Origin of the sequence: Streptomyces sp. AM8-1-1, from assembly GCF_032229325.1 — a bacterium.
GTDB classification, from domain to species: domain Bacteria; phylum Actinomycetota; class Actinomycetes; order Streptomycetales; family Streptomycetaceae; genus Streptomyces; species Streptomyces achmelvichensis.
This window is the reverse complement of the sequence record NZ_CP135086.1, coordinates 3,251,382-3,309,052: the sequence shown is the minus strand read 5'-3', so window position 1 is coordinate 3,309,052 and position 57,671 is coordinate 3,251,382. Positions and strand designations below refer to the sequence as shown.

The window sequence follows — 57,671 nt, the reverse complement described above, 5'->3', positions numbered from 1 at the left end:
CTGGCGTTGGCGACCCCACTTCGAGTCACGGCTCGACGCGGAGATCTCCGTCCCCCGGTCGTACCGGCGTGAGGCCGTCACCTCCGAGGCGTCACTCGCGGCCGACCGGGAGATCACCTTCGCCGAGCGCGGCAACCCGGTCTGGTTACGGCTCACGCGCGCCGACAAGGACCCGTCCGCGTCCGGCCCGGTCGAGTGGGCGCAGCGCGATCTGCGGCGGCTGATGGACGGGGGTGAGCAGGGCGGCGGGTTCACGGCGTCCCAGGCGCGCGGCACCGTCGTCCCCGCCAATCACCACGGCACCGACGCGGCCGTGCTGGACGTGACGTACTACGCGCAGGAGGGCGACACCGCACGGCCCGTCCACCGGCTGGCGTTCTACGTGGTCACCGCCGCCCAGGAGCGCTACTCGGTGCTCGTCGAGATGCCGAAGGGCGGCAAGGAGGAGGCGGAGGGTCAGGATCTCTTCCGTGGTGTCCGGGACCGCCTGAAGCTCGGCAAAGCCGAGACCAGTCCCTGATCAGGCCTTATGTGCCAGCGATCGCTGGCACGATGATGTGGGGGTGTGGAAAAGCTGTTACCGACGGGTACCCAAAGCTCTGATTGCCGCATACTCTCGCCCCCATGACGGACTCGAAGGCCCCCGCCGCCGCCCTCGGCACCAACCCGACCGCGGCCGCGCCGGCGAACGCGCGCACCGCCGCCGACGTGGTCACTCCCGAGGTGGTCGCGCAGCTCACCCGTGGCGTCGTCGGCTCCGGCCGCACCGCCAACCACACGCCCTTCACCGGACAGAAGCTGGCGGACCTGCCCGAGTCCACTCCCGAGGACGTGGCCGAGGCCTTCGCGCGGGCCCGTGTCGCCCAGCCCGTCTGGGCCGCGACCCCGGTCCGCACCCGCGCCGCCGTGCTGCTGCGCTTCCACGACCTGGTCCTGGAGCGGCAGGCCGAAGTCCTCGACCTCATCCAGCTGGAGACCGGCAAGGCCCGGCTGCACGCGCACGAAGAGGTCCAGGCCGTCGCCGTGGCCGCCCGCCACTACGGCCGCAGGGCCGCCGCCTATCTGAAGCCGAAGCGCCACACCGGTGTGGTCCCCGTCCTCACCAAGGCCACCGAACTGCGCCAGCCGCGCGGTGTCGTGGGCCAGATCGCGCCCTGGAACTACCCGCTCGAACTGTCCGTCGGCGATGCGCTGCCCGCGTTCGTGTCCGGCAACGCCGTCGTGATGAAGCCCGACACCGAGACCGCGCTGACCGCCCTGTGGGCCCGTGATCTGCTGATCGAGGCCGGACTGCCGGCCGAGGTCTTCCAGGTCGTCATCGGCGAGGGCCCGGTCGTCGGCCCGGAGGTCGTCAAGCACGCCGACTACGTCTCCTTCACCGGCTCCACCCGCACCGGCCGCGAGGTCGCCCAGGGCGCGGCCGCCCGTCTCATCGGGGTCTCCCTCGAACTCGGCGGCAAGAACGCCATGCTGGTGCTCCACGACGCCGACATCGAGAAGGCCGCCGCCGGAGCGATCCGCGCCTGCTTCTCGTCGGCCGGCCAGTTGTGCATCTCCATCGAGCGGCTCTACGTCCACGAGTCGGTGGCCGATGCCTTCCTGGAGCGGTTCGCCGCCCGGACCAAGGCGATGCGCCTGGGCAGTTCGCTGGCGTACGGCGCCGACATGGGCTCGCTCGTCGGCGAACGCCAGCTGGAGACCGTCACCCGCCATGTCGACGAGGCGGTGGCCAAGGGCGCCACGCTCGTCGCCGGCGGCGTCGCCCGCCCCGACATAGGCCCGCTGTTCTACGAGCCGACCATTCTCGACGGTGTCGAGTCGCCCATGGCGGTGTGCACCGAGGAGACCTTCGGCCCGGTCGTCTCCGTCTACCGCTTCACGGACGAGGACGAGGCCGTCGCGCTCGCCAACGCCACGCCGTACGGACTGAACTCGAGCGTCTGGACGCGTGACGGCAGGCGCGGCCACGCCGTCGCGGCGAAGCTGCGCACCGGCACGGTCAACATCAACGAGGGCTACGCACCGGCGTACGGCAGTGTGCAGTCCCCGATGGGCGGCATGAAGGACTCCGGTCTGAGCAGGCGGCACGGCTCCGAGGGAATCCTCAAGTACACCGAGGCGCAGACCGTCGCGCAGCAGCGGCTCATCCCGCTCGCCCCGTCGTTCGGGATGGACGACGAGAAGTACGCGGCGTTCATGAGCCGCTCCCTCAGGGCGATGAAGGCCCTGCGTCTCCGCTAGCCCGCCACGCCGGCCCCGGCGCCGGCCCGAACCGAGCAGTCAGCACCGTTTCGTACCGAGGAGTGCCATGTCCCAGGTCCCCCCTGCCCGGAATCAGGAAGCCCCCGACGACGACGCCTACGACTACGACGTCCTGATCGTCGGTTCGGGCTTCGGCGGTTCGGTCTCGGCGCTGCGCCTGACGGAGAAGGGCTACCGGGTCGGCGTCCTCGAGGCGGGCCGCCGCTTCACCCGGGAGACCCTGCCGAAGAACTCCTGGGACCTGCGCAACTTCCTGTGGGCCCCGGCGCTCGGCCTGTTCGGCATCCAGCGGATCCATCTGCTCGGCAATGTGATGGTGCTGGCGGGCGCGGGCGTGGGCGGTGGTTCGCTGAACTACGCCAACACCCTCTATGTCCCGCCGAAGCCCTTCTTCGAGGACGCGCAGTGGGGGAACATCACCGACTGGCACGCGGAACTCCAGCCGTACTACGACCAGGCACGGCGGATGCTCGGCGTCCGGCTCAACCCGACGATGACCCCCTCCGACGTCCATCTCAAGGCGACCGCCCAGGCGATGGGCATCGGCGACACCTTCCACATGGCACCGGTCGGCGTCTTCTTCGGCGACGGCGAAGACGCCGACGGTACGGCGAAGGCCGCGCCCGGTTCCGAGGTCCCCGACCCGTACTTCGGCGGGGTGGGGCCGGCCCGCAAGGCGTGCACCGAGTGCGGTGAATGCATGACGGGCTGCCGCCACGGCGCGAAGAACACCCTCAACGAGAACTACCTCTACCTCGCCGAGCAGGCCGGTGCCGTCATCCACCCGATGACCTCGGTCGTCACCGTCACCGAGGACTCGCGGGGCGGCTTCGCGGTGGGCACGCTGCCGAGCGACAGCAAGCGCAAGGGCAAGGGGCGCACCTTCACGGCGCGCCGGGTCGTGATCGCGGCCGGCACCTACGGCACCCAGACCCTGCTGCACCGGATGAAGGACACCGGCCTGCTGCCGCGGATCTCCGGGCGGCTGGGGGAGCTGACCCGTACGAACTCCGAGGCGCTCGTGGGCGCGCAGACCGACAACCGCCGCTACCGCAAGCGGCACGGCGGGGAGCGGGTCGACTTCACCCGCGGCGTCGCGATCACCTCGTCGATCCATCCCGATGCCAACACCCATATCGAGCCGGTGCGTTACGGCAAGGGCTCCAACGCGATGGGCGGGCTGACGGTCCTCCAGGTCCCGTACAACACCAAGCGCCGCGTGGCGGGCTGGTTCGGGAGCATCACCAAGCACCCGTTGCTCGCGATGCGGATGCTGTCCAACCGGCGCTGGTCGGAGCGGACGATCATCGGGCTCGTCATGCAGTCGCTGGACAACTCACTGACCACGTACCGCAAGCCCAAGGGCATCGGCAAGGGCCTGCTCACCGCCCGGCAGGGCCACGGCGCGCCCAACCCGACCCAGATCCCGGAGGCGACCCGCGCGGCCTCGCTTCTCGCGGAGGAGATCAACGGTTTCGCCGGCTCCAACATCGGTGAGCTGATGGGCACTCCGCTGACCGCCCACTTCCTGGGCGGCTGCCCGATCGGCGCGGCGGCGGAGGCGGGCGTGATCGACCCGTACCACCGGCTGTTCGGCCACCCGGGCATCTCGGTCGTGGACGGCTCCGCGGTCTCGGCGAACCTCGGGGTGAACCCGTCCCTGACGATCACCGCGCAGGCGGAGCGGGCGATGTCGTTCTGGCCCAACAAGGGCGAGGAGGACCCGCGTCCGGCGCAGGGCGGTGTGTACGAACGTCTGCTCCCGATCGCCCCGAAGTCCCCTGCGGTCCCGGACGCGGCGTTCGGAGCCCTGCGGCTGCCGCTGCTGGAGATCCCGAAGGTCCCGCCGAAGAAGGCCTGACGGCCCGCGCCGGGGCCCACCCGCCCCGGCCGCACCACCCCGGGCACAGAGAAGGGCCGCTGCACCCCCCTCCGAGTGCAGCGGCCCTTCCGGTCTTGCAGGTGGCTCGTGTTACGCCGTCGCGTCCTCACGGCGGCGCTTCATCGCGAAGACCACACCTGCACCGGCGAGAACGGCGACACCGCCGACGATCCCGACGACGGGCAGGACGGAATCGGAGCCGGTCTCGGCGAGGCTGCCGGTGACCTGGGCGCCCGTGTTGGTGCCCGTGCTCGGCTTCTCGGTGGCGACCGGAACCTTGCCACCCTCCTGCGGCTTCGTGCCGCCGGTGTCCGTACCGGCCTTCACGATCTGGAACTTGTACGCGATGTCACCGCTGCCGATGCACTCGGCGTCCTCGTCGCTGTAGATGCTCGCGCCGAGCGAGAAGCCCGCACCCACCGGGGCACCGGCCTTGACGTTGATCCGCAGCGGGATGTCGACCTCGAACTCGGGCTCCAGCGTCTCCGACCAGCCGACGAAGCCGACGGCCTCGCCGTCCGGGCCGCGCAGGTCGTACCAGGTCTTGGTGTCCGCGTCGAAGGCCTGGAGACGGACCTGCTTGCGGGTGAACAGCTCCTCGCCCAGCTCGTCGGCGGAGGCGCCGGCGAAGTAGACGAGGTCGGTCAGCGTGCTGTCCGACGAGTTGTAGATGTTCAGGCTGAACTTGTGCCAGCCGCTGCCCGCGGCGATCTTGCCGGGAAGCCCCGTGATCGACACGTCGATCTTGGCGTCCTCGCACTCGACCGGCAGCTCCTCCTCCGGCTCCGACTCCGTCGCGCTGGGCGTCGCGGCGGGGGAGCTGGGGGTGTTGAGCGGTGCGCTCGGCGAGGGGGCGGAGTCGCTGGGCGAGGCGCTGGTGCTCGTGCCCGGCTCGGGGGCCGTCCCCGGGGCCGTCTCGGTCGCCGAGGGCGAACCGGACGGGGTGGTGCTCTCGCCGGCCTCCGGAGTCGTGGACTCGGTGGTGGTCGGCGAGCCCGTCGCGAACGCGGCCGGAGCCGACAGGAACGCGGCGGGGGCTATGACTGCGGTCGCGGCGGCGACGGCCATAGCGCGGCGAAGCTTCATGAAGACCTCAGTGAAGTCCGGGTGCCGCATCACAGCGGCACTGAGTCTGGAGGGCCTTCCGGGGTGGGGGTGCACGGGTGAGGCCGTTGATACGCATAGATGACCGGCGAGTGGCCGAAAAGGTTGCACACGAACTCACAGAATATTTATGTGGCGCCCGTCACATACGTCGTCACGGGGTCGCGGGGGGCCGGCGGGGGCCGGCTCGTGCCGTCGGCCCGGCTGTCCTGAAACCGCCGTCCCGGCCCGGCCGTTGACTGTGATGCGCGTCACGCTCTGGCGCCTGTGGTGATCGCACAACCTTTCCCCCGGGTGCGCGGTCGAACCTGCGCTGTCACCGCCCCATGCACCCCCGGGGCCCCACGGATCCCAACTGATCTCGAAGGTTCGTTGATGAGACGCCTGTCCCTTCCGGCTGCCGGCCGTCGTTCGGCCACCGCCCTCGCTGTCGCCGGGCTGTTCGCCGGCGCAGTGCTCACCGCCGCTCCCGCCCACGCGGACGGCCCCGTGTTCACCCTCGGCGGCCCGGCCGAGGTCGGGCTGCGCCCGTATCCCGCCACGGGCAAGCCCCAGACGACAACCGTCGATGTGACGGTGAACAACCCCAGCGAGGACGTGGAGAACGGCGACTTCGACGGCGAGTACACCGTCAGGTTCGACCTCAGCGCCCTCGCCGGTGTCGCCGATGTGAAGTTCGGCGACACCGGGAGCTCGGACTGCAAGATCACCGGCACCACCGGCGTCTGCACCGACTACGGCGTGTGGGCCGGTCTCAGCAGCGTCGCCGAGCTGAAGGTCTCCGCCGCCAAGGGCAGCAAGCCCGGCGCCACCGGTGACATCAAGGTCTCCGGCTCGGCAGAGGGCGCCACCTTCACGTCCTTCGCGACCAAGGTGACCGTGGGCGGTCCCGACCTGGTGATGAAGCCGCTGAACCTGACGGCGGACGTCAAACCGGGCCAGGCGCAGCGCGCTCCGATCACGTTCGCCAACGCGGGCACGTCCGCGGCCGGCGATGTGCTGCTCACGCTGATGTACTCGCACGGCATCGAGATCCCCGAGCGGTTCTCCAACTGCGAGTACAGCCAGGGCACGGGTGAGGACTTCGAACACGTCTACTCCACCGCGATCTGCGCCCTCGAAGGACCCTTCGAGCCGGGTGCCGTCTACGAGCTGGAGAAGCCCTTCACGGTGAAGGCGGCCGGTCACGCCTTCATCGAGGACTTCATCTACCGCGTCAACGAGGACAGCCCGAAGGAGCGTGCCGCCCAGCGTGCCGGCGCCGCCTTCACCCCGGGTACCGGAGGCGTTCTCGGAGTGAGGAAGCAGGCCGCCCCGGCCCGTTCTGCGGACCTCGACCCGTGGAACAACCAGCAGGAGCAGGGCATCCGCGCCAAGAACACGGCGGACTTCGCCGCGTACGGCGTGAGCGTGGAGAAGGCCGCCGTCGGCGAGACGGTCAAGGCCGGCATCGGCTTCCGCAACCAGGGCCCGGCGTGGATCGGTTACATCCGCTCCGGTGAATCCATCGGCGTCGTGGACGTCAGGATCCCCGAGGGCGCCAAGGTCACCGCCAAGCCGAAGTCCTGCAACGGCGTGACGGCGTCGGGTGGTGAGCGCGACAAGCAGCTCGGCGCGCCCCGCTACATCTGCGAGGTCGGCTCCGTGGTCCTGGAGAACGCGGACTTCGCGCTGCCCTTCGAGCTCACGGTCGAGAAGGTCGTCGCCGACGCGACGGGAACCGTGACCGTGCGCAACTGGCACGAGCCCGAGCCCGCGCTGCAGTTCGACCCGAACATGGCCAACAACACCGCGAAGCTCGTCCTGAACGGCAAGGACTCCGGCACCACCACGGGCGGCACCTCCGGCGGTTCCACCACCGGCGGTTCGACCGGTGGCTCCACGGGTGGCGACTCGGCGCAGTCCACGGGCGGTACGGCCGCGGGCACCGCCGCGTCCGGTGGCGGTACGGCCGAAGGCGGGCTGGCCTCCACCGGCTCGACCGCGCTGCTCACCGCGTCGGCCGCCGCCGTCGCGCTGGCCGCGGGCGGGGTCCTCTTCGTCGCCGTCCGTCGCCGCCGCGCGACGACCGGTGCGTGAGACGCCGATCGCACCGATCATGTCGCACCGATCGCGTCGTACTGACCGAGCAGGGGTCACCGGGCGGATCTGATCGACGAGACCGGACCTGCCCGAGCGGAAGCGGTGAACACCGTGACCGGGCCCTCGGCCCGGACGCAGAGCAAGGGCCCCGCCGGACGCGCTGTCCGCGGGGCCCTTGGCGATCGGCACCGGCGTCAGGGCAGCGCCGGTGCCGAGTCGCGGCGCCGGGGGGTTGCGCCGCGGGGAACGGCCGCCCGTCGTGCGCACCCGGGGCCTGTTCCGAACGACAGGCCCCTGCGGCGCACGGGTGGTGTCGGCCTCTGGCTGTGGAGTCGCGCAGTGGGGATGCGCGGGTTCTGGCATCGTGCTGGGCGTGCTGGGAGAGCAGCTGTTCGGATCGGATGCGGTCGGCCCCGGGCGTCCCCGGAAGCCGACCGCCCTTGGAGTGACCGGGCTGCTGTCCCCTGCCGACCGGTCACGCGCGCTGGGGCGAGGTCCCACGACGTACCTGAGATACGTCACACGCCCCAGCGGAGCCACGCGTGGTTTCCTGCACTGGCCCGCCCCTGGCTGACACGGACACCGGGACCAACGACCCCCTGTCGCCCGCGGTCACGCGCCGTACGGGTGAGGATGCAACCGAACTCAGATGCGGCCCCGGCACAGCTCCAGCAGCGTCATCGCCAGCGAGGTGCCGGGCCGGCCGAGCGCGTCGCGGAAGTGGCTGAGCACCTCCATCTCGCGGGACAGGTTCACCCGGCGACCGCCGGAGGACAGACGCGCGTCCTGGATGACGGCCGACACGGCCATCCGTTCCTGCACGAGACCGATGATCCGGTCGTCGAGGGCGTCGATCCGCTCGCGGGCGGAGGTGATCACGTCCGCGGCCTCGGGGGTGCGGGCGCCGGTCTTCTCCGTGACGGTCTTCTCGGCGAGTGTCATGGCGTGGGGCTCCTTGTTCCGAAGGAGGCGTCCCCGGTCCGGCACGGCCCGGAAATGACAGAACGCCCCGGGCCTTGTCGGCCCGGGGCGCCTGGGAAGTCGCTTGTCAGTTGCTCAAGCAGCACGACCATGGCAGCCGGACGGGCCGGTGCCATAGGTAAAGACGAAGGTCAGCTGCATGTGCATGGGCACAGTATGGACCGACCTCCCGCCCGGGGCCAAAGCCGGGTTCGGATGGTGAGACGGAAGAGGCCCCCGCGCGCCCCGGTAGAATCGGCAGAACCGACCCCGCCCACCGCCGGAAGGCCGCCAGTGTCATCAGCGTCCCCCGCTGCCGCGCCCGCATCGAACCCGGACGTCGTCCTGGTTGTCGATTTCGGCGCCCAGTACGCCCAGCTCATCGCCCGCCGTGTCCGTGAGGCCCGGGTCTACAGCGAGATCGTCCCCTCGACGATGCCCGTCGCCGAGATGCTGGCCAAGAACCCCAAGGCGATCATCCTCTCCGGCGGTCCCTCGTCCGTCTACGCGGAGGGCGCCCCGCGCCTGGACCGCGCGATCTTCGAGGCCGGGGTCCCCGTCTTCGGCATGTGCTACGGCTTCCAGCTGATGGCCACGACCCTCGGCGGCACCGTCGACAACACGGGGGCGCGTGAGTACGGCCGTACCCCGCTGCACGTCTCCAAGGCCGGTTCGACGCTCTTCGAGGGCACCCCGTCCGAGCAGCCGGTGTGGATGTCCCACGGCGACGCCTGCTCCGCCGCCCCGGAGGGCTTCACAGTCACCGCGTCCACGGACGTGGTCCCCGTCGCCGCCTTCGAGAACGACGAGAAGAAGCTGTACGGCGTGCAGTACCACCCCGAGGTGATGCACTCCACGCACGGCCAGCAGGTTCTCGAGCACTTCCTCTACCGGGGGGCCGGCATCGAGCCGACCTGGACCACCGGGAACGTCATCGAGGAGCAGGTCGCCGCCATCCGCGAGCAGGTCGGCGACAAGCGCGCGATCTGCGGGCTGTCCGGCGGCGTGGACTCCGCGGTGGCCGCCGCTCTCGTGCAGAAGGCCATCGGCTCCCAGCTGACCTGTGTGTACGTCGACCACGGTCTGATGCGCAAGGGTGAGACCGAGCAGGTCGAGAAGGACTTCGTCGCGGCAACGGGCGTACAGCTCAAGGTCGTCGACGCCGAGGAGCGTTTCCTCGACGCGCTGAAGGGGGTCGCCGACCCCGAGCAGAAGCGGAAGATCATCGGCCGCGAGTTCATCCGGGTCTTCGAGCAGGCGCAGGCCGAGATCGTGGCCGAGGCCGAGGCCGGCGAGGAAGTCGCCTTCCTCGTCCAGGGCACGCTCTACCCGGACGTCGTCGAGTCCGGCGGCGGCAGCGGTACCGCCAACATCAAGTCGCACCACAACGTCGGCGGTCTGCCCGAGGACCTGGAGTTCCAGCTCGTCGAGCCGCTGCGCCAGCTGTTCAAGGACGAGGTCCGGATGGTCGGCCAGGAACTGGGCCTGCCGGAGGAGATCGTCCAGCGCCAGCCGTTCCCGGGCCCCGGCCTCGGCATCCGGATCGTCGGCGACGTCACCAAGGAGCGGCTCGACCTCCTGCGCGAGGCCGACTCCATCGCCCGCGAGGAGCTGACCGCGGCCGGTCTCGACCGTGACATCTGGCAGTGCCCGGTGGTGCTGCTCGCCGATGTCCGCAGTGTCGGTGTCCAGGGTGACGGACGCACCTACGGCCACCCGATCGTCCTGCGTCCCGTGTCCTCCGAGGACGCCATGACGGCGGACTGGACGCGGATGCCGTACGACGTGCTGGCGAAGATCTCGACCCGCATCACCAACGAGGTCGCGGACGTCAACCGCGTGGTCCTCGACGTGACGAGCAAGCCGCCGGGCACCATCGAGTGGGAGTAGTCCCCGGGCAGTTCCGCTACGACGGCTTCTCCAGTTCGAAGTCGTCGTAGTGGAAGCCCGGCGAGACGACGCAGGTCACCAGCGCCGGCTCCGTTCCCGCCGGGTCCGCCGACTGCCAGGTGCCGGCGGGCACCAGCAGCTGCGGCATCTCGCCGGACTCCACCGACGGGCCGAGCCTGAGCGTCGTGTCGTGCGACGGCTCGTCCCCGGTGCCCCCGAGGTGCAGCCGCAGCGGGCCGCCGCGGTGCCACAGCCACAGCTCGTCCGACCGCACCCGGTGCCAGCGCGAGCGCTCGCCGGGGTGCAGCAGGAAGTAGATACCGGTGGCGTAGGCCCGCTCGCCGGGGTAGCCGGGCGGGGTCGTCCCGCCGGGCGTCCGCCAGGTCTCCCTGAACCATCCGCCCTCGACATGGCGCTCCAGCCCGAGCAGCGGAACCAGCGGGGAAGTGTGTTCGCTCATGGGGGCATTCTCGCGCAAGGGACGTGAAGTCTCTGGTCAGTTGAGGTACCCGGAGGTAGCTTCCGTGCCATGACTGAGACGCCCTCGCCGATACCGGTTGACCAGCTGCGATTCGCCATGCCGCCCGTGCACGAGACCGTCGCCGACGAGCGTGCGTACCGCAAGGAGCGGCTCGCGGGGGCGCTGCGGCTCTTCGGCCGGTTCGGATACGAGGACGGGGTGTCCGGGCATGTCACCGCGCGGGACCCGGAGTTCGCGGACTGCTTCTGGGTCAACCCCTTCGGTGTGCCGTTCGCGCATGTCACGGCCGGGGACCTGGTGCTGGCGAACGGCCAGGGGCAGGTCGTCGCCGGGCGCCACCATGTCAACCAGGCCGCCTTCGCGGTGCACGCCCAGGTCCACCGCGCGCGGCCGGACGTCGTCGCCGTCGCCCATACCCACTCCGTGCACGGGCGCGCGCTGTCGGCGCTCGGCGAGCTGATCGAGCCGATCACCCAGGAGGCGTGCGCCTTCTACGAGGACCACGCGCTGATGGACCGCTACACCGGTGTGGTGGTCGACGAGGAGGAAGGCCGGCGCATCGCCGAGGCCCTCGGCCCGCACAAAGCCGCCGTCCTGCGCAACCACGGACTGCTGACCGTCGGCGACTCGGTCGACGCCGCCGCCTGGTGGTTCATCTCCATGGAACGCTGCGCCCAGGTGCAGCTCACGGCGCGGGCGGCGGGCAAGCCCGCGCTGATCGATCACCGTGACGCGGTGGCCACCCGCGAGCAGCTCGGCACCGATCTGGTCGCGTGGATCAACTACCAGCCGCTGTGGCAGCAGATCAGCCGGGCGGAACCCGGGCTTCTCCAGTAGTCTCCCGTCAACGTAGCGGCGCCGTATTCACCCCCTGTGGCCTCGGGCGCCGGAGCGCGCGCCCCTTGCGTACGGCACAATTCCCTGGAATTGCAAGGAAGTTCGGTCGACGTGGGGCTCGGAAGGCGGCAGACGTTCGTGGCGGTGCAGGAAGCGGGACAGTGCGAGGAGTGCACGCACGGCGCACGCGAGGGTCATCGGCGCGCGGTCGCCGCGTTTCTCGCACGACGGGACGAACTGGCCGCGGGGCAGGGTCTGCCCGCCGGGGTCGCCCACTCGCCGGGCGCTTCGCGCCAGTGGGTGTCGGACGAACTGACCCAGTCGGCACGCGGGGTCGCCGACCGCAGCCGTGAAGCCGGCGACGCCTGGCTCCAGTTGATCTGGCAGCGCTCGGTGATCGCGGTGTGGGCGGCCGTGGTGGCGCTGGCGCTCGGACAGAGCGTGACGGCGATAGGCGCGGGCTGGACCGCCGCACGTACGGCGGGACTCCTCGCCGCGGTCCTCTTCGGCGCGCTCCTGACCGTGACCGCCCGGCTGCACCGCGCCCGCGGCGGCCTCCTGGCGCCCCTCATCGGCGAGGACAACCGGCTCTCCACCTCCCGCGCGGTCGCCGTCACCTGGGTCCTGCTGGTCGCCTACGCCGTGCTGGTGATCGCCTTCGAGCTGGCGCTCGCCTCCGCCCCCTCCCGCCGGGACACCCTGATCGACGGCCTCGGTCTCGCCCGGGGCGCGGGCCTGCTCTCCGTCCTCGCCCTCACGTGCGCCATCGCCGTGGCCGTCCGCCGGGTGGTGGCCCTGCGGGTCGTGGCACGGCGGCTCCAGAAGGTGCGCGCGGACCGGCCGCGCCTGGCCGACCTGCTCTGCGACGACAGCGGCCGCGGCAGTTTCGCGGACGTGCAGTACGTCCTGGTCGGCGCGGTCGCCATGGTCTTCACGCTGGTGTGCCTCGCCCGCCGGCCCGAGCGGCTGCCCGATCTGCCGTGGGGCCTCGCGCTGCTGGTCGCCGTCTCGGCGGTGACGTACTTCGCGGGGAAGTACGCGGAGGGCGGCCGGCCGGTCGTCTTCTCGGTGGTCCGGGCGCGCGAGGCCGGGGACCTGGACGCCCCGATCCGTACCGGCGACGACATCGAGATCCGCGGCACCGGCTTCGTACCGCCCGGCGCGGGCTCCCCGGACCGCCTCGCCCGGCTGGTCGTGCGTATCGGCACGGTCCACGTCCACGTCCCGCTGATCCCGGTCCCCGGCGGTTTCGCCAACCCCACCGACACCGTGCTGACGGTGCCGGTCCCCGTGGAGGTCGAGCCCGGGCGGGTCGAGGTGCAGGTGGTGACCGCCGCCGGCGGTGAGAGCAGCCCGGTCGTCATCGATGTGACCGACTGATCCGGCCCGTCACGGGCGAGCACTCCCGGGGTGGTTGTCACAGTGTGAGCCGCATGCCTGGTGAGCCGCGCGGCGACGACGTACGTATGGTCAGTTGACGGGTCAACCGAAGGCGGGACCAGCGATGACACATACATATCGGACGACATCCGGCTACGGCACGATCGACGGCGGACACCACGGCGGCTGGAGGGAGCGGGCGAGTCAGTACGCCCTGCTGCCGCTGCGGATCTTCCTCGGCGTGACCTTCATCTACGCGGGGATCGACAAGCTCACCGACAGCCAGTTCATGGCGGCGAGCGGCACCGGCTCGGTCGGGGACCTGATGCGCAGTGTGCGGGACAGCTCCGCCGTCCCCGGGCTCGTCGACCTCGCCCTCAAGAGCCCCGAGAACTTCGGCTACGCGATCGCCTTCGGAGAGCTCGCCGTCGGCATCGGCACCCTCGTCGGACTGCTCGCCCGGCTGGCCGCGTTCGGTGGCGCGCTCATCTCGCTGAGCCTGTGGCTGACCGTCAGCTGGCAGACCGAGCCGTACTACTACGGCAACGACCTGGCCTATCTGATGGCCTGGCTGCCGCTGGTGCTCGCCGGGGCGTCGGTCCTGTCCGTCGACGCCGCCATCGCCTCCCGGCGACGGCGCACCTTGTAGTCCACCAGACCCACCGCCCCGGACAGGAACAGACCGCCGAAGACCACCGGGAAGACCACGAACCACGGGATCTGCCAGGTGCCGGCCGCATCGCCGGCGTACAGCAGTGCTGCGGCCAGCACCGCCAGACCCGCGACCACCTTGCCCGGCCTGAACGCATGCCGGATGTCACGACGCGGCACGGGTCACCTCCACCTGTCCGACGCCCACTTCGAGGCGGAGTTCGATCGTGCCCGACGGCTTGACCCCGGCGGGCGGCGACAGCGTCTGCTGCCGCTGCTGACCGGGCTGGACGTCGATGTCGTTCTTCGCGTCGCCGGGCAGCCTGATGTCGCCCAGTCCGACCTCGGCCCGCAACTTCACCGGAGCGTTCTTCGGGACGACGACCTTCACGCCCCCGGCCCCGACCTCCACCCGTGTCGACAGGGTCTCGCCCGCGGGGACGGCGGCGGCGGAGAGGTCGAGAGTGCCGATGCCCGAGCCCAGTTCGTACCGCGGTGCCACGGCCGCGACCGAGGCCGGCTTCCAGTCCGTCCGCGCCCACTCGGTACTGATGTCCTTCGGAAGCGCGGCGGCGCCCGCCAGCAGAACCGCCGTGATCCCCGTCATCAGAACCGTGCCGAAGCCGGTACGGCCCAGCACCGAACTGACCAGCAGTCCGAGGCCGAACACCGCCAGCGCGCAGACCAGACCGATCTGCAGGCTCGTGCCCAGCGGATGGGTCTCCCAGCTCGCGGCCGTGCCCGTACCGCCGGCGGCCAGGGCGAGCAGGAACACCGTGCCGCCGATGCCGCGCGGACCGCGCGCACGGGTCCGGACGGGGCGCTCCCGCTTCGGCTGGACCGCCTCCCCGAGCGCCGACTCCGGGCCCCACAGATAGCCGGACGGCACCGGCCCCGTCGTGCCGTCCTTGACGATCGGGTCGCGCCACCAGGACGGACTGTCGGGGGCGGGCGGCGCCTTCGTCTCCGGCGGTGCCTCGGCGACCGCGTGCGCCGTCGCCGGATCCAGCGGCGCACCTTCGGGAACGACGCTGCGGCGACGCTGCGACCACACGGCCGCGCCGGCGGCCGCGACGGACAGGAGCACGGCGAAGGCGATCGTGCCCCCGTTGCTCAGCATCGTGAGGAACAGCCCGCAGCCGATCAGCGCGAGAAACACCGCCGTCAAGGACGCGCCCTCGACCCGGCCCGACAGCAGCCGCCGCCCCTCGGTCTCGTCGTCGTCCTCCTGCGGGATCAGCAGCCAGGCGAAGCCGTAGAAGATCAGGCCCACGCCGCCGGTCACCGACAGCACACCGATCACGATCCGGAAGATGACCGGATCGAGGTCGAAGTAACGGCCGAGCCCGCCGCAGACGCCCGCCAGCACCTTCTGGCGGGGTGTGCGGCGCAGCGGCGCGTCGGGGTGCGTCTCGGGCGCCCCTTCCTGAGTCGCCTGCGGCGTGGTCGGCGAAGTCATGGGTCCATGGTGACGGGCGCCCGGCGCGAACGGCACCCGGGCCGACCCTGGCCGTCCCCTGATATCCGCTGCCGCACTCAGGGTCGGATTAAGGGACGACCCTGATACCGCCGTGTGCCCCCGCGTGTGACGATCGGGTCATGCCAGTCGCCACGCCCCGAGCCGCCGGACCCTCGCGCGCCACCGCGCCGGAGGAGGTGCCGGTGCGCAAGCTCTACCGCAGCGCCGACGGGCGGATGCTGGGCGGTGTGGCCCGGGGCCTCGCGGGCCATCTGGGCCTGCCGGTCATCTGGGTCCGGCTGGTCTTCCTCGCCCTCTTCCTCTCCAACGGCCTCGGGGTGCTTCTGTACGCGGTCTTCTGGATCGTCGTGCCGCTCGGCGTCGGCGGCAGGGCGGCCGAGCCGCGTTCCGTCTTCGAGACCACCACCGACGGCAGACGCAAGCTCCGCAAGCCCGACAAGGGCCAGCTGTTCGCGATGGTCGCGCTCCTCATCGGCGCCGCGATCTTCGCCCAGAACATCGACATGGGCGGCAGCGCCAACCGCTACATCTGGCCGACGCTGCTGATCGGCGCCGGTGTGGTGCTGGTGTGGCGGCAGGCGGACAACGCCCGCCGGGCCCGCTGGACCCAGGCCGCCGGCCGCCGCCGCAGGCTGCTCCAGGTGGGCCGTGCGCTGGCCGGCGTGGCCCTGGTCGGCATGGGCCTGACCGTCTTCATGGTGGTGCGCGGCTCGGCCGCCCAGCTCGGCAACGTCCTGACCGCCGCGATCGCGGTCATCGCCGGAGTCGCCCTGCTCGCCGGCCCCTGGCTGGTGCGGATGACGCAGGACCTCTCGGAGGAGCGGACGATGCGCATCCGGGCGCAGGAGCGCGCCGAGGTGGCCGCCCACGTCCACGACTCCGTCCTGCACACGCTCACCCTGATCCAGCGCAACGCCGATGACGGCGGCGAGGTCCGCCGCCTCGCCCGCGCCCAGGAGCGGGAGTTGCGGAACTGGCTGTACAAGCCCGAGGGCACCGGCAAGGAGGAGGACGAGGAGCCGGACACGCTCGCGGAGGCGGTGAAGAAGGCCGCCGCCGAGGTCGAGGACAAGCACGGCGTCCCGCTGGAGGTCGTCGTCGTCGGCGACTGCCCGCTCGACGAGAAACTGAGCGCACAGATGCAGGCCGCACGCGAGGCAATGGTGAACGCGGCCAAGTACGGTGGCGAGGGCGGGGCGGTCCAGGTCTTCGCGGAGGTCGAGGGCCGTACGGTCTTCGTCTCCGTCAGGGACAGGGGGCCGGGCTTCGATCTGGATTGCGTACCGCGCGACCGTATGGGCGTCAGGGAATCGATTATCGGCCGTATGCAGCGCCACGGCGGCACGGCACGGCTCACCTCGGCACCCGGCGAGGGCACGGAAGTGGAGCTCAAGATGGAGAGGGCGGACGGATGACCGAGGCTGCGGGAGAGAGCACCGAGCGGCGGGCGAGGGTCGTGCTCGTCGACGACCACCGGATGTTCCGCACCGGTGTGCAGGCGGAGATCGGCCAGACCGAGACCACCGGCGTGGAAGTGGTCGGCGAGGCCGCCGACGTGGACCAGGCGGTCACCGTGATCACCGCGACCCGGCCCGAGGTCGTCCTGCTGGACGTGCACCTCCCGGGCGGCGGAGGGGTCGAGGTGCTGCGGCGCTGCGCCTCGCTGATGTCGGCCGCGGACCGTCCCGTACGGTTCCTGGCGCTGTCCGTCTCGGATGCCGCCGAGGACGTGATCGGCGTGATCCGCGGCGGCGCCCGCGGTTACGTCACCAAGACCATCACCGGCACGGACCTGGTGAACTCGATCTTCCGGGTGCAGGACGGCGACGCGGTCTTCTCGCCGCGGCTGGCCGGCTTCGTGCTCGACGCCTTCGCCTCGACGGACGCACCGCCGGTCGACGAGGACCTCGACCGCCTCACCCAGCGCGAGCGCGAGGTGCTGCGGCTGATCGCGCGGGGCTACGCGTACAAGGAGATCGCCAAGCAGCTCTTCATCTCGGTGAAGACGGTCGAGTCCCATGTCTCCGCCGTCCTGCGCAAACTCCAGCTGTCGAACCGTCACGAACTGACCCGGTGGGCGACGGCGCGACGACTCGTCTGACAGCCGTTGTGAGGTAATCGGTACATAGCCGGGCAACCGCCGGTGCCGAGTTCACCTCTTGTTGTGCGTGATGAATCTGACGGGGAACACCTTCTTCGTGATCACGATCGTCCTGGTCGTGATCGCCGTGCTGCTGCCGCTGCTGCTGTGGAGCCGACTGCGCGGACCCGCGGTCGTGCGGGGCGCGTGCCGGGTGTTCATGGTGGTCTTCGCGCAGGCCACGGCCGTTCTCATGGTCTTCGTGTCGGTGAACAACTCCAACGGTCTCTACGGCAGCTGGGACGACCTGCTCGGCACGTCCAACCATGTGAACAACGCGGTCGACCTCGGGCCCAGCGGGACCGGTGGCCGGCAGATCGCCGCGCTGCCGAAGGTGCGCCAGACCTTCGAGAAGGTCGACGAGCCGGGCCTCGGCAACGGCCTCCGCCGCACCTACCTCAAGGGCGCGGTCTCCGGCGTGGAGGGGGAGGTGTACGTCTGGCTGCCGCCGCAGTACGACGACCCCGCGTACCGCGACAAGCAGTTCCCCGTCGTCGAGCTGCTCGCCGGCTTCCCCGGTTCCTCGAAGAGCTGGTTCCGCGCCATGAAGGTGCAGTCCCGGATCCAGCCGCTGATCGAGTCGGGTGTCGTGGCCCCCTTCATCCTCGTCTCGCCGCGCACGATGCTGCTCGGCGACAAGGACACCGGGTACGCGAACGTCCCGGGCACGGTCAACGCGGACAGCTGGCTGACCGTGGACGTGCGCAAGATGGTCGCCGACAACTTCCGGGCCTCCCTGGCCCCCACGAGCTGGGCGATAGCCGGCTACTCCGCCGGCGGCCATGGAGCGGCCAAACTGGCCCTCGCCCACCCCGACCGCTACTCCGCCGCGGTGAGCCTGTCCGGCTACAACGACCCGGCGGCGGAGAAGACCTCCATCACGGGGGCGGACCCGCAGCTGCGCCGCGAGAACGACGTCCTGAACATCCTCATGGCGGCGAAGACGCCGCCCCGGGTCTCCTTGCTGGCCACGGGAGAGGGCGCGGACGGCTACCTCCCGGGCCTCGCGCTCCGCGACGCGTCGAAGCCGCCGACCAGGGTCGAGGTCCGGCCGACGGTGGGCGGTCACGTCACGCGGGTGTGGGGTGCGGAACTGCCGTACGCGTTCCGGTGGTTGACGCGGGAGATGAAGCTGGAGGACGGGACGGCGGGCCAGGGCGGCCCGGGCGGGGGCGCCGGGCGCCAGGACCGTCCGGAGGCGGAGGGGGCAGAGGTGGACGAACCGTCGGGGGCGGGCGGCGGGATACTGGAGTGAGGTCGGGCGCTGCGCGTGAGGGCCGGACGCCGGACGCCTGTGCGCGAGGCCCCGCGACGGACGCTCGTCGATGGCCCCGGACTCCTACGACGGACCCCCGGACCCCCGGGCCCCTACGGCGGACGCTCGTCGATGACCCCGGGCCCCTACGACGGACGCGTCGCCCCCGCGAACGGCATGTCGTCGATCGACGCGACCCGGACCGGGGCGCCCGGGCGCGGTGCGTGGATCATCTGGCCGCCGCCGATGTAGAGGCCGACATGGCTGATGCCCGAGTAGAAGAACACCAGGTCGCCCGGGGCCAGTTCGGACCGTGACACCCGTCGGCCCGCGTTGATCTGGGTGTACGTGGTCCTCGGGAGCGAGACGCCGGCCGAGCGCCAGGCCGCCTGGGTGAGGCCGGAGCAGTCGAAGGAGGACGGGCCGGTCGCTCCCCAGACGTACGGCTTGCCGAGCGCCCCGTAGGCGTAGGCGACGGCCTGGGCGGCGCGGGCGTCGGGGGCCCGCAGGGCGCCGCGGGGGGCCGTGGAGCGGTCGGCGCGCGCGGTGGGGGCGGAGTCCCCGTGGCCGGACCCCGCCTCGTACGAGGCACGCTGTTCGGCCGTGAGCCGGTCCAGCATCCGCTCGGCGGCCGAGAGTTTGCTCTGCACGGTCGCTTTGTGCCGGGCCAGTTCCGCCTGCCGGTCCTTGAGGCTCTCCATCCGCTCGCCCGCCTGCGCCCGCAGCCGGCCGAGCTCCACCAGCTGCTGGTGCACCCCGGCGATCGCGGCGGCCTGCCGCTCACCCGTGCGTTCGGCGAGCGCGGCCCGCTCCAGGTACTCGTCGGGGTCGGAGGTGAGCGCGAGCTGAACGGCGGGGTCGATGCTCCCGGCGCGGTACTGGGCGGTGGCGATCGAACCGAGCGCGTTGCGCGAGGAGTTGAGACGGTCGGTCCTGCGGGCGGCCTCGTCGCGCAGCCGGTCGACCGAGGTGCGTAACGCCGCGGTGCGTTCCTTGGCCCCGTTGTACTTCTCCGTGGCCACCTCCGCCTCGTGGTACAGCTTGTCCGCCTTGTCCTTGACCTGGGCCGGTGTGAGAGCGGGTTCCGCGTGGCCGACTCCGTCGAAGGCGGTCGCGGACGCCGCTCCTGCGAGCGCGAGGGTGGCGGCGGTACGGGCTGCGGGCCCGGAGAGGAGATGCTGCTTGGGCTTCCGGTGCGCGGCCACGGGTGCGTGTACGTCCTTCCGTCATCCCTGCGGGTCCGGGTCCGGCGGCGGCCCGCACAGGGGAGCGGTCCGCCGCCGGATCTCTCGGCGTGACGGCCGACTGCCGCCCGGTGCTGCGACGGCGGTGGGGAGTCGGTCATCTGAGGCAGGACGCTAAACCTGGGGGTCACGGCAGGGAGGGGCAAGGACCGAATGTGCCCGAAGGTGGACATCTTGCTGCGCTTTCTGCAAGCCGATCCGGCCCGCTCACGTCCCTTCTCCGCACCGCTGTGACCGATGTGCCGAATGAGGCTCACCCGGCCTGAAGGGGGTGATATGGCGGGAGTTAGGCTCCGCCGCATGGACGTACTCATCAATGTCTTCGTCGCCCTGCACATCATCGGCATCGCGTCCCTGCTGGGCGGCTTCCTCACGCAGATGAAGGCGATGTCCGAGGGGACGGCGCGCTTCGGCCCGGCGATGCTGCACGGCGCGCTGACGATGCTCGTCACGGGTGTGGCGCTGGTGGGCCTCAACCAGGCGGACGACCAGACCGTGAACAACCTCAAGATCGGCATCAAGCTGGCGGTGCTGGTGGTGATCCTGGGACTGGTCTACGTCAAGCGGGACGAGGAGTCGGTGGAGAAGCCGCTGTTCGCCGCGGTGGGCGGGCTGACGGTCGCGAACATCTTCATCGCCACGCTGTGGACGTGAGCGCGCTGCACCGGACATGAGGACGCCCGCTGCCGTCTCCGCTCCGGGCGTGAGAACGCCCGCTGCCGTCTCCGCTCCGGGCATGAGAACGCCCGGGCACCCTCGGGCCCGGGCGTCCGGTGTGCGGCCGGCTCAGGCCGGGCGAACGCTGCCGTGGATCGGCATGGAGAAGATCGACTCCTCGCGGACGTTCGCCCCCGGCTTCGGCGCGTGGATCATCTTGCCGTCACCGATGTAGATGCCCACGTGGCTGATGTCGTCGTAGAAGAAGACCAGGTCCCCCGGGAGCAGGTCCTTCGTCCCGATCTGCTTGCCGGTCTTCACCTGGTCCCAGGTGGTGCGCGGCAGGCTCACGCCCGCGGTCTTCCAGGCGGCCTGCGTCAGCCCCGAGCAGTCGTACGAGCTGGGGCCGGCCGCACCCCAGACGTACGGCTTGCCGATCTGGGCGCGCGCGAAGTCGAGGACCTTGGCCGCCTTGGCGGTGGAGGTGCCGTCGGAAGAACCGGAGCCCGTGCCGGTCCCGGGCGCCGTGCCCGTGCCGCCCTGGTTCTGCTCGCGCTCCTTCTCCTGCCGCTGCCGCTGCCGCTGCCGCTCCGCCTCGGCCTTCGCCTCCTGCTCGGCTTTCTGCTCGGCCTTGCGGCGGGCCTCCTCCGCCTTCTTGCGCTCGATCGCGGCCAGTCGCGCCTTCTCCTCGGCGGTCAGCCTCGACAGCAGGTCGCGTGCCTCGGCCAGCTTCGCCTGCACGTCCTGCTTGCTGGTGCGCAGCGCCCGCTGCGACCGGGTGAGTGACTCCAGGCTCTCGGTCGCCGCTGCCCGCTGCTTGGCGGCGGCCGCCCGCTGGGTCTCGTAGTCGGCGATCACATCCCGCTGACGGTCCGTCATGCGGTCCATCAGCTGGGTCTGGTCGAAGTACTGCTGAGGGCTGTCCGCGAAGAGCAGCGCGGCGGTCGGGGCGACCGCGCCCGTGCGGTACTGCGCGGCCGCGTAGTTGCCGAGCACCTGGCGGGACTCGTTCAGCTTCTCCGTGCGCTGCGCGTTCTCGTCGAGGAGCTTGCCGACCTGCTGCCGCTTCTCCTTCGTCGCCTCTTTCGCCTGGTTGTACTTCTGCGTCTCGGTGCCGGCCTGCCGGTACAGGTCATCGACCTTCTTCTGCACCTCTTCGACCGACGGCTTCGGGTCGCTCGGCGCCGCGTTGGCGCTCTGCGTCGACAGCAGCGTGACGGATGCGAGGGCTGCCGTCGTGAAACCGACGGCGGGGGAGGTCTTCACGGTTCGACTTCGCGTTTTGCGATGCGACGCCAAGGCCGACATCTCCTTCTTCCGTTGACCGCCTACCGGGTTAGCTGTCGGGTTCGGGCGGAACGGAAGATCGCCCTACGGACCGTGCTGATGCGGGTCCGATTCACCCCGGTTGTGCATGGTGGGTCCCCGGTTCCGAACTTCTCTGGGAAAAGCCCGAATTCGGCGCTGACTGCCCGTTTGGCGTGGATCGCCGCGGGGGACGGGCTGCCTGATCGAGCACGCTAACCAACTCGTGTGGCTCCTGTGAAGGTTGATGTTCGATATGCCCGATACATTTTCGTGACCTTATCGATCGGGCGGTCGACGTGCCCGCGAGATGACGCAATGCGTTCGAAAAGGTGCAGAGTGTTGTCGGAGTCGTGCGGGATTGGGTGCATCGGTGGTACGGGGCCGGCGTACGGCGGTCGAACGCGCCGCGCTGTCCCGGCCCTCCGGCCGGGTCGTCACGCTCCCGGGCAGGGCGGCAGGGGCCGTATGGCAATGCGGCCGCGAGCTGTCAGTGCCGCGGCCTAGACTCGTAGAGCGATGAGCAGCCTCTTTGACGACAGCTTCCTGGCGAACCTCCAGCACACCTCGGAGGAGCCCCCGCCGCACCCCGAGGAGCCCGGAGACGGGCCCGGAGAGGAGATCCCGGACGATCTCTTCCAGGGCGCGTTCGACGTGCCCCCGGCCCGGGACGCCTACCACGGCAACGGTGCCCCGCGCACGATCGTGGACCCCGCCGCCCTGCTGGACGGACTGAACGAACAGCAGCGCGCCGCCGTGGTGCACACCGGATCGCCGCTGCTCATCGTGGCCGGCGCCGGTTCCGGCAAGACCCGCGTGCTCACGCACCGGATCGCCCATCTGCTGGGGACGCGCAGCGTCCACCCCGGCCAGATACTGGCGATCACCTTCACCAACAAGGCCGCCGGCGAGATGAAGGAGCGCGTCGAGCAGCTGGTCGGCCCGCGCGCCAACGCCATGTGGGTCATGACCTTCCACAGCGCCTGCGTCCGCATCCTGCGCCGGGAGTCCAAGAAGCTCGGCTTCACCTCGTCGTTCTCGATCTACGACGCGGCCGACTCCAAGCGGCTGATGGCACTCGTCTGCCGTGATCTCGATCTCGACCCCAAGAAGTTCCCGCCGAAGGCCTTCAGCGCCAAGATCTCGAACCTCAAGAACGAGCTGATCGACGAGGAGAGCTACGCCGACCAGGTCGGCGGGGGCAGCGAGGCCGAGGGCTCCGGGGGAGGCTTCGACAAGACGCTGGCCGAGGCGTACCGGATGTATCAGGCGCGGCTGCGCGAGGCCAACGCCCTGGACTTCGACGACATCATCATGACCACCGTCCATCTGCTCCAGGCGTTCCCGGACGTCGCCGAGCACTACCAGCGGCGCTTCCGCCATGTGCTGGTGGACGAGTACCAGGACACCAACCACGCTCAGTACACGCTCGTACGCGAGCTGGTGGGCACCGGGCAGGAGGACCTGCCCCCCGCCGAGCTGTGCGTCGTCGGCGACGCCGACCAGTCGATCTACGCCTTCCGCGGCGCGACCATCCGCAACATCCTCCAGTTCGAGGAGGACTACCCGGACGCGAAGACGATCCTGCTGGAGCAGAACTACCGCTCGACCCAGACGATCCTCTCCGCCGCCAACGCCGTCATCGAGCGCAACGAGAGCCGCCGTCCCAAGAACCTGTGGACGAACGCCGGCGCGGGCGCCCGGATCACCGGCTACGTCGCCGACACCGAGCACGACGAGGCCCAGTTCGTCGCCGACGAGATCGACCGGCTCACGGACGCGGGCGACGCCAAGGCCGGTGACGTCGCGGTCTTCTACCGGACGAACGCACAGTCCCGCGTCTTCGAAGAGATCTTCATCCGGGTCGGCCTGCCCTACAAGGTCGTCGGCGGAGTCCGCTTCTACGAGCGCAAGGAGGTCCGGGACGTCCTGGCCTATCTGCGCGTCCTCGCCAACCCCGAGGACAACGTCCCGCTGCGGCGCATCCTCAACGTCCCCAAGCGCGGCATCGGCGACCGCGCCGAGGCGATGATCGACGCGCTCGCCCTGCGCGAGAAGATCACCTTCCCGCAGGCGCTGCGGCGGGTGGACGAGGCGTACGGCATGGCGGCCCGCTCGGCGAACGCCGTCAAGCGGTTCAACGTGCTGATGGAGGAGCTGCGTACGGTCGTCGAATCGGGCGCCGGACCGGCCACCGTCCTCGAAGCCGTTCTGGAGCGGACCGGCTATCTCGCCGAACTGCAGGCGTCGACGGACCCGCAGGACGAGACACGGATCGAGAACCTCCAGGAACTGGCGGCGGTGGCGCTGGAGTTCGAGCAGGAGCGGGCCGAGGAGGAGGGTGCGGGCACCCTCGCCGAGTTCCTGGAGAAGGTCGCGCTCGTGGCCGACTCCGACCAGATCCCCGACGAGGACGAGGACGGCTCCGGAGTCATCACCCTGATGACGCTGCACACCGCCAAGGGCCTCGAGTTCCCGGTGGTGTTCCTGACCGGCATGGAGGACGGCGTCTTCCCGCACATGCGCGCGCTCGGTCAGGCCAAGGAGCTGGAGGAGGAGCGCCGGCTGGCGTACGTCGGCATCACGCGCGCCCGCGAGCGCCTCTATCTGACGCGCTCCTCCATGCGCAGTGCCTGGGGACAGCCCTCGTACAACCCGCCGTCGCGGTTCCTGGAGGAGATCCCGGGACAGCACCTGGACTGGAAGCGCACCGGCCCGATGGCAGCGCCGGCCGGACCGACCGGGGGTATCGCGTCGTCGCTGTCGTCGTCGCGCTCACGGTCGGGAGGCGGGGCGTCGGGGTTCGCCACCCGGCGGACGACCGACAAGCCGGTGATCTCGCTGGCGGTCGGCGATCGTGTCACCCACGACCAGTTCGGCCTGGGGACCGTCACCGAGGTGAAGGGGTCGGGCGCCGACGCACAGGCGACGATCGACTTCGGCGACGCCAAGCCGAAGCGGCTGCTGCTGCGGTACGCACCGGTGCAGAAGCTCTAGCGCGGGCAGGGTGCCGGCCGGCTGCGACGAGCGGCCGGCCGGACCGACGCGTGGCTGCGTGGAGACGTGGCCGTGTGACCATGTCCCGCTGGTGTACGGGGGTTCGGGCTACGGCAGGGTCGGGCTACGCGGGGTCGAGGCCGTGGCTGCGCAGCCACGGCAGCGGGTCGATCGCCGCGCCGCCGCCGGGCCGGACCTCGAAGTGGAGGTGCGGGCCGGTGGAGTTGCCGGAGTTGCCGGAGTACGCGATCACGTCACCGGCCTTGACCGAGCCGGACCGGATCTTGGTCGTGCTCAAGTGGCAGTACCAGGTCTCGGTGCCGTCCGCCGCGGTCACGATGGCCATGTTGCCGTAGGCGCTGTTGTACTGCGTACGGACGGTGCCGTCGGTCGCGGCCATCACCTCGGTGCCGTACGGCACCGGGAAGTCGATGCCCGAGTGCAGGGACATCCAGTTGACGCCGGCCTGGCCGTAGTAGGCGCTGAGGCCGCCCTGCTTCACGGGAAGAACGAACTTGGGGCGCAGCGCCTCGAGGCGCTTGGCCTCCTCCAGGCGCTTCTTGCGCTCCGCCTCCTGGCGCGCCTTGAGGTCGAGGCGTTCCTGGGTGCGGGAGGCGCGGTCGCCGAAGTCGCGGGCATCGGCGCTGAGCGCGGCGAGCTGCGTGTCCATCTTGTTGTTCGCGGCGGCCGGCTTGACCGATGCCGGATCGGCGGCAGCCAGGTTCTGGGTGCTGTTGTCCTTGGTCTCACCGCCGCTGATGCCGCTGACCGAAGCGGCGGCGATGCCCGCGACGCCCATCACACAGGCGGAGGGCACGGCGACGGTGAGCAGTGCGGAGCGCTTGGCCGGAGTGCGGCGGCGGCCGCGGCTGCCGCCGGACCGGCGGACGGGGCGCGGCGTGACCGGGGCGGCACCGATGAGCGCGGGCTCGAGCTCGCTCTCGTCACCCGGCTCCTCGACGGAGTCGGCGTCCATGGCCGTGCTGTCGTCGGTGTGCTGCTCGGTCTCGTGGTCGGTGTCGAACTCGGACCCGTACGCGGTGTCGTACTCCGGCGCGTACTGCGTGTCCTGGGCGTTCTGGACGTCCTCGACGGCGGAGTCGTAGCCGGGCGTGGCCTCGGGCTCGTACTGCTCCGCGTACTCCTGCGTGTGGTCCGGGGTGTACTCACCGGAGAACTCCGGCAGCAGCTCCGTGCCGAACTCCTGCTCAGGCGTGAACTGTTGCGGTACGACGGCCTCCGCGCCCGTGTTCCAGGCGGTGGCGTCGTAGGTGCCGGTCTCGTAACCCGGCACCGCCCACTGGCCGGTGGCGTCGTAGGTGAAGGCGGCCGCGGCCGTCTCGAACTGGCCTGTCTGCGCACCCTGGTTCCACGCGGATGCGTCCCACTGACCGGTGGCGTCGTACTGGCCGCTCGGGTCGTAGGGGACCCCGGCCTGCACACCGGCGTCGTACTGCGCGGTGGTGTACTGGCCCGTCGCGTCGTACTGACCGACGGTGGCGTACTGGCCGGTGGCCTCGGTGAACTGCTGGGCCTGCTCTGCCTGGTGCTGCGCGCCGTACACGTCGTAACCGGCGGTGCCTGCCTGGTGCGACCCGGTGTCCCACTGGGACGAGTCGTACTGACCGCTGTGTCCGGCCTCGTGTCCCGGAAGCGCACCGAAGAGCGGGTCGGTTTCAAAGCTGCCGGAGGGGTACCCGTCATATCCGACGTACCCGGCGTGGGCGTGCTGGTCGTTCACCAACTTCTCTCTCGCCTCGGCAGCAGGACCTGTGTTCAGGGGCCACGGTGCAATCAGGTCCCAGAGCGAACGCAGTGGCGGCGACTGTACCCGGCGGTATGCGACGGCGACAATCTTCCGCAGGTTTTAGGCAATCAGGAAACGGGCATTCGGCCGTGTTTCGGCGGACTGTGGGCAGAGCTTTGGCCCTACGTTCGAAAAACGTTCGACAATCCGTAACCGCTGGGGCGGCCACTCAGGCAACCGAAACGGCTCCGGACGCGTCCGCCGACGATGTGCTCGTCTCGAGTGCCTGCCGGATTCCGGCGGCGACGGCGGGGTGCACCGGCAGGGCGAGATGGCCGATTCCGCTGACTTGCACGTTCTGGGCGATGAGGTCCGGATGGTCCACACAGGCCGTCTCGACGGGAACCATCAGCTGGTCCAGGTCGCTCCAGAAGCTCACGAAGCGCGTACGGCAGCCCGGTGCGGGGCGGCGCAGCTCCTCGATCACGGCCGAGCCGGGGCGCATCTGCCGCACGATCGGGTGGGCGCTGGCGAGCGGGGCGACGGTCGTGCCGGAATGCGGGGTGCCGAGCGTGACGAGGGTGCGGACCCGCTGGTCACCACCGAGACACTGCACGTAGTAGCGGGCGATGAGTCCGCCGAGGCTGTGCCCGACGATGTCGACCTCGCTGCGGCCGGTACGCGCGCAGATCTCCTCGATGTGCCGGCCGAGCAGCTCGGCGGCGGTGCGGATGTCGCAGGTCAGCGGGGAGTAGTTGAGGCACTCCAGATGGCGCCAGCCGTGGCGGGCCAGTGAGCGGCGGAGCAGGACGAAGACGGAGCGGTTGTCGACGAAGCCGTGGAGCAGCACGGCGGGCGGACGGACGGCTCCGGAGCCGGTCGGCAGCGCGGTGGCGGCGGGCACGGGCGCGCACTTCGACTCGGACGCCGGCTCGGCATCGAGGGGGCGCGGGTTGCAGGCGCCCTCGTCCTGTGCCCGGCGGCGACGGCCGTCGCCCGGCGCGGGGTCGCCGTCCTGCGGGTGGCCGGGGCCGGGGCGCTCGGCGAACAGCCCCGACGGGTAGAGCAGCAGATGCCCGGCGAGGATCGCCAGCTCGAGGGCGGTGGCCTGGAGAAAGGTGACAGGAACTCTGAGGTTGCAGAGGCTTCGCAGGTGGCGCACGGGGCGCAGACTCAGGGAAATGAAGGGCACCGCCGTCATGGGCCGACCTCCGTACGGCACGCAGGAGACGACACCGTCCCCCGTGTGCCCTCATGGGGCCTCCGCAGGTACGACCTTGTGCCTTTGGCCCGGCGCCGGATGCCGGTATCGACACCGGGGACGGCGGCGGGCCAAAGGCAAAGGTGCCGTACCCCGGTGCCGCGCGGCTGACGGCAGGGGAGGTACGACCCTGAAGCGGCTCCCTGTGATCGTCCCCGTGGGCGGCTTGTGTGCCGCCTGGTACGGGTACGACGCTTAGCGAACTTGTCCCATGTGTGATTTCCCCCTCGCTGACCTCCGCGAAACGGTCGGGTGCGGGATGCTGGAGATAACGTTCGTTCACTGACGACGGAGTCAGGTGTGGAGGCAGTGATGGGTGTGACCGGTCCGATCCGCGTAGTGGTGGCCAAGCCGGGGCTCGACGGCCATGACCGCGGGGCCAAGGTGATCGCGCGAGCGCTGCGCGACGCGGGTATGGAGGTCATCTACACCGGGCTCCACCAGACGCCCGAGCAGATCGTGGACACGGCGATCCAGGAGGACGCGGACGCGATCGGTCTGTCGATCCTCTCGGGCGCCCACAACACCCTGTTCGCCAAGGTGATCGAGCTCCTGAAGGAGCGCGAGGCGGAGGACATCAAGGTCTTCGGCGGCGGCATCATCCCGGAGGCGGACATCGCACCGCTGAAGGAGCTCGGCGTGGCGGAGATCTTCACGCCGGGAGCGACGACGACGTCGATCGTCGACTGGGTCAACGCGAACGTCCGCGAGCCCGCCGGAGCGTGACCCGAACGGCCCAGCGGCTGTGCCTCACGGCAGGCCCGGGTGGGGTGTCGCAGGGCGACCGGCCGGGCGCCGTGGGCCGTACGGCCAGGGTGCACCTCTCTGGATGGTCGCTGTGGGCGACGGCTGTGCCGGGACCCGGTCGATTCCGTCACGGTCCGTGACGGATCGCGCCTCCTGTCACCGGCCGGTGACGGGCCGGCCCGAGCACGTGATTCCTGGTCCGCGGAGGGCCGGCCCGAGCACGTAATTCCCGGTCCGTGGCGGGCCGGCCTCGCGACAGGGTCCCGCTACGCCGGCGGCATCAGCTCCTGCCGCATCGCCTCCCGCAGCCTCAGCGTCGAGACCAGGCGCTGGAACGCCTCTGACCAGTAGCCCCCCGCCCCCGGAGACGCCCCCTCCACCTCGTCCGGGGTCGCCGTCAGCAGGTCGAGGCGGCTCGCCTCCGCGGGATCCAGGCAGCGCTCCGCCAGACCCATCACCCCGCTGAAGCTCCACGGGTAGCTGCCGGCGTCGCGGGCGATGTCGAGGGCGTCCACCACGGCGCGGCCCAGGGGCTCCGACCAGGGGACCTCGCAGACGCCGAGCAATTGGAACGCCTCCGACAGTCCGTGCGCAGCTATGAACCGCGCGACCCAGGCCGCCCGCTCGTCCTCCGGCAGCGTCGCGAGCAGTTTCGACCGCTCGGCCAGGGACGACGTGCCGGGGCCGGTCTGCGGCGGGGTGCCCGGCGGGCCGAGCAGGGCGCGGGACCAGTCCGCGTCCCGCTGGCGGACCGCCGCCCGGCACCAGGCCGCGTGGAGCTCCTCGCCCCAGCCGTCCGCGACGGGCAGCGCCACGATCTCCTGTGCCGAACGCCCGCCCAGCCGCTCGGCCCAGACGGTCAGGGGCGCAGCCTCCACCAGCTGGCCGAGCCACCACGAGCGCTCACCTCGTCCCGTCGGCGGGGTGGGCACCACTCCGTCGCGCTGCATGTCCGCATCGCACTCGTGCGGTGCCTCCACGGCTATCGACGCACTGCTGCCGTCCCCGCTGCGGTCCGGTCCCACGCACGACACCGCCCGTGCGGCCATCCGCCCTGCCAGCGCGGAGTGCGGCAGCGCGGAGAGGAGTTCGGCCGCCGTCGCCCGGACATTGCGGCTGCGGTCGGTCAACGCCTGCTCCAGGAACGGCTCGTCCGCATCCGTCAGTCCCGTACGCAGGGAGTCGAGGAACATCAGCCGGTCCTCGGCCCGCTCGGTCGGCCAGGTGCCGGCCAGCAGTGTCCTCGCCCGGTCCGCGTCATGCGCCCGCACGGCCGCCAGCAGCGCGACCCGCTCGGCGAACAGGCCTTCCTCCCACAGTCGTTGCACCGCTTCCTCGTCGGTCACGTCGGGCAGCAGGGCACCGCCGCCCGCCGAGCCGCGCAGCGCGAACTTCCACTCCGGATTGAACCGGGCCAGCCACAGCCCGCGCGCCCCGGCGAAGGCGAGTGCCTGCGGCCGCAGGTCCGTACGCGCCCGGGCCGCGTCCAGCAGCGCGGGCAGCAGGGGCGGCGGCACCCGGTAACCCTGTTCGTTGGCGGCGGCCAGCCACTGCGGCAGCAGCTCGGTCAGGTCGGGGGCCGTACCTCTGCGGCCTCCCGAGGAGGGAGCGGAACGGTCGGCCAGCAGCTGTGCCAGCCGGCGCCGGGCCGGTACCGGCAGGTGCCGGCGGGTGTCCTCCGGCGTGGGCTCCGGACGGGCGGCCGCCGGAGCCGGCACGAGACCCGCCCTGCGCCGCACGGTGTGGATCGCCGCGGCGTCCAGCAGTGCCGCGGGTGCGTCCTTGCCCGTGGCCGTCACCGTCTCCGGCGGTGTGCGGCGGTCGGTGCCGAGCAGGGCAGAGGTGACGAGCTCTTCCCACAGGGCGTCATCGGTGATGCTGGTCATGGGTGGCGTCCTCCGTACCTTCACAGTTCAGACGAGGGGAACCGTCTCGGCCGCGTCGTCGGACCAGGCGGCGAGGGGGGTGAAGCCCTCGTGCCCGCACTCCCCGAACACGGTCACCGGGCCGCCGCCGGACAGCGCGACGAGCTTCCACAGACCGGGCCGGCCCAGGGTGCCGGGTGTCAGGGGCAGCGCCGACTCACCGTCGGCGTCGGCCAGTTGCCACCCGTCGCCGGCCGGCACGGGTATCACCTCGGTCAGGGTCGCCGGCCAGGAGTCCAGCCACGGATCGTCCCGCAGAGCTCGTCCGTAGGAATCGAGCGCGGTGGCCACCGGACCGCCGGGCGGCGGTGACGCGATCGGGACCGGTGTGCCGAACTGCTCGCCCAGGTCCGCCCGCAACTGCCCCGCGCCGGCATGAGAAGTCAGCTCGGTGTCGATCATCATGCCCACCGGCAGGGCCAGTTGCGGAGAACGGCCTGCCGCGCCGAAGGACAGGATCACCGCCGTACGTCCGCAGGACCGCCCGTGCATCCACGTACGGCGTGTGGTGATCTTGCCGTCGGACGTGTCGTACTGGGCGAGGACCATCCACGCGTCGCGCACCGGCGGACCCTCGGCGGGCGAGGTGAGACCGACGCGCGTACGCACCGCCGCAGCCAGCGGGTGCGGCAGCCGCTCGATCCCCAGCCACGCCGAGTCCAGCAGATGGATGAGCGCGCACTCCTCCAGCAGCCGCACCGGCCAGCCGGGCCCCGATCCCGGAATCGCACCCAACTCCCGCACCCGGGCCGCCAGTCCCGGCGCCTGGGCGTCGACCATGCGGGCCGCGGTCTCCTCCCACAGTCCGTACCCCGACTGCTCGGCCGCCGCCAGTCCACCGCGGAGCAGATCGCCGAGCCGCTGCTCCAGCTCCGTCGCACCCGCCGTGATCCGCCCGGCCCTGCGCTCCGCCCGCCGCCTGGCCGCCTCCGGGTCGGCGCTCCTGGCGGGCGCCCCCGCGTCGCCGTCGCTCCCCTCCTTCTCCACGGCGCGCTTGCGCCGCCCCTCCAGCCACTCCTCGGCCCAGTCCGGCGCACTGCCGGCCTGCACCGCCTTCTCGTCCCCCGCCCAGAGCAGCAGCAGCCCCAGTGCGTGCTTGCAGGGGAACTTCCGGCTCGGACAACTGCACTTGTACGCGGGCCCCGTGGTGTCCACGACCGTCTGATACGGCCTGCTGCCACTGCCCTTGCACAGCCCCCACACCGCTCCCGTGCCGCTCGTGCCTGCTTCGGACCACGGCCCGGCCATGCCGAGCCTGTTTCCCGCTTTGCGTGATGCGTCGTCAGGAGCCAGTGCCAGCACCTGTTCCGACGTCCAGCGCACCCCCTGCTGATTCATGCTGACGACGTTACGGGCGGCCACTGACAAACCCGTCTGACCTGCGACGACGGTCGATTGTCAGTGCCATGGTGCACGGTGGGAACCACATCGGATCGAACGATCTGGAGGGGGAAGCATGACCGTGTCCGAAACCGGAAATGCCACGGGTGCCGAGGCTCTGCGGCCGCATGCGGAGGACGCCTTCGCGGACGAACTGACGGCGCTCGCCGCGGCCGACGACCGGCCGCGTCCGGTCAACTGGCGGCTGTCGCCCTGGGCGGTCGCCACCTATCTGCTCGGCGGCGCACTGCCCGACGGCACGGTGATCACACCGAAGTACGTGGGACCGCGCCGGATCGTCGAGGTCGCCGTCACCACGCTCGCCACCGACCGGGCCCTGCTGCTGCTCGGCGTGCCCGGCACCGCCAAGACCTGGGTCTCCGAGCACCTCGCGGCCGCGGTCAGCGGCGACTCCACCCTGCTCGTACAGGGCACGGCGGGCACACCGGAGGAGGCGATCCGCTACGGATGGAACTACGCGCAGCTGCTCGCCCACGGCCCCAGCCGCGACGCCCTGGTGCCCAGTCCCGTCATGCGCGCGATGTCCGACGGCATGACGGCCCGGGTCGAGGAGCTCACCCGTATCCCCGCGGACGTCCAGGACACGCTGATCACGATCCTGTCCGAGAAGACGCTGCCCGTCCCCGAGTTGGGGCAGGAGGTCCAGGCGGTCCGCGGCTTCAATCTCATCGCCACGGCCAACGACCGCGACCGCGGGGTCAACGACCTCTCCAGCGCACTGCGCCGCCGGTTCAACACCGTGGTGCTGCCCCTGCCCGCGACGTCGGAGGCGGAGGTCGACATCGTGTCCCGGCGCGTCGACCAGCTGGGCCGCTCGCTCGACCTGCCGGCCGTGCCGGAGGGCCTGGAGGAGATCCGCCGCGTCGTCACCGTCTTCCGCGAGCTGCGCGAAGGCGTCTCCGCCGACGGCCGCACCAAGCTCAAGTCGCCGTCGGGCACGCTGTCCACGGCCGAGGCGATCTCCGTCGTCACCGGAGGCCTCGCGCTCGCCGCGCACTTCGGGGACGGCGTGCTGCGGCCGGGCGACATGGCGGCCGGCATCCTCGGCGCGGTCGTGCGCGACCCGGCGGCCGACCGGGTCATCTGGCAGGAGTACCTGGAGACCGTGGTGCGCGAGCGGGACGGCTGGAAGGACTTCTACCGTGCCTGCCGCGAGGTGAGCGCATGACGGGCCCGCTGCTGCTCGGCGTCCGTCACCACGGACCGGGCTCGGCGCGTGCGGTGCGGGCGGCGCTGGACGCTGCGTCTCCCCGGGTGGTGCTGATCGAGGGCCCGCCGGAGGGGGACGCCCTGCTCGCGCTCGCGGCGGACGAGCAGATGCAGCCGCCGGTCGCTCTGCTGGCCCATGCCGTGGACGATCCAGGGCGGGCGGCGTTCTGGCCGCTGGCCGAGTTCTCCCCGGAGTGGGTCGCCCTGCGTTGGGCGCTCGGCCGGGATGTCCCGGTCCGCTTCATCGACCTCCCGGCCGCGCATTCGCTGGCCCTCGCGGCGGAGGAGGAGGCAGCCGGCCGGGCGCGTTGCGAGGAGCCCGGCCCGCTGGAGGGCGCTGATCCCGAACGGCCCGCGGCGGGTTCGGCGGACCCGGGATGGGACGCGGTGCCGGACGTCGCACCGTCGGCCGAGCTGTCTCCGCAAGAACGGTCATCGCACGAGCCGTCGCCGCACGAGCCGTTGTCGGACCGGCCCTCGTCGCAGGCGCCGTCGGCCCGGAGCGGGGACCCCGGGTGGGATGCCGTCCCGGGGGAGCCGGGAGCGGGCGCGGACAGCGCGCCGTCCGACGCCGGCATGCGCATCGACCCCATCGCCGTCCTCGCCGAGACCGCGGGGTACGACGACCCCGAGCGGTGGTGGGAGGACGTCATCGAGCACCGCGGCACGGGCGGTGCGGACGGCGACCCGCGTGCGCCCTTTGCCGCTCTCGGCGAGGCCATGGCCGCGCTGCGCGGGATGTACGGACACGGCGGGCACGACCGCGACCTGGCCCGCGAGGCCCATATGCGGATCCAACTGCGCACGGCGCGCAAGGAGTTCGGCGACGATGTCGCCGTCGTCTGCGGCGCCTGGCACGTCCCGGCGCTCGCGGAGAAGACCACCCTCACCGCCGACAGGGCGCTGCTCAAGGGACTCCCCAAGGTCAAGACGGAGATGACCTGGGTGCCGTGGACCCATCGCCGGCTGGCCCGCCACAGCGGGTACGGGGCGGGCATCGACTCTCCCGGCTGGTACGGGCATCTGTTCCAGGCACCCGACCGTCCCGTCGAGCGCTGGATGACCAAGGTCGCGCGGCTGCTGCGCGACGAGGATCGGATGGTCTCCTCCGCGCATGTCATCGAGGCCGTCCGGCTGGCCGAGACCCTCGCGGCCATGCGCGGCCGCCCCCTCGCCGGACTGACCGAGACGACCGACGCGATCCGGGCCGTGATGTGCGACGGCTCCGACGTGCCGCTCGACCTGATCCGGGACCGGCTCATCGTCGGGGACGTGCTCGGCGAGGTACCGGACGCCGCCCCCGCCGTGCCTCTGCAGCGGGATCTCACCCGGCTCCAGCGCAGTCTCCGGCTCAAGCCGGAGGCGCTGGAGCGTGAGGTGGAGCTGGATCTGCGCAAGGACAACGACGCGGCCAAGAGCCGGCTTCTGCACCGGCTGTGCCTGTTGTCCGTCGGCTGGGGCGAGCCCGTGACGGGACGCGGCAGCACGGGCACCTTCCGGGAGAGCTGGCGGCTGCGCTGGGAGCCCGAGCTGTTCGTCAAGGTCGCCGAGGCCGGCGTGTGGGGGACCACGGTGCTCTCGGCCGCCACGGCGAAGGCGGAGAGCAAAGCGGTGTCGGCGACCGCCCTCGCCGAGGTGACCACGCTCGCCGAACAGTGCCTGCTGGCCGAACTGCCCGACGCGCTCTCCGTCGTGATGAAGGCGCTCGCCGACCGCGCCGCGCTCGACGCCGACGTCGGACATCTCGCCCAGGCACTGCCCGCCCTCGCCCGTTCGCTGCGCTACGGCGACGTACGGTCCACCGACACCGCCGCGCTCGGCGAGGTCGCCACCGGGCTCGCGGAGCGGATCTGCGTCGGCCTGCCGCCCGCGTGCACGAACCTCGACGCGGACGGCGCCGCGGAGATGCGCGGCCATCTGGACGCGGTCCACACCGCGATCGGGCTGCTGCCGACGGCCGCCGAACTGAGCAGCCGTTGGGGTTCGGTGCTGCACCGGCTCGCCGGCCGCGACACCGTACCGGGGGTGATACGCGGCCGGGCCGCCCGGCTGCTGCTGGACGACGGGCGGCTCGAGGAGGACGAGGCCGCGCGGCTGATGAGCCTCGCCCTCTCGCTCGGCACCCCGCCCGCCGAAGCCGCGGCCTGGATCGAGGGATTCGTCGGCGGAGCGTCGGGGGGCGGCATGCTCCTCGTGCATGACGAGCGCCTGCTCGGCCTGGTCGACGCCTGGCTGACGAGCGTGCCGGCCGACGCGTTCACCGATGTTCTGCCGCTGCTGCGCCGCACGTTCTCCGCGTACGAGCCGGGCGTGCGCCGCACACTCGGCGAACTGGTCCGGCGCGGACCCGCCGCGGCGTCCGGCGGTGCGGCGCGGCCGCAGGCGGGGATGCCCGGCTTCGGCGCCGGTCTGGACGAGGAGCGCGCGGACGCCGTGCTGCCCGTGCTGCGGATGCTGCTCGGAATCGACGACAACGACCTTGCGGGGGCGGGCCGATGACCCGGACGACTGAACCGGCGACGACAGATGCAACGACGACTCCGGCGACGACTCGTCCGGCGACGACCGACGTGACGGCGACCGATGCGACGACGCGGGAGCGGACCGCGGCGAAGGCGGCGCCGGGCGACGAGCGGCTGCGCCGGTGGCGGCTCGTCCTCGGCGGCGAGTCGGCGGACGGCACGGGCTGCTCCCTCGCCGGGACCGACGTGGCGATCGACGGAGCCCTGACCGCGCTCTACGGCAACGGTGGCGGACGGCCCGCGGGCGACCGCAGCCGCGGCCGTTCGGCCGGGCTCGGTGCTTCCGCGCCGTCCGTGGCGCGCTGGCTCGGCGACATCCGTACGTACTTCCCGAGTTCCGTCGTCCAGGTGATGCAGCGCGACGCCATCGACCGGCTGGGGCTGTCCACGCTCCTGCTGGAGCCCGAGATGCTGGAGGCCGTGGAGGCGGACGTCCACCTCGTCGGCACTCTGCTCTCCCTCAACAAGGCGATGCCCGAGACGACCAAGGAGACGGCCCGGGCCGTCGTGCGCAAGGTCGTCGACGACCTGGAGAAGCAGCTGGCGACCCGGACGCGATCGACGCTGACCGGGGCGCTGGACCGATCCGCGAAGATCAACCGCCCGCGTCACCGGGACATCGACTGGGACCGCACCATCCGCGCGAACCTCAAGAACTACCTTCCCGAGTTCAACACCGTCGTCCCCGAGCGGCTGATCGGATACGGGCGGGCGTCGCAGTCCGTGAAGAAGGACGTCGTGCTCTGCATCGACCAGTCCGGTTCGATGGCCGCGTCCGTCGTCTACGCCTCGGTGTTCGGCGCGGTCCTCGCCTCCATGCGCTCCATCGCCACCCGGCTCGTCGTCTTCGACACCGCGGTCGTCGATCTCACCGACCAGCTGGACGACCCGGTCGATGTGCTCTTCGGCACCCAGCTCGGCGGCGGTACGGACATCAACAGGGCGCTGGCGTACTGCCAGTCGCAGATCACCCGGCCCGCCGACACCGTGGTGGTCCTGATCAGTGACCTGTACGAAGGTGGCATCCGGGACGAGATGCTCAAACGGGTGGCCGCGATGAAGGCGTCGGGTGTGCAGTTCGTGGCGTTGCTCGCTCTGTCCGACGAAGGGACACCGGCGTATGACCGGGAGCATGCGGCGGCCCTCTCGGCGCTGGGCGCACCGGCCTTCGCCTGTACGCCCGACCTCTTCCCGGACGTGATGGCGGCCGCGATCGAGAAACGACCACTGCCCATACCGGACATGGCGGCTCATCAGTAACAGGGGACTTGCGCAGCCCCGGGAGGAACGTGCGAGCATCGTCCCCGATCGACGCGGAACGTCCGCTTCCGCCGATGAGGAAGGTCTCTCACCGTGTCTGCCGCAGCTGCGCCCTCCGCTGCTGCCGTTCTGCGCGTCGTGCGCGGGGCGGCGGTCCAGCGGCCTGCGGTGCGGGGGCGGCTGCTGCGGGTGCTGCTGTTCCTCGGCGGCCTGGTGACGGTCGGGTTCCTCTACGGGGGCCAGGCCCACGCGGCGGAGGCGACGGCCCCCGCGGAGACGGTGACGACTGCTGGGGCCGGCGCGGCACAGGACATGCGCGGTGCCACGGAGGACGTCGTGCGGGGTGCGGCGACCTCGGGTTCCTCGGAAGCCTCGGGGGCGTCGGCGTCCGCCGACCGCGGAGAGCCCGTACCGGCCGCGGACGCCCCGAAGCCGGTCCAAGAGCTGCGGCCCGCCCGGGAGATGGCCGAGCCGGTGCGCGCGGTCGCTCGCGACGCCGCCCGACCCGTCACGCGGCCGCTGAACCGGACGATCGTCGAACCGGTCGCTCAGCCCCTGTTCGAGTCACTCGCCGAATCGCTCGCCGGGTCGATGAAGCCGATCCTGGCCCAGACGCCTGGCCTTCCCCATGCGCCCGGCCTTCCCCAGGGCCTGACACCGCCTCTCGGTACGCCGTCCCTCGACGGGAACGAGCCGCAGACAGCACCGCAGCTCCCATCCGCCGACAACTCGGCGCTCAACCCCGCGTTCCCCGCCGGTACATGCGGACCCGCAGCCGGAACTCCGACAGCGACGGCAGCGACGGCAGCGACGGCCGTGCACCGGATCTTCGGCGTGGACCGTTCCGTCCGTGCGGCTGCCGCTGCCCGGACCACGGTGGACAGCCCTGCCCCGGCGCCCGCGCCCGGGCAGGCGCCCGGGAAGCCGTGCGGCATCGTGCCCGGCGCGCTCCAGCAGTCCGGCGACAGCCACACACCGCGGCCCGGCGACCAGGCGACGCACCCGGCGGGCGGTACGGCCTTCGCGCCGGCGCCCGGCGCGGTCCTGGCGGCGGCCGGTGAGCCGACGCGCGAACGACCCGGCGACATCCTCGAATTCCCCGGCTAGGGCAGCCCTTTCCCCCGAGACCTCCCGCGCGGGGGTGGGACAGGTCTGCCCGCCGTCCGGACGACTCCGGACAGCCGAAACGCTTTCGAAGGATCAGAAGCCAGCATGAACAAGAACATTCGCCGTTCCATAGCCGTAGCAGCCACCGCCTCCGGGATGTGGGCGCTCGGGACCGCCATGGCCAGCGCCGACGAGCTGCCCGTCTCCGCGCCGCTCTCCACGCCGGACCTGGCGGCCGAGCTCCCGGCGGCCCCGGAGCTCCCCGAGGCACCCGCCGCCCCGAAGACCGCGGTCGAGGTGAAGGACCTCCCCGAGGCCCGGGACCTCGAGCCGACGGCCCAGCACCTCGTTCACGACGCCGCGCACGACGTCGAGCGCACCGCAGCTGAGGCGCAGGGGGAGATCGACTACCTCTTCGGTCCTCTGTCCGACTTCGCTCCCGAGCTCGAGCGGGTCCCGGCCGACGCGCAGGCGCAGGTCCGGGGCACGGTCGGTGCCACGGGTCCCGTCGTCGACGAGACGGCCACCGCCGTGCTCCCGCCCGTCGCCGCCACCGCCGTCGACTCGGTCCTCCCCGTCGCCGACCGGGCCGTGGGTGACGCGGGTGTCCTCGCGGGCGGCGTCGTCGGCGAGGTGTCGCCGTTCGCGGGCGGCATCGTCTCCGGCGTCCAGCCCCTGGCCGGGGGCGTCGTCTCCGAGGTCGGCCCGTTCGCCGGCGGTGTGGCCGGTTCGGTCCGGCCGGTGGTCGACACCGTCGTCTCCCACGTGCAGCCGGTCGCGCACGGCGTCGGCGGCAGCGCGGGGAGCCTGGCGCAGGGTGTGACCGGGGACGTGCGGCCGTTCGCGGGTGCCGCGCTCTCCGGCGTACAGCCCTTCGCCCACGACCTGACGGGCACCGTCACCGCCGACGTCCACCCGCTCGCGGGCAACGCCGTCGAGGGCGTCCAGGGGACGGCAGCCGCCGTGACGCCGAGCTACGTTCCGGCAGCCCCGGCGTACGGCATCTGAGTCGGCACCGGACAGATCCGTCCGGGCTACGGAACAGATCCGGCACCGGTCCGGTACGGATCCGGCGGCATCTGTCGAAATCGCCGGATACCCGGGCGAATACCTTGCCGACCCGGTGGGCAGCAAGGAAGCAACGGCCCGGGCCGGGTCATCGGGCGGTCCTCATTGGGGTGAGGGCCGCCCGGCTCAGGGCGCGTCCCCCGAAGGTGTCCGCCGGTGTCCGCAGGCATCTGTCGGTGGCGTGGCCGATGGTGCGATCTGTTCGCGTGGCCGGTGGTGCGATCTGTGACTGTTATCACCGCTCATCTGTGAGCTGCAATTTAGGGAGCCACGTTCCACGGGGATAACCTGCGAGGCGGACATGCCGCGTGCCCGGACACCGTGTACGCCTTCCTTGTGACACCGCAGTCACGTTGCCCTTCGCGGCACGCCCACGCAGACAACGAACCGCGATGATGAGAAAAGGGACGGACGCGCGTGGACCTGTTCGAGTACCAGGCGAGGGACCTCTTCGCCAAGCACGGTGTACCGGTGCTGGCCGGTGAAGTCATCGACACGCCTGAGGCGGCGCGCGAGGCTACGGAGCGTCTGGGCGGCAAGTCGGTCGTCAAGGCGCAGGTCAAGGTCGGTGGCCGCGGCAAGGCCGGCGGCGTGAAGCTGGCCGACGGCGCGGACGACGCGGTCGAGAAGGCCGGTCAGATCCTCGGTATGGACATCAAGGGCCACACGGTCCACAAGGTGATGATCGCCGAGACCGCGCCCGAGATCGCCGAGGAGTACTACGTCTCGTACCTCCTCGACCGCACCAACCGCACCTTCCTGGCCATGGCCTCCGTCCAGGGCGGCATGGACATCGAGGAGGTCGCGGAGAAGACCCCCGAGGCCCTCGCGAAGGTCCCGGTCGACTCCAACGAGGGTGTCACCCTCGAGAAGGCCCGCGAGATCGTCGCGCAGGCGAAGTTCCCGGCCGAGGTCGCGGAGCAGGTCGCCGAGATCCTCGTGACGCTGTGGAAGACCTTCATCGCCGAGGACGCGCTCCTCGTCGAGGTCAACCCGCTGGCCAAGGTCGCCGACGGCCGCGTGATCGCCCTCGACGGCAAGGTCTCGCTCGACGAGAACGCCGAGTTCCGGCAGCCGGGCCACGAGGAGTTCGTGGACCACGCCGCAGCCAACCCGCTCGAGGCTGCCGCCAAGGCCAAGAACCTCAACTACGTCAAGCTCGACGGCGAGGTCGGCATCATCGGCAACGGCGCGGGTCTGGTCATGTCGACCCTCGACGTCGTCGCGTACGCCGGTGAGGCGCACAACAACGTCAAGCCCGCCAACTTCCTCGACATCGGTGGCGGCGCCTCCGCCGAGGTGATGGCGAACGGTCTCGAGATCATCCTCGGCGACCCGGACGTCAAGTCCGTCTTCGTCAACGTCTTCGGTGGCATCACCGCCTGTGACGAGGTCGCCAACGGCATCGTCCAGGCCCTGGAGCTGCTGAAGTCCAAGGGCGAGGAAGTCACCAAGCCGCTGGTCGTGCGCCTCGACGGCAACAACGCGGAACTGGGTCGCAAGATCCTCTCCGACGCGAACCACCCGCTCGTGCAGCGCGTGGACACCATGGACGGCGCGGCCGACAAGGCCGCCGAGCTCGCCGCGGCTGCGAAGTAAGGGACGAGGGACACCACAGTCATGGCTATCTTCCTCACCAAGGACAGCAAGGTCATCGTCCAGGGCATGACCGGCGCCACCGGCATGAAGCACACCAAGCTCATGCTCGCTGACGGCACCAACATCGTCGGCGGTGTGAACCCGCGCAAGGCCGGCACCAGCGTCGACTTCGACGGCACCGAGGTGCCCGTCTTCGGCTCCGTCGCCGAGGCGATGGAGAAGACCGGGGCGGACGTCTCCGTGCTCTTCGTGCCGCCGGCCTTCGCCAAGGCGGCGGTCGTCGAGGCGATCGACGCCGAGATCCCGCTGGCCGTCGTCATCACCGAGGGCATCGCGGTGCACGACTCCGCCGCCTTCTGGGCGTACGCCACCAGCAAGGGCAACAAGACCCGGATCATCGGCCCGAACTGCCCCGGCCTGATCACCCCCGGCCAGTCCAACGCCGGCATCATCCCGGGCGACATCACCAAGCCCGGCCGCATCGGTCTCGTGTCGAAGTCCGGCACGCTGACCTACCAGATGATGTACGAGCTCCGTGACATCGGCTTCTCCTCCGCCGTCGGCATCGGTGGCGACCCGGTCATCGGCACCACGCACATCGACGCTCTGGCGGCCTTCGAGGCCGACCCGGAGACCGAGCTGATCGTGATGATCGGTGAGATCGGCGGCGACGCCGAGGAGCGTGCGGCCGACTTCATCAAGGCCAATGTCACCAAGCCGGTCGTCGGTTACGTCGCGGGCTTCACCGCCCCCGAGGGCAAGACGATGGGCCACGCCGGCGCCATCGTGTCCGGCTCGTCCGGCACGGCGCAGGCGAAGAAGGAGGCCCTCGAGGCCGCGGGCGTCAAGGTCGGCAAGACGCCGACCGAGACGGCCAAGCTCGCGCGCGAGATCCTCGGCGGCTGATCGTCACCGCCTGAATCTCCGCCGTACGCACGGACGGGCCCGCGCCTCATGACGAGGCGCGGGCCCGTCCGCGTGTCCGGCCGTCCGCGTGGCCGGCCCATGCCGGTCTACGGGATCGTCGGTACGAGTCGTTCGGGGCCGTGGACCGGCTCGGACAGCAGCTTCTGGCGCAGCATGTGACTTCGCGGGTTGATCGGCTGCGGCCCGGCGAGCGGCGGTACTCCGCCCACCTCGTGGCCGGGAGAGACCGCCGGCTCGTACTGTGTCGGCGCCGTGGCCAGAGTGAAGCCCGTGGCGCCCATGATCAGCGTGGTGACGCTGAGGGCGGCCCGGGTCCACAGCCAGGCCCGGCGTTCGCTGCTCGTCCGTACGGCCCGGGGCGGGTTCAGCTGCGGCACGGGACCGGAGTTCGCGAGGGCGAGCAGCTGATTGCGCAGGACCGTGGGGTCGCTGAGGTGGGGGAGCTGCTCGGCGATGGCCTCGCGCGCGTGCAGCAGACGGTTCGCCGCCGCGGGAGTGCTCGCCTCCGTCTCGGCGGCCGTGTCGGGCAGGTCGAGACCGAGACCGTCGTAGAGCAGGAGGGTGCGGCGGTACGGGGGCGGCAGCTCCAGCAGCGCTTCGAGCAGTTCGCGCTGTTCGCTGTCGACGAGCGGCGGGTTGTCGGGGTGCCGGTGGACGGGGCGCAGCCGCTGCCAGGGCGACATGGCGAACTCGTACGCGGCCGCCCGCACCCAGCCCGCGGGGTCGCGGTCGCGAGCCACCTCGGGCCAGCGCTGCCAGGCGAGGTGGAAGGCGCGCTCGACGGACTCGTGGGCGAGCCTGCGCCGGCCGGTGAGCAGATAGGCCTGGCGTACGAGGCCGGGGGCGCTGTACGTGTACAGGGCGTCGAAGGCCTCGGCGGGGGTGGACACGGGTCGCTGGTCCCGGGGCTCAGTATCGGCAGCCGTTCTTGCCGCCTGGTCCGTGCCGGGCTCGCTCCCGACCTCGCCAGCGCCTTCGGGGCGGAAGCCGCCTGCGCCTTCACCCATGTCGTCGGCGCCGGACCCGCCGTCCCCGGCCGTCGGCGGCAACTCCGCTGTGGCGTCGTCCGGCTCGGGGTCCGCTGCCGGCGACGCCGTCCGCACCGGCTTCAGTTCCACCGGCACCGGGTCCCCGGCCGTCTCCCGGGGCGCCTCGATGGCTGCCTCTTCGGCAGCCGGGCGGGCGGCCGACGCGACGGGCTTCCTCATCGGGGCAGCGGCTTCGGCCGAGAGGTTCGTCTCCGGAGCGGAGGTGCCCGATACCGCTTCCGCTTCCGCCTTCGCCTTCGCTTCCGTTTGCGAGCCGGGGTCCGGGTCCGCCTCGGTCAGCAGCTTGGTGTACATCTCACGCCGGCGACCCCGGGGGGCGCTGCGGCCGCTCTCCCACGACCGGATCGTGGCCTTCGTGACGCCGACGGCGGTGGCGAGCTCCTGCTCGCTCATCGACTTCGCCTCGCGCAGCCTGCGGCGCTCTTTGGGGGAGGGCAGCGGAGTGCTCGAACCGGAGCGTGTCGTGCTCTGGGTCATGACGGGCTCCCCGAAGCGCAGCACTCTGCGGAAAAGTACATAAACGTATATTGAGCGACACAACGGCTATTCGCCTGTTACGCGGATAAAGCGCGTGTCGTTGGCAGCATGGCCGCGTGACCCAGACGACCGATCACAGCCCCCCGTTCTCGGCTCCGGTGCTGCTCCAGGGCGGCCGGCGGCCCGCGTTGGCCGCATGCCTCGTCCGCGGGGCGATCGCGGCGGGGCTCGGGCTCGGTACGTTCGCCGTCCTGGTGATCGCGCTGTGGATCAGTTCGCCGTATCCGGACAGCGGTCCGAACGGGGCGCTGCATGTCGCGGCCGGGCTGTGGCTGCTCGCCCACGGCACGGAACTCGTCCGCTCCGAGACCCTCTCCGGGCAGCCGGCGCCCATCGGGATCGTGCCGCTGCTCCTCGTGGTCCTGCCGGCCTGGCTTGCGCACCGGGCGGCCCGCGACGGTCTGCTGCCCGCCGACGACCGCCCGCGCCCGTCGGCGCGAGGTGCGCTGTGTGCCGTCAGCCTGGGATATCTGCTGGTCGGCGCCGCCGCCACGGTCTATGCGGCGGGCGGACCACTGGCGCCGGATCTGCTGAGCGCCGTACTCCATCTGCCGCTGGTCACCCTGGCGGCGGTGGGGGCCGGCGTGTGGACGGCGAGCGGCCGTCCGGGCGCTCCGCTGCCGGACTGGGTGCCCGCACGGCTGCGGAAGGAGCTCGCCCGTACGCGGGTGGCTGTCGCCATGCGGTCCGGGGCCGCCGGTGCCCTGACCCTGCTGGGCGGTGGCGCACTGCTCGTCGCGGCCTCGATGGTGTGGAACGCGGACGCCACGCAGGACTCGTTCCTGCACCTCGCGGACGTGTGGTCGGGACGGCTCGCGGTGTTGATGCTGGGGCTGGCGCTGGTGCCCAACGCGGCGGTGTGGGCCGCCGCGTACGGGCTGGGGCCCGGCTTCGCGCTCGGTACGGGCGCGACGGCGACCCCTCTGGCGCTCACCGGCGACCCTGCCCTGCCGCACTTCCCGCTGGTCGCCGCGGTGCCGGCCGAGGGGCCCGGCACACCGCTGAACTGGGCCGCCGCGGCCGTTCCGCTCGCCGCGGCGCTGATCGTCGCCCACTTCACGGCGCACCGGGCAGCGCCGCGCCACGGCGACCGTGCGACGGCGTGGGGGATGGGCGAGACCGCGCTGGCGGCCTTGCAGGGTGCTGTGGTCTGCGGCGTGCTGACGGGTTTTCTCGCGGCGGCGGCCGGCGGGCCGCTCGGCACGGGCCGGCTGACGGCGTTCGGCCCGGTGTGGTGGCTGACGGGCGCGGCCGCGCTGGTGTGGTCGGCGGTCGTCGCGGTGCCGGTGGCTTTGGCGCTGCGGGCCTGGCGGGTACGGGGCCGGGCCGTAGGAGCCGATGGGTCACCGATTCCGGCCGCCGCCGTTCCGGGTCCCGCGTCACCGGCGCCCGTTGCCGCGAGCGGCGTGGAGATGGACGACATGGACGACGCGGAGTTCGATCCGTACGACTTCCTGCCGGAGTTCCCCACCGGGTCCCGGGAGACCGACGCGTCGCCGGACGGTACGGCCGGCGCATCCGACGAGTCCTCGGAGGGGGCCGGGGACGTCACCGGATCGGCCCGCGACGATCGCGCACCGTGGGCCGTGCCGCTCAGCCCCTGGCCCAAGGCCCCCGGGTTGTCGAGCATCGCCCTGGACGCGGACCGCGCAAAGGCCGACCGCGAAGAACCGGACCGCGAAGAACCGGACCCCGACGAACGGGACGGCGAAGAGCGGGACCGCGAGGAGACGCACGCTTCGGCTGCGGACCGTACGGAAGACCCCGGGACAAGCTCCACGAGAAGCCGCGCGACGAACCCCACGGACACCCGTGCGGTTACCGGCGCTGCCGGGGCGGACGCTGCTCAGCAGAGCCCCACGCTCCCGGCCCGGCGGCCCGACGCTCTGCCGGACGGGCCCGCGGGCCGTGCGGACGCGGACCGGGACGACTCCGATCCGCCCGCTACTCCTTGACGCCGATGACCCCGCGCAGCGGGTCGGGCAGCTTGTCGTTGCAGGCCAGCTGCCCGGTCTTGGTCAGCGAGTCGTTCACGCACGTGTAGTAGTCCCGGTAGACCAGCTGCGCCGTGAAGGACGCGGCCACGATCACCAGGGCGATGCCCGCCATCACGAGACCGCTGACGGCGGATGTGATCTGCGAGCGGTTCGGGGTCTGCGGCACCTGTGGGGTGGCCGGCGGCGCGACCGTCGGGTCCGCCGGACGGCGCTGGGGCTTGGCGCGCAGAGAGCTGATCGCCCAGTACAGCGCGAGCGCGCCGAGCAGCAGCGCGATCTCCGGGAAGTCGAACAGGGCGAAGAAGAACGCCCACATGCCCGAGAGCAGTGCGTAGCGCGCCCGGCGCTGGGACGGGTCGGTCGGGTCCCAGCGCATGCCGCCCGTGCCGGGAGGTCCGCCTTCGGGGCCCTTCTGTCCACCGCTGTTCTGCTGGTCCCGGCCGTCGGGGCGGCCGCCGAAGCCGCCCGAGGAGCGGCCCGGCTGGCGGCTGCTCCACTGGCTGCCCCACACGGGACGGTCGTCGGAGCCCGACGGGTCGGAGGAACCGGGGCCCTGGCCGGATCCCGATCCGGACGAGTCGTCGGGGGAGCCGGAGGAACCGTCGTTCGCCGGGCGCCGGGGCTGCCACGGCTGGTCCGGCCGTCCCTCGGGCGGAGGGGCGAAGGGGTTGTTGTCGTCCGTGGACTGGCGCTCCCGCGGCAACAGGAGGTCCGTACGGCGGCGTCGGTCCGGCATCTGGTGAACGTCTTCCCCTCAGACCCTGTCGCGCGTGGGGTCTTGTGTCGTCGTGCCCGTCGAGGGACGGGTCCTGTCCCCAGACGCTACCTCCCGGCCACGCCCCCGTCCCGTGGGGGCTCTTCTGTGTGCCGGTATCGTTGCTGACGGTCGGCCTCTTCGTAGAGTTCCCCGTATCGAGGGGTGCGATTCGTTCGTACGACCGTACAAAGACGTACACCCCCGCGACACGCACTGCGACGCGCACTGCGACACCGCGGGAAACACCGCGACATCACCGCGAGAAAGAGACCCGCCGTGGCCTCCCCGCCCCTCTCTGTCCGACCGGCCCCGGACCGACCGGCCCGCCTGGTGGTCCTGGTCTCCGGTTCCGGCACCAACCTCCAGGCCCTGCTCGACGCCATCGGCGACGATCCGGCCGGCTTCGGCGCCGCCGTGGTCGCCGTCGGCGCGGACCGCGACGGGATCGTGGGACTGGAGCGCGCCGAGCGCGCCGGACTTCCCACGTTCGTGTGCCGGGTCAAGGACCACGAGACCCGTGACGCGTGGGACCGGGCGCTCACGGAGGCGACGGCGGCGTACGAGCCCGACCTCGTGGTCTCGGCCGGATTCATGAAGATCGTGGGCAAGGAGTTCCTCGCCCGCTTCGGCGGCCGGTGCGTCAACACGCATCCCGCGCTGCTGCCCAGCTTTCCCGGCGCCCACGGTGTCCGCGACGCGCTCGCGTACGGGGCCAAGGTGACCGGGTGCACCGTCCACTTCGTCGACGACGGCGTCGACACCGGCCCGATCATCGCGCAGGGCGTGGTGGAGGTGCGGGACGAGGACCACACGGACGGTGGGACCGCTCTTCACGAGCGCATCAAGGAAGTCGAGCGAGCGCTGCTCGTCGAGGTCGTGGGGCGTCTGGCCCGTAACGGCTACCGCATTGAGGGACGAAAGGTAGTTTTCCCGTGACTGTTGAGACTGCGAAGCGGGCCATCCGGCGAGCGCTGGTCAGTGTGTATGACAAGACGGGGCTCGAGGAGCTCGCGCGCGGGCTGCACGAGGCGGGTGTGGAACTGGTCTCCACCGGATCGACCGCCGGGAAGATCGCCGCGGCCGGTGTACCGGTCACCAAGGTCGAGGAGCTCACCGGTTTTCCCGAGTGCCTGGACGGCCGGGTCAAGACGCTGCACCCCCGCGTGCACGCCGGCATCCTCGCCGACCTGCGCCTGGAGTCCCACCGCGAGCAGCTCGCCGAGCTCGGTGTGGAACCGTTCGACCTGGTGGTCGTGAACCTCTACCCGTTCCGCGAGACCGTCGACTCCGGCGCCTCCCCGGACGAGTGCGTCGAGCAGATCGACATCGGCGGCCCCTCGATGGTGCGCGCCGCCGCCAAGAACCACCCCTCGGTCGCGGTCGTCACCAGCCCGGAGCGGTACGGCGACGTGCTGACCGCCGTCTCCTCCGGCGGCTTCGACCTCGGCGCGCGCAAGCGGCTCGCGGCGGAGGCCTTCCAGCACACGGCCGCCTACGACGTCGCCGTCGCCTCCTGGTTCGCGTCCGCGTACGCCCCGGCCGACGACTCGCCGTTCCCCGACTTCCTCGGTGCCACGTACGAGCGCTCCCACGTCCTGCGCTACGGCGAGAACCCGCACCAGGGCGCCGCGCTGTACGTGAACGGCAACGGCGGTCTCGCCGAGGCCGAGCAACTGCACGGCAAGGAGATGTCGTTCAACAACTACACGGACACGGAGGCCGCGCGGCGTGCCGCGTACGACCACGCCGAGCCGTGTGTGGCGATCATCAAGCACGCCAACCCGTGCGGTATCGCGGTCGCCGCGGATGTCGCCGAGGCGCACCGCAAGGCGCACGCCTGCGACCCGCTGTCCGCCTTCGGCGGGGTCATCGCCGTCAACCGCCCGGTCTCGGTGGCCATGGCGGAGCAGGTCGCGGAGATCTTCACCGAGGTCATCGTCGCTCCGGCGTACGAGGACGGCGCGGTCGAGGTGCTCGCCCGCAAGAAGAACATCCGTGTGCTGCGCTGCCCCGACGCCCCCTCGGCGCCGGTCGAGATCAAGCCCGTCGACGGCGGCGCGCTGCTCCAGGTGACGGACCGTCTCCAGGCCGACGGTGACGACCCGTCGGCGTGGACCCTCGCGACCGGAGAGGCCCTGGACGCCGCCGAACTGGCGGACCTGGCCTTCGCGTGGCGGGCCTGTCGCGCGGTCAAGTCCAACGCGATCCTGCTGGCGAAGGACGGTGCGTCGGTCGGCGTCGGCATGGGCCAGGTCAACCGCGTCGACTCGGCGAAGCTCGCGGTGGAGCGTGCGGGCGAGGAGCGGGCGCGAGGCGCGTACGCGGCGTCCGACGCGTTCTTCCCCTTCCCCGACGGTCTGGAGATCCTGACCGCGGCCGGCGTCAAGGCCGTGGTGCAGCCGGGCGGTTCGGTCCGTGACGAGCAGGTCGTCGAGGCCGCGAAGAAGGCGGGCGTGACGATGTACTTCACCGGGACGCGTCACTTCTTCCACTGACGGACGTCCCCGCAGGGGACGGACACGCGTACGGCCCGCCGGTTGCGCAACCGGCGGGCCGTACGGGGTGCTGCGGGCTGTCCGCGCAGTGCGGGGTCAGTGCCGCGGGCGGGCGAACCACTCGCCGCCGTCGGACTTGCCGACGAACACCGTGACGAGGATGGCGAGCACGGTGTGCGCCAGACCCACGACGATGAACGGGTAGATGCCGAGGATCGCGGTGATGATGCCGAACACCATGGTGGTGACACGGATACCGCTTCCGCCCGTCTTGAACTTGATCGCGAGGAAGACCGCGAGCGCACCCCAGACCAGGGCGCCGACGCCGATGGCGTAGACCGCGCCGGTGGAGAAGTCGGCCAGGTCCTGGAACTGCACGTCGTCCCGGAGCGACGGGTCGTCCTGCGCCTTGTCGATGGCCGCGCCGGTGAGGAACATGAGCACGGCGCCGATGACCTGGAGGCCGGCGATCACGTAGAGCATGACCCGCGCAGCCTTCACACCGCCCGGCATCTCCGTGGGGCCCATCCCGTAGCCGCCGGCGCCGTAGGGCTGGACCGGCGGTGCCTGCGGGTAGCCGTAACCGGGCTGTCCCTGGGGCTGGCCCTGCTGCGGATAGCCGTAGCCCGGCTGACCGCCCTGCTGCTGGCCGTAGGGGTTGTTCGGGTCGCCGAAGCTCATGGCGGGTTTCCTCCGTTGAAAGTGCGGGGACTGCGCGGTCCGGGCGGAGGAACGTCACACGAGATCAGCGGTTCGGCCCCCCAACACTTTCCGCGGCATGCGCGGCTCATCGTCGTCTCCACGTCGACTTTTTGTCCAGTCGGTATGCGTATGTGTTGTGCAAGTGCAACCTCCGGTTCCGGGTGCCGGGAGGGGGTGTTCCGGGCCCGGTGCGGAGCGGAATTGGAACCGGGGCGGGTCCATCCGCGAGGATGGGTGCATGACTGCCCAGATTCTCGATGGCAAGGCCACCGCAGCCGCGATCAAGTCCGATCTGACCGTCCGCGTGGCGGCCCTCAGGGAGAAGGGCGTCACGCCCGGTCTCGGGACCCTGCTGGTCGGGGACGACCCGGGCAGCCGCTGGTACGTGAACGGCAAGCACCGCGACTGCGCGCAGGTCGGCATCGCCTCGATCCAGCGCGAACTGCCGGACACCGCCACCCAGGAGGAGATCGAGGCGGTCGTCCTCGAACTCAACGACAATCCCGAGTGCACCGGCTACATCGTCCAGCTCCCGCTTCCCCGGGGCATCGACACCAACCGGGTCCTGGAGCTGATGGATCCGGCCAAGGACGCGGACGGGCTGCACCCGATGAGCCTCGGCAAGCTCGTGCTCGGCGTGGAGGGACCGCTGCCGTGCACGCCGTACGGCATCGTCCAGCTGCTGCGTCACCACGACGTCGAGATCAACGGCGCCAATGTGGTCGTCGTCGGCCGGGGCATCACCATCGGGCGGCCGATGCCGCTCGTCCTGACCCGCAAGTCCGAGAACGCGACCGTGACGCAGTGCCACACGGGCACCCGCGACCTGTCCGCGCATCTGAAGCAGGCCGACATCATCGTCGCGGCGGCCGGGGTGCCGCACCTGATCAAGCCGGAGGACGTGAAGCCGGGCGCCGCGGTGCTCGACGTCGGCGTCAGCCGCGACGAGCACGGCAAGATCGTGGGCGACGTGCACCCGGGCGTCACCGAGGTGGCCGGCTGGGTGGCCCCGAACCCGGGCGGCGTCGGCCCGATGACCCGTGCGCAGTTGCTGGTCAACGTGGTCGAGGCGGCCGAGCGTGCCGCCGCCGTCGCGGCAGGCTGACCGGAGAGGCTGACCCCATGGGTGTACGGACGAACGACGAGGACGCCACGGCGCCGGCGGAGCCCGACGGGCCCGCCGGGTCCGGCGCGGACGATGCGCGGGACACGGAAACGGCCGGCGCCGAGGGGGCGCGCGGCACGGACGGTGCCGCGGCCGATGACGGCGACGCGACCGCGGACGAGCACGCGGACGAGTCCGGCCCCGGATTCGAGGGGCCGGACGTCGTGCACGAGCCGGACGGCGAGGTCAGTGCCAAGGGCGTCGTCAGTTCCCCCGGGCCCGACGGCGAACCCGTACGCACCACCCGGCGCTTTCCCGCGCTCACCACCGACACCGCCCGCCCCGAGGGCGGCGGGCGCGCGGCCCCCGGGGACGCTTCCGCTCCCGCCCGCCAGTGGCCGCTGCTGACCGTGCTCGCGCTCGCCGCGCTCGGGCTGCTGATCGTCGGCACGGACGCGTTCGCCGATGCCTTCCGTGTCGGCACGATCCTGATCGGGGTCGCGCTGATCACGGGTGCGGTGATGCGGCGGGTCCTGCCCTCGGTCGGCATGCTCGCTGTGCGTTCGCGATTCACCGACATGGTCACGTACGGGCTGCTGGGCGTCGTGATCACCCTGCTGGCGCTGGTGGCCCAGCCCAAGCCCTGGCTGGACCTGCCGTTCCTGGAGGACGCCGTCCACTTCACCGTGCGCTAGGAGACCCGGGCCGGGATCTCCGGCCGGCGGACCACGCAGAACGGCGCCCGTCCTCTCCCCCGAGGGAGGACGGGCGCCGTCGTGTGTCCAGAGTCATGGACGCGCCAACACCGTTCAAGGGACGACCGGGGCCTGTGGCACGGAAGTGACCATTCCGCCACGGTGTGATCGTTGCGCCACGGATGCGAGACCGAATTGGCCGAGGGGGGCGCACGAAATCCGCGGCCGGGGGCGCACGAAGTATCGCGTCCGGTCCTGAGTGCTCCCCCTGTGAGCCGACAGGCGGAACTGACATCCTGACCCTGCGCATCTCCCTCGGTGTCCGGTTCTCGGGCGGGGGTCCCGGAGCGGAGCGGGGGCGGCGGAGCGACACGGCACGGCACCGCACGGTTCGGGGGAACAAGGGGGGTGGCACATGCCTCGTTGGAAGGCACTGCCGGAAGAGCTGGACCCACAGATCCGCGAGTTCGCCGAGCAACTGCGCCGGCTCGTCGACCGGAGCGGGCTGAGCCTGGCCGCGGTCGCCGACCGGACCGGCTACGGCAAGACGTCCTGGGAGCGGTACCTCGACGGGCGGCTGCTCGCGCCCAAGGGCGCGATCCTCGCGCTCGCGGAGGTGACCGACACCGGCCAGGCCCATCTGATCACCATGTGGGAGCTCGCCGAACGCGCGTGGAGCCGCTCCGAGCTGCGGCACGACCTGACGATGGACGAGCAGCGCATAGCCGAGGCCCGGGCCGCCCTCGGGGAGTACGGTCCGGCACCGGAGGACGCCGTCCCGCCGGGCGCCCGGGCGTCCGCGCCCCGGACCGGAGCGGGGGCCCGGACATCACAGCGCGGGCAGTACCCGGCGCCCCCCGGATCGCACCCGCCGGGCGACGTCCGCCCCGGCCCGTCGGGCGGCCGGCGCAAGGTCGTCCTGTTCCTCGCCGGGGTCGTGGGCGCGCTGCTGGTGATCGCCGCAGCCGTGCTGCTGACCGACCTCGGAGGGAGCGGCGGCGACGGCGGCACCGCGGCCGGGAAGCCGTCGGCGACGCCGACCACCAGCGCACCGCCGCTGCCCGCCGGGGTGAGATGCAGCGGCGCGGCCTGCACCGGCCAGGACCCGGAAACGATGGGCTGCGGCGGCGAGTTCGCCACGACGGCCTCCTCGGCGACCATCGGCGGCTCCCTCGTCGAGGTCCGCTACAGCAAGACCTGCCAGGCGGCGTGGGCGCGGATCACCCGGGCCACGGCGGGCGACACCGTGCGCATCACGGTGGCCGGCAAGGCGGCGCAACAGGGCCTGGTGGACGAGGACACCGACGCCTACACGCCGATGACCGCCGTCGCCCGAGCGGCCGACGCACGGGCCTGCGCCACGCTCACCTCGGGGACCACCGGCTGCACCGGCGGCCAGTGAGCCGCGCCACACGGGTGGGGGGAATGGCCGGGTGCCGGGTCGGATAGCCTGACCGCTGGATGTCTCTTCACGTCAAGATTCGTGCAGAGGTGCGAAGGGGCGTCCCGCACGAGGGGCAGGGACCCCCACCGCCAGCTGTCTTACGGAGATCGCCATGACCCGCACTCCCGTCAACGTCACCGTGACCGGCGCGGCCGGCCAGATCGGCTACGCGCTGCTCTTCCGCATCGCCTCCGGCCACCTGCTCGGCGCGGATGTGCCGGTCAAGCTGCGCCTTCTCGAGATCACCCCCGCGCTCGGCGCCGCCCAGGGCACCGCCATGGAGCTCGACGACTGCGCCTTCCCGCTGCTGCGCGGCATCGAGATCACGGACGACCCGAACGTGGCCTTCGACGGCGCGAACGTCGCCCTCCTCGTGGGCGCCCGCCCGCGGACGAAGGGCATGGAGCGCGGCGACCTGCTCGAGGCCAACGGCGGCATCTTCAAGCCGCAGGGCAAGGCCATCAACGACCACGCCGCGGACGACATCAAGGTCCTCGTCGTCGGCAACCCGGCCAACACCAACGCCCTGATCGCCCAGGCCGCGGCCCCGGACGTACCGGCCGAGCGCTTCACCGCGATGACGCGCCTCGACCACAACCGCGCGATCTCGCAGCTGGCCGCCAAGACCGGCGCCGCCGTCTCCGACATCAAGCGTCTGACGATCTGGGGCAACCACTCGGCGACCCAGTACCCGGACATCTTCCACGCGGAGATCGCCGGCAAGAACGCCGCCGAGGTCGTGGGCGACGAGGCGTGGCTGGCCGACACCTTCATCCCGACCGTCGCCAAGCGCGGCGCGGCGATCATCGAGGCGCGTGGCGCGTCCTCGGCCGCCTCCGCCGCCAACGCCGCGATCGACCACGTCCACACGTGGGTCAACGGCACCGCCGAGGGCGACTGGACCTCCATGGGCATCCCGTCGGACGGCTCCTACGGCGTGCCGGAGGGTCTCATCTCCTCCTTCCCGGTCACCACGAAGAACGGCACGTACGAGATCGTCCAGGGCCTGGACATCAACGAGTTCTCGCGTCCGCGCATCGACGCGTCCGTGCAGGAGCTGGCTGAGGAGCGCGACGCGGTCCGCGCTCTCGGCCTCATCTGACGCAGCCCGCGCGCGTAACGGCACGACGAAGCCGCCTCCGGTTCTCCGGGGGCGGCTTCGCCGTACCCGGCCGCAGCCGGGGGACCGGGTTCGGCAGCCGGACGCGGCACAGGGCCCCGTACACATGTTCTTCCGGCGGTGCGGCATCGCGGTGCCGGTGTGCGGGGCCGTGGCCACCGGGGCGGGGGCCCTGGGGTGGACCCGGGGCGCGGGGGCGGCCGCGAGCGCCACGGACATCACGGACATCGCGGGCGAGTGCGGATGAGTGTGCATGACGGAGAGTGAGTAAGGCCACTTTCCGTCATGCGTTGGGTATGGACCGCTGACTTCCGGGCAGGCAGCCAGGTCGCCGGGTGACCGGTGGCAGCCAATGGGAACGGAAGGCAGAACGCGACGTGTCGGTACAGGAGACCATCCACGTGGGCGGAGAGTGGCGACAGGCCGCCTCCGGCGCCACGCGAGAGATCATCGACCCCGCTGACGCGACCGTCCTCACGGTCGTCGCCGAGGGCGGGACCGAGGACACCGACGCCGCGGTGGCCGCCGCGCGCAGCGCCTTCGACGACGGCGAGTGGCCCCGCACGCCCGTGGCCGAGCGGGCCGCCCTGCTGCGGCGCGTCGCCGATCTGCTCCAGCGCGACCGGGAGGAAATCGGGCTGCTGGAGAGCCGTGACGCCGGCAAGACCCTCGAGGAGGGCCGTGTCGACGTCGACTGCGTCACCGACGCCTTCCGCTACTTCGCCGACCTCGTGATGAACGAGAGCGGCGGCCGTGTGGTCGATGCGGGGTCCGAGGAGATCCACAGCGTCGTCGTGCACGAGCCCGTGGGCGTGTGCGCGCTGATCACGCCATGGAACTATCCGCTCCTCCAGGCGAGTTGGAAGATTGCCCCGGCGCTGGCCGCGGGCAATACTTTTGTGGTCAAGCCCAGCGAGATCACCCCGCTGACCACCGTCGCGCTCATCCGGCTGCTCGCCGAGGCGGGCCTGCCGGCCGGTGTCGCCAACATCGTGACCGGCGCGGGCGACCCCGTCGGCGCCCGGCTCGCCGACCACCCCGACGTCGATCTGATCTCCTTCACCGGCGGTCTGATCAGCGGCACCAAGGTGATGCGAGCGGCCGCCGACAGCGTCAAGAAGGTCGCGCTCGAACTGGGCGGCAAGAACCCGAACGTCGTCTTCGCCGACGCGTGCGAGACCGACGAGGGCTTCGACACGGCCGTCGACCAGGCGCTCAACGCCGCCTTCATCCACAGCGGTCAGGTCTGCTCCGCCGGCTCCCGGCTCATCGTCGAGGAGTCCCTGCGCGAGCGGTTCGTCGCCGAACTCGCCCGCCGCGCCGAGAAGATCAGGCTCGGCCGCGGCACTGCCGACGGCGTCGAGTGCGGCCCGCTGGTCTCCCGGCAGCAGCTCGCGAAGACCGAGGAGTACGTCGCGTCCGCCCTCTCCGAGGGCGCGGTACTGCGTGCCGGCGGCCGGCGCCCCGAGGGCGAGGACCAGGAGGGCTTCTTCTACCGGCCCACCGTCCTCGACCAGTGCCACCGCGAGATGCGCGTGGTCAGGGAGGAGGTCTTCGGCCCCGTCCTGACCGTCGAGACCTTCCGTACCGAGGACGAGGCCGTCGCCCTCGCCAACGACACCGAGTACGGACTGGCCGGCGCGGTGTGGACCACCGACGCGGGCCGCGCCCGGCGCGTCGCAGGTCGGCTGCGCCACGGCACCGTCTGGATCAACGACTTCCACCCCTACCTCCCGCAGGCGGAGTGGGGCGGCTTCGGCAAGAGCGGTATCGGGCGCGAGCTCGGTCCCGCCGGACTCGCCGAGTACCGCGAGTCCAAGCACATCTACCAGAACCTCGCTCCGCGCCCCGTGCGCTGGTTCGCGGGCTGACGAGGGACGAGGAGCACCAAGAACACCATGCCTGAGTACGACTATGTCGTGATCGGGGGCGGCACGGCCGGATCGGTCATCGCCTCCCGTCTCACGGAGAACCCGGATGTCACCGTCGCCGTCATCGAGGGCGGCCCGAGCGACGTCGGACGCGACGACGTCCTGACCCTGCGGCGCTGGATGGGCCTGCTGGGCGGCGAACTCGACTACGACTACCCCACCACCGAACAGCCCCAGGGCAACTCCCACATCCGGCACAGCCGGGCCCGGGTGCTCGGCGGCTGCTCGTCGCACAACACCCTCATCGCCTTCAAGCCGCTGCCGTCCGATTGGGACGAGTGGGAGACGGCGGGCGCCAAGGGCTGGGGCGCGGTGCCCATGGAGGCGTACTTCGCCCGGCTGCGGAACAACATCGTTCCCGTCGACGAGGCGGACCGTAACGCCATCGCCCGCGACTTCGTCGACGCCGCCCAGGCCGCCATCGGCGTCCCGCGCGTCGAGGGCTTCAACAAGAAGCCGTTCCACGAGGGCGTCGGCTTCTTCGACCTGGCGTACCACCCGGAGAACAACAAGCGGTCGTCCGCCTCCGTCGCCTATCTGCACCCCTTCCTGGACCGCCCCAACCTCCACATCGCGCTGGAGACCTGGGCGTACCGGCTGGAGCTGGAGGGTCCCCGCACCTTTGACGGCGGGAACCCCAGGGCGACCGGTGTGCACGTACGGACGAAGGACGGCGAGGAGCAGCTCGTCACCGCCCGCCGTGAAGTCCTCGTCTGCGCGGGCGCGGTGGACACTCCGCGACTGCTGCTGCACTCCGGCATCGGCCCGAAGGCCGACCTGGAGGCGCTCGGCATCCCCGTCGTGCACGACCTGCCGGGCGTGGGCGAGAACCTGCTCGACCACCCCGAGTCGGTGATCGTCTGGGAGACCGACGGGCCGATCCCGGAGAACTCCGCGATGGACAGCGACGCCGGACTGTTCGTCCGCCGCGACCCGCGCGCCAGGACGCCCGACCTGATGTTCCACTTCTACCAGATCCCGTTCACGGACAATCCGGAGCGGCTCGGCTACGAACGGCCCCCGCACGGGGTGTCGATGACGCCGAACATCCCCAAGCCCCACAGCCGCGGCCGGCTGTACCTGACCAGCGCCGACCCCGAGGTCAAGCCCGCGCTGGACTTCCGGTACTTCACGGACGAGGACGACTACGACGCGCGCACCCTCGTCGACGGCATCAGGATCGCCCGCGAGATCGCCCGGACCGAGCCCCTGGCCCACTGGCTCAAGCGCGAGGTCTGCCCCGGACCCGAGGTCACCGGGGACGAGGAGCTGAGCGAGTACGCGCGCAAGGTCGCCCACACCGTCTACCACCCGGCCGGCACCTGCCGGATGGGTGCGCAGGACGACGAACTGGCCGTGGTGGACCCGGAGCTGAGGATCCGGGGCCTGGACGGCATCCGGATCGCCGACGCGTCCGTCTTTCCGACCATGCCGTCCGTCAACCCCATGATCGGGGTGCTGATGGTCGGCGAGAAATGCGCCGAGCTTCTGGGAGGTACCGCCTGATGAGTACGCCGCCCGTCTTCTCCGTCAGCGATCTGTGGAAGGTCTTCGGGCCCAAGGCGGACCGCATACCCGGTTCGGAGCTCGCCGAGCTCCCGCCGGCCGAACTGCGCGAACGCACCGGCTGCACCGCGGCCGTGCGCGATGTCTCCTTCGACGTCCGCAAGGGCGAGGTCTTCGTCGTCATGGGCCTGTCCGGCTCCGGCAAGTCGACGCTCGTGCGCTGTCTGACCCGGCTCGTCGAGCCGACGTCGGGCTCCATCGCCATCGACGGCGAGGACGTTCTGTCGATGGACCGGGCACGGCTGCGCGAACTGCGCCGCCACCGCGCCTCCATGGTCTTCCAGCACTTCGGTCTGCTGCCGCACCGGTCGGTGCTCGACAACGTGGCGTACGGCCTGGAGATCCAGGGCGTCCCGCGGGCGGAACGACGGGCGAAGGCGGCGGAGTTCGTCGCCAAGGTGGGCCTCGACGGCATGGAGAGCCGCCGGCCCGCTCAGCTCTCCGGCGGTCAGCAGCAGCGTGTGGGGCTCGCCCGCGCGCTCGCCGTCGACCCCGAAGTCCTGCTGTTCGACGAGCCGTTCAGTGCGCTCGACCCGCTGATCCGCCGTGACATGCAGGAGGAGGTCGTACGGCTGCACCGCGAGGAGGGCCGCACAATGGTCTTCATCACGCACGACCTGAGCGAGGCGCTGAAGCTGGGCGACCGCATCGCGCTGATGCGGGACGGCCGGATCGTGCAGCTGGGCACCCCGGAGGAGATCGTCGGCTCGCCCGCGGACGACTACGTACGGGACTTCGTCCGTGACGTGCCGCGCGAGCAGATCATGACCGTGCGCACGGCGATGCGGCCCGCTCTCGCCGACGAGACCGAGGAGGGGCCGGCCATCGGTCCCGACGCCACGGTCTTCGAGGCCATCGAGGCGGTGGCGCGCAGCGGCGCGAGCGCCCGCGTG

At 71.5% G+C, this 57,671-nt stretch carries 45 protein-coding genes and 1 riboswitch (2 of these 46 cut by a window edge); of the genes, 31 read left to right on the top strand and 14 right to left on the bottom strand.

What is annotated here, in order from left to right; genetic code table 11:
- The 3 genes from RPQ07_RS14815 to RPQ07_RS14805 form a co-directional block, all read left to right on the top strand.
- On the top strand, positions 1–520 hold the 3' end of the coding sequence (locus tag RPQ07_RS14815) for a protein kinase domain-containing protein (RefSeq protein WP_413777836.1). 1,166 nt of this gene lie to the left of the window's left edge; only the last 520 of its 1,686 coding nucleotides appear in the window; its start codon lies off the left edge, out of view; it ends in the stop codon at positions 518–520.
- Between the two features lie 104 nt (positions 521–624).
- Positions 625–2,241: a succinic semialdehyde dehydrogenase gene (locus RPQ07_RS14810; protein ID WP_313944621.1), complete on the top strand. Its 1,617-nt coding sequence runs from the start codon at positions 625–627 to the stop codon at positions 2,239–2,241.
- Positions 2,242–2,308: 67 nt separating this feature from the next.
- Positions 2,309–4,123, top strand: a complete 1,815-nt coding sequence (locus RPQ07_RS14805; RefSeq protein WP_313944620.1) for a GMC family oxidoreductase — start codon at positions 2,309–2,311, stop codon at positions 4,121–4,123.
- Between the two features lie 111 nt (positions 4,124–4,234).
- On the opposite strand, the gene RPQ07_RS14800 is transcribed toward RPQ07_RS14805, so the two are convergent.
- Complete coding sequence (locus RPQ07_RS14800; protein WP_313944619.1) at positions 4,235–5,230, bottom strand: LPXTG cell wall anchor domain-containing protein; 996 nt, start codon at positions 5,228–5,230, stop codon at positions 4,235–4,237.
- A 393-nt stretch (positions 5,231–5,623) separates the two neighbouring features.
- Here RPQ07_RS14800 and RPQ07_RS14795 point away from each other — a divergent pair, with 393 nt between their 5' ends.
- Positions 5,624–7,327, top strand: a complete 1,704-nt coding sequence (locus tag RPQ07_RS14795) for a peptidase (protein ID WP_313944618.1) — start codon at positions 5,624–5,626, stop codon at positions 7,325–7,327.
- 648 nt (positions 7,328–7,975) lie between these two features.
- Here the strand turns inward: RPQ07_RS14795 and RPQ07_RS14790 are convergent.
- Positions 7,976–8,272, bottom strand: coding sequence for a chorismate mutase (locus tag RPQ07_RS14790; RefSeq protein WP_313944617.1), 297 nt, complete (start codon positions 8,270–8,272; stop codon positions 7,976–7,978).
- 312 nt (positions 8,273–8,584) lie between these two features.
- Here RPQ07_RS14790 and guaA point away from each other — a divergent pair, with 312 nt between their 5' ends.
- A complete protein-coding gene (guaA, locus tag RPQ07_RS14785) occupies positions 8,585–10,180 on the top strand; it encodes a glutamine-hydrolyzing GMP synthase (protein ID WP_313944616.1) in 1,596 nt (531 codons plus the stop codon).
- A gap of 16 nt (positions 10,181–10,196) precedes the next feature.
- Here the strand turns inward: guaA and RPQ07_RS14780 are convergent, their stop codons facing one another.
- On the bottom strand, positions 10,197–10,640 hold the full coding sequence (locus RPQ07_RS14780) for a cupin domain-containing protein (RefSeq protein WP_313944615.1): 444 nt from the start codon (positions 10,638–10,640) through the stop codon (positions 10,197–10,199).
- A 69-nt stretch (positions 10,641–10,709) separates the two neighbouring features.
- Here RPQ07_RS14780 and RPQ07_RS14775 point away from each other — a divergent pair, with 69 nt between their 5' ends.
- The 3 genes from RPQ07_RS14775 (at position 10,710) to RPQ07_RS14765 (ending at position 13,527) form a co-directional block, all read left to right on the top strand.
- Positions 10,710–11,498, top strand: a complete 789-nt coding sequence (locus RPQ07_RS14775) for a class II aldolase/adducin family protein (protein WP_313944614.1) — start codon at positions 10,710–10,712, stop codon at positions 11,496–11,498.
- 111 nt (positions 11,499–11,609) lie between these two features.
- Positions 11,610–12,878: a hypothetical protein gene (locus RPQ07_RS14770; protein WP_313944613.1), complete on the top strand. Its 1,269-nt coding sequence runs from the start codon at positions 11,610–11,612 to the stop codon at positions 12,876–12,878.
- Positions 12,879–13,002: 124 nt separating this feature from the next.
- Positions 13,003–13,527 (top strand): DoxX family protein, encoded by a 525-nt coding sequence (locus tag RPQ07_RS14765; protein WP_313944612.1) that lies wholly within the window; start codon positions 13,003–13,005, stop codon positions 13,525–13,527.
- On the opposite strand, the gene RPQ07_RS14760 is transcribed toward RPQ07_RS14765, so the two are convergent.
- Entirely contained in the window at positions 13,434–13,709 is a 276-nt protein-coding gene (locus tag RPQ07_RS14760) for a hypothetical protein (RefSeq protein WP_313944611.1), read from the bottom strand. The genes RPQ07_RS14765 and RPQ07_RS14760 overlap by 94 nt on opposite strands.
- The gene (locus tag RPQ07_RS14755) at positions 13,696–14,988 is read right to left on the bottom strand and encodes a PspC domain-containing protein (RefSeq protein WP_313944610.1); all 1,293 of its coding nucleotides are present in this window, start codon (positions 14,986–14,988) and stop codon (positions 13,696–13,698) included. The genes RPQ07_RS14760 and RPQ07_RS14755 overlap by 14 nt, the downstream gene beginning before the upstream one ends.
- Positions 14,989–15,128: 140 nt before the next feature.
- Here RPQ07_RS14755 and RPQ07_RS14750 point away from each other — a divergent pair, with 140 nt between their 5' ends.
- The 3 genes from RPQ07_RS14750 (at position 15,129) to RPQ07_RS14740 (ending at position 18,404) form a co-directional block, all read left to right on the top strand.
- Positions 15,129–16,424 carry a PspC domain-containing protein gene (locus RPQ07_RS14750; protein ID WP_313944609.1) on the top strand — a complete coding sequence of 432 codons (1,296 nt, stop codon included), beginning with the start codon at positions 15,129–15,131 and terminating at the stop codon, positions 16,422–16,424.
- Positions 16,421–17,110 carry a response regulator transcription factor gene (locus RPQ07_RS14745; protein ID WP_313944608.1) on the top strand — a complete coding sequence of 230 codons (690 nt, stop codon included), beginning with the start codon at positions 16,421–16,423 and terminating at the stop codon, positions 17,108–17,110. Before RPQ07_RS14750 ends, RPQ07_RS14745 begins: the two co-directional genes overlap by 4 nt.
- A gap of 70 nt (positions 17,111–17,180) precedes the next feature.
- Positions 17,181–18,404, top strand: coding sequence for an alpha/beta hydrolase (locus RPQ07_RS14740; protein WP_313944607.1), 1,224 nt, complete (start codon positions 17,181–17,183; stop codon positions 18,402–18,404).
- 146 nt (positions 18,405–18,550) lie between these two features.
- Here the strand turns inward: RPQ07_RS14740 and RPQ07_RS14735 are convergent, their stop codons facing one another.
- On the bottom strand, positions 18,551–19,609 hold the full coding sequence (locus tag RPQ07_RS14735) for an NlpC/P60 family protein (RefSeq protein WP_313944606.1): 1,059 nt from the start codon (positions 19,607–19,609) through the stop codon (positions 18,551–18,553).
- Positions 19,610–19,948: 339 nt separating this feature from the next.
- Between RPQ07_RS14735 and RPQ07_RS14730 the strand changes: the two genes are divergently transcribed.
- Positions 19,949–20,302, top strand: coding sequence for a hypothetical protein (locus RPQ07_RS14730; RefSeq protein WP_313944605.1), 354 nt, complete (start codon positions 19,949–19,951; stop codon positions 20,300–20,302).
- Positions 20,303–20,434: 132 nt separating this feature from the next.
- Here RPQ07_RS14730 and RPQ07_RS14725 read toward each other — a convergent pair whose 3' ends face one another.
- Positions 20,435–21,613: an NlpC/P60 family protein gene (locus tag RPQ07_RS14725; RefSeq protein WP_313944604.1), complete on the bottom strand. Its 1,179-nt coding sequence runs from the start codon at positions 21,611–21,613 to the stop codon at positions 20,435–20,437.
- A gap of 1 nt (position 21,614) precedes the next feature.
- Positions 21,615–21,779: riboswitch (cyclic di-AMP (ydaO/yuaA leader) on the bottom strand.
- A 350-nt stretch (positions 21,780–22,129) separates the two neighbouring features.
- On the opposite strand from RPQ07_RS14725, the gene pcrA reads away from it, so the two are divergent.
- Complete coding sequence (gene pcrA, locus RPQ07_RS14720; protein WP_313944603.1) at positions 22,130–24,607, top strand: DNA helicase PcrA; 2,478 nt, start codon at positions 22,130–22,132, stop codon at positions 24,605–24,607.
- 124 nt (positions 24,608–24,731) lie between these two features.
- Here pcrA and RPQ07_RS14715 read toward each other — a convergent pair whose 3' ends face one another.
- Together RPQ07_RS14715 and RPQ07_RS14710 are read right to left on the bottom strand one after the other, a co-directional pair.
- A complete protein-coding gene (locus tag RPQ07_RS14715; protein ID WP_313944602.1) occupies positions 24,732–26,348 on the bottom strand; it encodes a M23 family metallopeptidase in 1,617 nt (538 codons plus the stop codon).
- 235 nt (positions 26,349–26,583) lie between these two features.
- On the bottom strand, positions 26,584–27,555 hold the full coding sequence (locus tag RPQ07_RS14710; protein ID WP_313944601.1) for an esterase/lipase family protein: 972 nt from the start codon (positions 27,553–27,555) through the stop codon (positions 26,584–26,586).
- 372 nt (positions 27,556–27,927) lie between these two features.
- On the opposite strand from RPQ07_RS14710, the gene RPQ07_RS14705 reads away from it, so the two are divergent.
- A complete protein-coding gene (locus tag RPQ07_RS14705; protein WP_313944600.1) occupies positions 27,928–28,341 on the top strand; it encodes a cobalamin B12-binding domain-containing protein in 414 nt (137 codons plus the stop codon).
- 287 nt (positions 28,342–28,628) lie between these two features.
- Here RPQ07_RS14705 and RPQ07_RS14700 read toward each other — a convergent pair whose 3' ends face one another.
- Both RPQ07_RS14700 and RPQ07_RS14695 read right to left on the bottom strand, forming a co-directional pair.
- Positions 28,629–30,248: a DUF5691 domain-containing protein gene (locus RPQ07_RS14700; protein ID WP_313944599.1), complete on the bottom strand. Its 1,620-nt coding sequence runs from the start codon at positions 30,246–30,248 to the stop codon at positions 28,629–28,631.
- A gap of 27 nt (positions 30,249–30,275) precedes the next feature.
- Complete coding sequence (locus RPQ07_RS14695) at positions 30,276–31,625, bottom strand: SWIM zinc finger family protein (protein WP_313944598.1); 1,350 nt, start codon at positions 31,623–31,625, stop codon at positions 30,276–30,278.
- A gap of 118 nt (positions 31,626–31,743) precedes the next feature.
- On the opposite strand from RPQ07_RS14695, the gene RPQ07_RS14690 reads away from it, so the two are divergent.
- From RPQ07_RS14690 to sucD, 7 genes are all read left to right on the top strand, one after another.
- On the top strand, positions 31,744–32,856 hold the full coding sequence (locus RPQ07_RS14690) for an ATP-binding protein (protein WP_313944597.1): 1,113 nt from the start codon (positions 31,744–31,746) through the stop codon (positions 32,854–32,856).
- A complete protein-coding gene (locus RPQ07_RS14685) occupies positions 32,853–35,396 on the top strand; it encodes a DUF5682 family protein (protein ID WP_313944596.1) in 2,544 nt (847 codons plus the stop codon). Before RPQ07_RS14690 ends, RPQ07_RS14685 begins: the two co-directional genes overlap by 4 nt.
- Positions 35,393–36,679 (top strand): VWA domain-containing protein, encoded by a 1,287-nt coding sequence (locus RPQ07_RS14680; RefSeq protein ID WP_313944595.1) that lies wholly within the window; start codon positions 35,393–35,395, stop codon positions 36,677–36,679. The genes RPQ07_RS14685 and RPQ07_RS14680 overlap by 4 nt, the downstream gene beginning before the upstream one ends.
- A gap of 93 nt (positions 36,680–36,772) precedes the next feature.
- Complete coding sequence (locus RPQ07_RS14675) at positions 36,773–37,786, top strand: hypothetical protein (protein WP_313944594.1); 1,014 nt, start codon at positions 36,773–36,775, stop codon at positions 37,784–37,786.
- Between the two features lie 105 nt (positions 37,787–37,891).
- Positions 37,892–38,794, top strand: a complete 903-nt coding sequence (locus RPQ07_RS14670) for a hypothetical protein (RefSeq protein ID WP_313944593.1) — start codon at positions 37,892–37,894, stop codon at positions 38,792–38,794.
- A 477-nt stretch (positions 38,795–39,271) separates the two neighbouring features.
- Positions 39,272–40,453 (top strand): ADP-forming succinate--CoA ligase subunit beta, encoded by a 1,182-nt coding sequence (gene sucC / locus RPQ07_RS14665; protein ID WP_313944592.1) that lies wholly within the window; start codon positions 39,272–39,274, stop codon positions 40,451–40,453.
- Positions 40,454–40,474: 21 nt separating this feature from the next.
- On the top strand, positions 40,475–41,359 hold the full coding sequence (gene sucD, locus RPQ07_RS14660; protein WP_313944591.1) for a succinate--CoA ligase subunit alpha: 885 nt from the start codon (positions 40,475–40,477) through the stop codon (positions 41,357–41,359).
- Positions 41,360–41,466: 107 nt separating this feature from the next.
- Here the strand turns inward: sucD and RPQ07_RS14655 are convergent, their stop codons facing one another.
- Positions 41,467–42,906 (bottom strand): sigma factor-like helix-turn-helix DNA-binding protein, encoded by a 1,440-nt coding sequence (locus RPQ07_RS14655; RefSeq protein ID WP_313944590.1) that lies wholly within the window; start codon positions 42,904–42,906, stop codon positions 41,467–41,469.
- Between the two features lie 116 nt (positions 42,907–43,022).
- Between RPQ07_RS14655 and RPQ07_RS14650 the strand changes: the two genes are divergently transcribed.
- Positions 43,023–44,921, top strand: a complete 1,899-nt coding sequence (locus RPQ07_RS14650) for a DUF6350 family protein (RefSeq protein WP_313944589.1) — start codon at positions 43,023–43,025, stop codon at positions 44,919–44,921.
- On the opposite strand, the gene RPQ07_RS14645 is transcribed toward RPQ07_RS14650, so the two are convergent.
- Positions 44,911–45,699 (bottom strand): hypothetical protein, encoded by a 789-nt coding sequence (locus RPQ07_RS14645; protein WP_313944588.1) that lies wholly within the window; start codon positions 45,697–45,699, stop codon positions 44,911–44,913. The genes RPQ07_RS14650 and RPQ07_RS14645 overlap by 11 nt on opposite strands.
- Before the next feature lie 297 nt (positions 45,700–45,996).
- On the opposite strand from RPQ07_RS14645, the gene purN reads away from it, so the two are divergent.
- Together purN and purH are read left to right on the top strand one after the other, a co-directional pair.
- A complete protein-coding gene (purN, locus tag RPQ07_RS14640) occupies positions 45,997–46,656 on the top strand; it encodes a phosphoribosylglycinamide formyltransferase (RefSeq protein WP_313944587.1) in 660 nt (219 codons plus the stop codon).
- The gene (gene purH, locus RPQ07_RS14635) at positions 46,653–48,215 is read left to right on the top strand and encodes a bifunctional phosphoribosylaminoimidazolecarboxamide formyltransferase/IMP cyclohydrolase (protein ID WP_313944586.1); all 1,563 of its coding nucleotides are present in this window, start codon (positions 46,653–46,655) and stop codon (positions 48,213–48,215) included. Before purN ends, purH begins: the two co-directional genes overlap by 4 nt.
- A gap of 96 nt (positions 48,216–48,311) precedes the next feature.
- On the opposite strand, the gene RPQ07_RS14630 is transcribed toward purH, so the two are convergent.
- Positions 48,312–48,896 (bottom strand): hypothetical protein, encoded by a 585-nt coding sequence (locus RPQ07_RS14630; protein ID WP_313944585.1) that lies wholly within the window; start codon positions 48,894–48,896, stop codon positions 48,312–48,314.
- A 259-nt stretch (positions 48,897–49,155) separates the two neighbouring features.
- Here RPQ07_RS14630 and RPQ07_RS14625 point away from each other — a divergent pair, with 259 nt between their 5' ends.
- The 7 genes from RPQ07_RS14625 to RPQ07_RS14595 form a co-directional block, all read left to right on the top strand.
- A complete protein-coding gene (locus RPQ07_RS14625; protein ID WP_313944584.1) occupies positions 49,156–50,022 on the top strand; it encodes a bifunctional methylenetetrahydrofolate dehydrogenase/methenyltetrahydrofolate cyclohydrolase in 867 nt (288 codons plus the stop codon).
- A gap of 17 nt (positions 50,023–50,039) precedes the next feature.
- Complete coding sequence (locus RPQ07_RS14620; RefSeq protein ID WP_313944583.1) at positions 50,040–50,717, top strand: DUF3017 domain-containing protein; 678 nt, start codon at positions 50,040–50,042, stop codon at positions 50,715–50,717.
- Between the two features lie 415 nt (positions 50,718–51,132).
- Positions 51,133–52,119, top strand: coding sequence for an XRE family transcriptional regulator (locus RPQ07_RS14615; protein ID WP_313944582.1), 987 nt, complete (start codon positions 51,133–51,135; stop codon positions 52,117–52,119).
- A 154-nt stretch (positions 52,120–52,273) separates the two neighbouring features.
- On the top strand, positions 52,274–53,263 hold the full coding sequence (locus RPQ07_RS14610; protein ID WP_313944581.1) for a malate dehydrogenase: 990 nt from the start codon (positions 52,274–52,276) through the stop codon (positions 53,261–53,263).
- A gap of 395 nt (positions 53,264–53,658) precedes the next feature.
- Positions 53,659–55,152: an aldehyde dehydrogenase family protein gene (locus RPQ07_RS14605; protein ID WP_313944580.1), complete on the top strand. Its 1,494-nt coding sequence runs from the start codon at positions 53,659–53,661 to the stop codon at positions 55,150–55,152.
- A 27-nt stretch (positions 55,153–55,179) separates the two neighbouring features.
- On the top strand, positions 55,180–56,718 hold the full coding sequence (locus RPQ07_RS14600) for a GMC family oxidoreductase (protein WP_313944579.1): 1,539 nt from the start codon (positions 55,180–55,182) through the stop codon (positions 56,716–56,718).
- A protein-coding gene (locus RPQ07_RS14595; protein WP_313944578.1) for a glycine betaine/L-proline ABC transporter ATP-binding protein crosses the window boundary here: on the top strand, positions 56,718–57,671 show its 5' portion. The gene runs 90 nt beyond the window's last position; only the first 954 of its 1,044 coding nucleotides appear in the window; its start codon is at positions 56,718–56,720; its stop codon lies beyond the right edge, outside the window. Before RPQ07_RS14600 ends, RPQ07_RS14595 begins: the two co-directional genes overlap by 1 nt.

Bases quoted from the DNA above. Each gene is read 5' to 3' on its own strand.
- RPQ07_RS14775 (WP_313944614.1), top strand. From the start codon at position 10,710: ATGACTGAGACGCCCTCGCCGATACCGGTTGACCAGCTGCGATTCGCC.
- RPQ07_RS14610 (WP_313944581.1), top strand. From the start codon at position 52,274: ATGACCCGCACTCCCGTCAACGTCACCGTGACCGGCGCGGCCGGCCAG.
- RPQ07_RS14745 (WP_313944608.1), top strand. From the start codon at position 16,421: ATGACCGAGGCTGCGGGAGAGAGCACCGAGCGGCGGGCGAGGGTCGTG.
- RPQ07_RS14695 (WP_313944598.1), bottom strand. From the start codon at position 31,625: ATGAATCAGCAGGGGGTGCGCTGGACGTCGGAACAGGTGCTGGCACTG.
- RPQ07_RS14765 (WP_313944612.1), top strand. From the start codon at position 13,003: ATGACACATACATATCGGACGACATCCGGCTACGGCACGATCGACGGC.
- RPQ07_RS14725 (WP_313944604.1), bottom strand. From the start codon at position 21,613: ATGTCGGCCTTGGCGTCGCATCGCAAAACGCGAAGTCGAACCGTGAAG.
- RPQ07_RS14750 (WP_313944609.1), top strand. From the start codon at position 15,129: ATGCCAGTCGCCACGCCCCGAGCCGCCGGACCCTCGCGCGCCACCGCG.
- RPQ07_RS14810 (WP_313944621.1), top strand. From the start codon at position 625: ATGACGGACTCGAAGGCCCCCGCCGCCGCCCTCGGCACCAACCCGACC.
- RPQ07_RS14780 (WP_313944615.1), bottom strand. From the start codon at position 10,640: ATGAGCGAACACACTTCCCCGCTGGTTCCGCTGCTCGGGCTGGAGCGC.
- RPQ07_RS14680 (WP_313944595.1), top strand. From the start codon at position 35,393: ATGACCCGGACGACTGAACCGGCGACGACAGATGCAACGACGACTCCG.
- RPQ07_RS14740 (WP_313944607.1), top strand. From the start codon at position 17,181: ATGAATCTGACGGGGAACACCTTCTTCGTGATCACGATCGTCCTGGTC.
- RPQ07_RS14690 (WP_313944597.1), top strand. From the start codon at position 31,744: ATGACCGTGTCCGAAACCGGAAATGCCACGGGTGCCGAGGCTCTGCGG.
- RPQ07_RS14630 (WP_313944585.1), bottom strand. From the start codon at position 48,896: ATGAGCTTCGGCGACCCGAACAACCCCTACGGCCAGCAGCAGGGCGGT.
- RPQ07_RS14800 (WP_313944619.1), bottom strand. From the start codon at position 5,230: ATGAAGCTTCGCCGCGCTATGGCCGTCGCCGCCGCGACCGCAGTCATA.
- RPQ07_RS14730 (WP_313944605.1), top strand. From the start codon at position 19,949: ATGGACGTACTCATCAATGTCTTCGTCGCCCTGCACATCATCGGCATC.
- RPQ07_RS14795 (WP_313944618.1), top strand. From the start codon at position 5,624: ATGAGACGCCTGTCCCTTCCGGCTGCCGGCCGTCGTTCGGCCACCGCC.
- RPQ07_RS14790 (WP_313944617.1), bottom strand. From the start codon at position 8,272: ATGACACTCGCCGAGAAGACCGTCACGGAGAAGACCGGCGCCCGCACC.
- RPQ07_RS14700 (WP_313944599.1), bottom strand. From the start codon at position 30,248: ATGACCAGCATCACCGATGACGCCCTGTGGGAAGAGCTCGTCACCTCT.
- RPQ07_RS14755 (WP_313944610.1), bottom strand. From the start codon at position 14,988: ATGACTTCGCCGACCACGCCGCAGGCGACTCAGGAAGGGGCGCCCGAG.
- RPQ07_RS14600 (WP_313944579.1), top strand. From the start codon at position 55,180: ATGCCTGAGTACGACTATGTCGTGATCGGGGGCGGCACGGCCGGATCG.
- RPQ07_RS14670 (WP_313944593.1), top strand. From the start codon at position 37,892: ATGAACAAGAACATTCGCCGTTCCATAGCCGTAGCAGCCACCGCCTCC.
- RPQ07_RS14805 (WP_313944620.1), top strand. From the start codon at position 2,309: ATGTCCCAGGTCCCCCCTGCCCGGAATCAGGAAGCCCCCGACGACGAC.
- pcrA (WP_313944603.1), top strand. From the start codon at position 22,130: ATGAGCAGCCTCTTTGACGACAGCTTCCTGGCGAACCTCCAGCACACC.
- RPQ07_RS14655 (WP_313944590.1), bottom strand. From the start codon at position 42,906: ATGACCCAGAGCACGACACGCTCCGGTTCGAGCACTCCGCTGCCCTCC.
- RPQ07_RS14625 (WP_313944584.1), top strand. From the start codon at position 49,156: ATGACTGCCCAGATTCTCGATGGCAAGGCCACCGCAGCCGCGATCAAG.
- RPQ07_RS14645 (WP_313944588.1), bottom strand. From the start codon at position 45,699: ATGCCGGACCGACGCCGCCGTACGGACCTCCTGTTGCCGCGGGAGCGC.
- RPQ07_RS14615 (WP_313944582.1), top strand. From the start codon at position 51,133: ATGCCTCGTTGGAAGGCACTGCCGGAAGAGCTGGACCCACAGATCCGC.
- sucD (WP_313944591.1), top strand. From the start codon at position 40,475: ATGGCTATCTTCCTCACCAAGGACAGCAAGGTCATCGTCCAGGGCATG.
- RPQ07_RS14705 (WP_313944600.1), top strand. From the start codon at position 27,928: ATGGGTGTGACCGGTCCGATCCGCGTAGTGGTGGCCAAGCCGGGGCTC.
- RPQ07_RS14620 (WP_313944583.1), top strand. From the start codon at position 50,040: ATGGGTGTACGGACGAACGACGAGGACGCCACGGCGCCGGCGGAGCCC.
- RPQ07_RS14710 (WP_313944601.1), bottom strand. From the start codon at position 27,555: ATGACGGCGGTGCCCTTCATTTCCCTGAGTCTGCGCCCCGTGCGCCAC.
- RPQ07_RS14685 (WP_313944596.1), top strand. From the start codon at position 32,853: ATGACGGGCCCGCTGCTGCTCGGCGTCCGTCACCACGGACCGGGCTCG.